The following is a 57,671-nucleotide window of genomic DNA, read 5'->3' on the forward strand; positions in this document are numbered from 1 at the left end:
TTTAACGGCAACTGATAATTGTGGAAATGCAACAGTAACATTTACTGAAACTGCTGTCGAGGGTGCTTGTGCTGGTGCTTACACCTTGACTAGAACTTGGACTGCAACTGATGCTTGCAACAATGCTACAACTCACCTTCAAACTGTAACGGTTCAGGATACAACAAAACCAGTGATAGCTGTTTTGCCAGCGCCTTCAACCATATCTTGCCCTGCAACTCCTACTTTTGCAGTGGCGACGGCTACCGATGCTTGTGGAAGTTTAGTAATCTTGACTTCGGCTGATGTAACTACTAACGGCGCTTGTGTTGGGTCATATTCTGTAACCAGAACCTGGACAGCTACGGATGCTTGCGGTAATGCTGCTTCAGCTTCACAAACAATAAATGTCCAAGATGTAACCGCACCTATTATCGCAGCTTTACCAGAGGCTTCAACCATCTCTTGTCCTGCCACTCCTGCTTTTGCAGTAGCAACTGCAACGGATGTTTGCGGAAGTGCAGTTACATTGACTTCGACTGATGTAACAACTCCAGGAGGTTGTGCAGGGTCATATTCTGTAACCAGAACCTGGACTGCTACTGATGCTTGCGGTAATGCTGCTTCAGCTTCACAAACAATAAATGTCCAAGATGTAACCGCACCTATTATCGCAGCTTTACCAGAGGCTTCAACCATCTCTTGTCCTGCCACTCCTGCTTTTGCAGTAGCAACTGCAACGGATGTTTGCGGAAGTGCAGTTACATTGACTTCAACTGATGTAACAACTCCAGGAGGTTGTGCAGGTTCATATTCCGTAACCAGAACCTGGACAGCTACGGATGCTTGTGGAAATGCTTCAAAAGCATCTCAAACTATTAGTGTAACAGATACAACTGGCCCTACAACATCTACGTCATTTCCTACAACTGTTGATGTTAAATGTGACGCTGTACCAGTTAAACCTGAGTTAGTGTTTGTTGACAATTGTTCAGCAGTTAATCCTGCTATTTATACAGAAAAAACAATCAATCAAACACCAACGACTTATACAATTGTGAGGGAATGGAGTGTAGCTGATGCTTGTGGAAACGAGTCAAAATTCATTCAAACAGTGAATGTGTCTATTGCAAATGCCAACACAGTTATTCCTAGTTCGGCTTGTAATGCAGACTCAACACCAATAGACTTAAATAATTTGTTGCCTGTTGGTACTCCTACAAATGGAATTTGGATAGATGTAAATAATTCAGGACATTTGCAAGGAAGTATTCTATCTCCTCTAGATATGGCTCTTGGTGATTATGTTTTCGAATATAAGGTCACTGATGGATCTTGTCCTTTGAGTATAAAAATAAATATGAATGTTAACTTCGATTGTAAAGTATTAGGTTGCGAAGCTATAGTTGTCCATAATGCATTTACTCCAAATGGAGATGGTATCAATGAGCAACTCATCATTGACGGTGTGGAAGACAATATTTGTTATCCTTCTGGTATTTCTGTAGAAATATATAATCGTTGGGGAGTATTAGTTTTTGAAACCACTAAATACAATAATTCAAGTAATGTGTTTGATGGTTATTCAAGAGGAAGAACAACTATAAATAAATCTGATGGTTTGCCTACGGGAACTTATTATTACATCGTGAATTACGAATCCTTTGATGGAACTGGAAATATTCAAATAAATAGAAAAGACGGGTTTATATACCTTTCAAGATAAATTTAACTCAAATCTAACTCCCGGGAATTAAAACTCCCGGGTTTAAACAACAAACTAAATGAAGACAAGAATACTATTATTCGCTTTGATGTTTACTGGAGTGGTAAGTTATGCTCAACAAGACGCACAATTTACGCAATACATGTACAACACAATCAATGTCAATCCTGCATATGCTGGATCGAGAGGAGCCTTAAGTATGTTTGCCCTGCATCGTACTCAATGGGTTGGACTGGACGGAGCACCCGTTACCAATACAGTGTCTGTCAATACCCCACTCAACGGAAGTAATTTGGGATTGGGTGTCTCGCTGATCAATGATAAAATTGGACCTACAAACGAGAATGCTATCTCTGCCGATTTGTCTTATACTATCCAAACATCCGAAACCTGGAAACTCTCCTTTGGGATTAAGGCAACAGCGAATTTATTTGATTTGGATGCAACCAAATTAAATCCTGTAAATGCCGCTGACCCAAGTTTGCAAAATTATAGTAAATTCACTCCTAACATTGGAGCCGGTATTTATTTGCATTCAGACAAAGCCTATATAGGTTTTTCAGTACCGAACTTTATTGAAACCAATCGCTATGACGACAATGAAGTGGCTATTTTCAAAGAAAAAATGAATTACTACTTTATTGCCGGAGTTGTATTTGACCTCAGTGATTCAGTAAAATTTAAACCAGCTCTTCTAACCAAAATGGTGCAAGGTGCTCCACTTCAAGTTGATGTTTCCGGAAATTTTATGTTCTATGACAAATTTATGCTTGGAGTTGCTTACAGATGGAGTGCTTCTATAAGTGCTTTGGCAGGTTTTCAAGTATCTGATGGTTTATATATTGGTTACGGATACGACAAAGAAACAACCAATTTAGCCAACTATAATTCCGGTTCGCATGAGATATTCCTGCGTTATGAATTATTCAACAACATCCAAAAAATCACAACTCCTAGATTCTTCTAAAAACAATTATTATGAAAAATTTTATACTCCTTTACATAACGATAATAAGTGTTTTTTCATTTAACAGTTATGCACAAAAAGCCCAACTTACTTCTGCAGATAAGAAATACAACAGTTTTGCCTACATTGATGCTATTAAAACCTATGAAAGGGTAGCTGAGAAAGGATACAAATCAGAAGATATGTTCCAAAAACTCGGTAATTCCTATTACTTCAATGGCGAATTGGATAAAGCGGCCAAATGGTATGATGAATTGTTTGCTATGGCTCCAGATCAGCAACCTGAATATTTCTACCGATATGCCCAATCGCTGAAAGCCGTTGGACAAATAGATAAGGCAAACGAGATGCTTGAAAAATTCCACCAGAAAGCGGGAAACGATAAAAGAGCCAATCTTTACGAAAAAAACAAAAATTATCTCGATAGAATCAAGGTTAATTCAGGCAGATATAAAGTTGAAGATGCTGGAATCAACTCAAAATATTCCGATTATGGAAGCTCTTTCTACCTTAATAAACTTGTTTTTACCTCGGCAAGAGATACAGGAGGTCTAATGCATAGAAAACACAAATGGACTAATCAAAGCTTTACCAACCTTTATGTTACAGATTTAGGTGAAGATATGACTCCAGGGAAAGTAAGCAAACTTTCTAAAAAAGTAAATTCAAAATTCCACGAATCTAGTGCTGTTTTTACCAAAGACGGGAAAACCATGTATTTTACCAGAAACAATTATCTGGATGGTAAAAAGGGAAAAGATGGAAATGGGATTACTTTAATAAAAGTATATAAAGCCACTTTTGAAAACAATGAGTGGACTAAAGTTACCGAATTGCCTTTCGACAGTGATCAGTACAGTGCAGCTCACCCTGCATTAAGTCCAGACGAAAAGACATTGTATTTTGTGTCAGATATGCCCGGAACAATGGGTCAGTCAGATATATTCAAAGTTAAAATTAATGAAGATGGCAGTTTTGCAACTCCAGAGAATTTAGGAAATGGAATCAATACCGAAGGAAAGGAAAGTTTTCCGCTTGTTACTGATGAAAATGAACTTTATTTTGCCTCTGACGGGCATCCTGGTCTGGGTGGTATGGATGTCTTTGTGTCTAAAATCAACACCGACGGAACTTTTGGAGAGATTCAAAATCTAGGAGACGGTGTCAATTCGCCTAAAGATGATTTTGCTTATCTGATTGATACCAAATCCAGAAAAGGTTTTGTAAGCTCTAACAGAGGTGGTGGTCAGGGATATGATGATATTTATAAATTTCTCGAAATCAGAAGACTCAAATGCGAACAGGAATTGTATGGAACTGTAACCGATTTGACTACAGCTCAGATACTGCCTGATGCTAAAATCAGTTTGTTTGACAGTGAATTCAACATAGTAAATACAGTTGTTACTGATCCTTCCGGAAATTATACTTTCGCCGTTGAATGTGGTAAAAACTATAATGTGAGAGCTGCTAAAATGGATTACACTACTAAAGAACAAAAAGTAACCATTGCTATGGAAAACAATGGAAAAACGAATTTGCCGATTGCTTTGGAAAAAGAAGCATGCAAAGTGGCCGTGGGTGATGATTTAGGAAAATGTTTTGGTATTAAAATGATTTATTTCGATTTAGATAAATACAATATAAGAACTGAAGCTGCATTAGATTTAGAAAAAATATTAGATGTATTGAATCAAAATCCGACTATGAAACTAGACATACGTTCACATACAGACAGCCGCGCTTCTTTTAAATACAATGAAGTCTTGTCTGAAAACAGAGCCAAAGCTACGATTAACTGGTTGGTAAAAAATGGTGCTAATCCGAGCAGATTAACCGGTAAAGGATATGGCGAAACACAATTAGTAAACCAATGTGCTGATGGTGTAAAATGTACTGAAGAAGAACATCAGCTTAACAGACGCAGCGAATTTATTATTACTGGTCTATAAAATTTAAATTTATAATTCAATTAAAAACGTTCGGAAGTTTAGCTTTCGAACGTTTTTTTGTCATATAAACCAATATAACATCAAACTTTTTTAACAAAAAAACAACCCTATTGATGCAACTTATAAGTAATTTATTGATTTATAACAATTTTTTAAATTTTAAAGACATACATAATATTAATTTCTGATTTTACTCTTATGGAAATTATTAAATAATCATAATTGACTAAGGTATTTTCTTAATAATTAGTTTTTGTGCAAAGTATTCAAAATGAATTGTCAAAAAAAACCGTTTTATTTATACTTATATAATTCTTAAAATCTTAATAATTTAAAAAAAAATCTATTAAATTTATTAAGTCATATCTATCGTATGGGTTTCGTTTACTACAATTCTGAAGATATGTATGTCTTTTTCAATGGCTTCCTTACTTATTGAACTTTATAAATATTTATCTAAGCAAAGTAAAAGATATTTATAGCTAATTGGACGCTAATCAAAATTGGACAATAATTCAAATATTATTTGTGAAGTTATTATGGCTTAAGCTCATTGCACAGAAAATAGTAACCATAAAAAAACTGCCTCTTTAAGGCAGCTTCTAAATTAAAAAACAAACTTTACTTATATTTTTACAAAGATATTTGTGTAATATTTTTTACCTTCTGCACTAACTCTGATTGAAAGTCCAAAATTTGTAAAATTACCCTCGATGTTTGCTTTGTGACTTGGGCTTTTCAACCAGGCATCTAAAGCAGCTTGGGGAGAATTATAATTATAGGCAATATTTTCACTTACGCTTTTTGCTCCTAAAACTTTCATTATATTTTCCGAACGTGCAACAAAATCATCGTGATTTACTACATTATTAGTTATCATATAGTTATCATGTTCTTCAGATTTATAAGAAATGTGATTAATCTGTTTTAATTCATTTAAACCAATACTTACTCTATAAGCATTTATCAAAGCCATAGCCTCAATTTCTGATGAATTATAGGTATAAGGCATTGCTTTTTGTGTTGAAGCTGTAGAAGTAGGATTCTCAGAGCTGTCAGAGGAACATGAATTCATTGTGAATACTATTGCAAACAGCAATAATACACGAAGTAATTTTGCTTTCATAATAAAAAGTAGTTTAAGTTTAAAGTAGATTGTGGGGCAAACTTCTTTAGGGTTAATTCTGTATGAACTTGTTTAATTATTGCATAAAGATAGACGTATTATCGTTTAAACACCAAATAATATCGATGAAATACACGTAATATATTTTTAACTATATAATTTTCTTACATATTTGACTAAATCATTTAATTTAGAATATAAAGATTTGTCTAAATTTTTGGGGGCAGTCTAATTGCGGGACTTTTAATACTAAGACTTAGTTTTAGTTTTTATAAATGTATATGATTGATAAGAAAGGAAGTTTGTTTTTATAAAAGGCCAATATATTTTTGTCTTCGAAATACTATATTATATATTTGACTAAATAAAAATAAAACTTATGATTACTAATACCACAACCACAAAACCTCATTATCCCATTTTAGATGGATTGCGCGGTGTAGCAGCACTGATGGTGGTCGCTTTTCACATTTTTGAGGCACATTCAACAAGCCATCTCGACCAAATAATAAACCACGGCTATCTTGCTGTGGATTTTTTCTTTTTACTATCCGGTTTTGTTATTGGTTACGCCTATGATGATCGATGGGATAAAATGTCGATTGGGGATTTTTTTAAACGCCGATTGATTCGACTTCAACCAATGGTAATTATGGGAATGATTATTGGGGCTATATTGTTTTATTTTCAAGATTCATCATTGTTTCCAATGATTCATGACATTCCGGTATGGAAAATGCTGTTAGTAATGGTGATTGGATTTACGCTGATTCCTGTTCCGCCTTCTTTGGACATTCGTGGTTGGGCAGAAATGCATCCGCTTAATGGACCGGGTTGGTCTTTATTTTTTGAATATATAGCTAATATTATGTATGCTCTTTTTGTTAGAAAATTTTCAAAAACAGCGCTTTCAATACTAGTCTTTCTTTCTGGTTGCGCATTAATTCATCTTGCAGTAACAAGTCCAAATGGTGATATTATAGGAGGTTGGTCGTTTAATCCTAAACACTTACATATTGGTTTTGCTCGAATGATGTATCCGTTTTTTGCAGGAGTATTACTTTTTCGTATGGGAAAATTAATTCAAATAAAAAATGCGTTTTTTTTGTGCAGTTTGCTAGTTATTATGGTACTAGCTATGCCAAGAATTGGCGGAAGCGAGCATTTATGGCTGAATGGTATTTATGATTCTGTTGCAGTTATTTTATTTTTCCCTTTAATAATTTTCTTGGGGGCAAGCGGAGAGATTAAAGGTAAATTATCTTCACGGCTATGTAAATTTTTTGGTGATATTTCGTATCCAATTTACATTACACACTATCCAATAATATACATATATACAGCCTGGGCAGTAGATAATAAAATCAAGTTTAGTGAAGCATATCCTGTGAGCATATTAACTTTTTTTTCGAGTGTCGCCCTCGCTTATACTTGCCTAAAATTATATGATATACCGGTTAGAAAATGGATTAATAATAAAGTCTTCCAAAAATAGAGACACATTCAGATTTAAAAAACTAATTTTTAAATGGTTTAATACTAAAAAATGGATTCAAATCGAATCCGTTTTTTTTGTGCCAACAAAATCTGTTGACTTTTGTAAAATAACACTATTAAAAGAATAATTAAAAGTCAGTCTTTGAGTTTCTGCCCAGAAAAAGCACTTTACATTGGTTTAAACTTAAACTTTTGTCCACCAACGGATGCTTCGTACATAAGTCCACCCTTTTGCATCGTTAAGACCATGACACCCTTAGCATATTTAGCATTCGCTGAGGCTCCAGATTTTACGGCTACTGCCGAAACATCAGCAGAAAATTCTAATTGGCTGTTTTTAAAGCGATCTAAGGCCTTTTTAGACTCAAAAAATATCACTTCACGATAAGCTTGTCCGCCTGCCTGGAATCCGATGCTCACTTGCGATAATTTGGCCATTCCTACCATCTGATTCTGTTCATAGACAACCCCGTTTCCTGCTGCTCCCCCAACTCCAAAACCTCCTTTACCTACATTGGGAAAGATGGCATAACCATAAGATTTATCAAAAAGTGCTTTCATAAGACTGTCAGCCGCAATGAACTCAGCCTTTGCCTTATGGCTATCAGCAATAATTTTATTCTTTTGAGATTCTGATTGTCCAAAAATTGGCATTATATTAAGTACACAAGCCATCACCATTAACCAAATAACATTTAATGTTTTCATTTTTATGTATATTAAATTGTTGTAAAAATCAGCTACTCAAAGTTAACAAAAAACTTGATAAATAACAATAATAATCTGATTTTCAAAACTATAGTTTTTTTTTTAATTATTAGTTTTTAAACTAATTAAAACCCTGATTCTTTGAGCCTTTAAATTGTGTCTATAAAGAGAAGATACAAACAACAGCTGAATTGAAATGCTGTTTTGTTATCCTTTTTTTTATCTTTGAAAAATACAAAACCACAAACCGGAATATAAAAATTAACAATGATTACAAAAGCAGCAGTAGAAGACGTTTCTTCTTTAAACAAATTAATCAATTCGGCCTACCGTGGAGAATTTTCTAAAAAAGGATGGACTACCGAAGCCGACCTGTTAGAAGGAGGCAGAACCACTGAAAAGGAATTAATTGAAATTATTCAAGATAAAAAGAACACTTTTCTGAAATATACGGAAAATGACCGAATTATAGGATGTGTTTTGTTGATTGAAAAAAAGAATCTATTGTATTTAGGAATGTTAACGGTTTCGCCTGAGTTGCAAAATAGCGGTATTGGAAAAAAACTATTAGAACATGCAGAAATTCATGCTTCGGAATTGGGCTTGTCTAAAATTGGTATGACAGTGATAACCGTTCGGGAAGAACTTATTTCGTGGTACAAACGCCACGGCTATGAAGATACAGGGGCAAGAAAACCATTCCCGGAGAGCGATGTTTTTAGCCAAACCTCAAATAAACCTTTAGAATTTATGGTATTGGAAAAAAGAATTTCATAGTTTTAATTTTTCGATGATTCAGGAATTCTCTGTTAATGACATTATTTCTCCAAACTCAAAAAAGCTTTTCCAATATTCGAAATAACATCCGAAGCAATAAACGACTGATAACCAGTTTTGTGCAAAGCTATATCAGCAGTCAATCCGTGAAGATAAACGCCAAGAATGGCAGCATCTATAGGTTCGTAGGATTGTGCCAATAAACTCGTAATCATTCCCGTTAAAACGTCGCCAGTTCCGGCTGTGGCCAATGCTGCGTTTCCGGTGGAGTTTTCGTAAATAGTCTCGCCGTCAATGATAAAAGTGGGTGCGCCTTTCATTACAATAATAACATGATGTAACTTAGAAAAAGCAACAGTTTTCTCGAATTTTTCAGTATTCGAATTCCATTTCCCAATAAGTCGTTCCAGTTCTTTTGGGTGTGGCGTGAGAATCGTTTTATCGGGCAATAATGAAATCCATGCTGCGTTTTGCGACAAAATATTCAGTGCATCGGCATCGATGACTAAAAGCCTTTTGTCATTGGTCAGAAATTCATGGAGCGCATTCTGGGTTTCCAACTCCTGCCCTATTCCGGGTCCAATTCCGATGGCATTGGGCATAAAATTAAATTCAATATTCGAAATGTATTTTTCCTGAACATCAGTCAAAACCATCACTTCTGGATTGGCAGTTTGAAGGATTTCGTAACCACATCGCGGAATAAATACTGTGACTAATCCGCAACCGGTTTTTAAACAAGCCTTGGAGGACAAAGTCATCGCTCCTATTTTACCATAACTGCCACCAACTAACAAAGCGTGACCCTGAATGCCTTTGTGGGTATGGGCATCAATGGGTTTATAGCGTTTTAGAATTGCCGCTTTATCTATTGGAATGGAAGATTTCATTGGATTTGTTTGTGTAAAGATACAAAAATTCAATAACTTTTTTTTTAATAAAGGACTGCGTCATGTTTTTATAACAACCTCATAATGAGATAATTGTTAAAATATAGTTAAATGATTTTACGCTTAATTATATTTGTTTAACTTTATAAAATTTTTGTTAGACAAAAAAATAACTTTATTAATTTAAAAAAAAACAACCATGAAAACAAACAACTTTAAATTATTTGGATCGTTAAAAGCTTTCATTTTGATTGCTACTTTGTCAATTGTAACCATTTCTTGTGATAATCAGGAAACACAAGGCATGGATGTAATGAATATCTCTAAAACCGCTACTGGGGAAACTTTCAAATCTTCAAATAGTGCCCCTAAACCAGGAGAAACTCCTATTGCAGGAATTGCAATAAATGCAGGATTCAATGAACTGGTAGGCGCTCTAGTTTATGTAGATAAAGAATTAAACGCTGGTTTAGTAAACCTATTCTTGAATGGAAAAGATCAATACACTGTATTTGCTCCGACAGATGCTGCGTTTAAAAACCTTTATACTACTTTGGGAGTCAATAAAATCACTGATCTTCCTCCAACATTGGTATTGGATGTGTTAAAATATCATGTTGTCGAGGGACGCCGTGCTGCCAATAGTGTAGTTCCTCCAAACGGCTCACGTACAATAACAACACTACTCGGGGCTACTTTCTCAGTAGATAAAAATGGGATGATTACTGCAGTGGGCAATACTGCAAATATTACAACAGCAAATATCTCTGCATCAAATGGTATCATTCACGTAGTAGATACAGTATTATTGCCAATTAAATAATATAAAATAATAGGCTTTTTTTTGCAATATATGCTTTAATTTTTTTTCCTTAAGAAATGCTGTTTTTTTTTAAAACAGCATTTCTTTATTTAAAACCCTTGTGCGAATTCTCCCGATTTTGTTAAAATCACTAAATATTATAGCTGTTTTTTAACTCTGACTTATGAACTGTTTTAGCTGCAAAGTGTTGTGGCTATTAAGTCAGGAAACTTCGTAGAGCTAGATGTTTGATTTAAATGGTGCTTTTTCTTCACGAAAAATCCCTATCTTCGGCAAAGAGAACACAGCCACTTTGGTCAACAACCGATTGAAGCGGTCTAACGTTGGCAAAACTGAATTTCAAATGCTCATTCAACTTTAATGATTGAAAAGGAAAATCAAGCAAAGAATTTAAATCAATCTTCAAATAAAAACTTATATCTGGCGCTAATAGCCATAATCTGTATAGTTTTATCCCTGACTTTTTTTTATCCTTTGTCAATGAAGGTAGATAAATACAGTAATATTGTACTCACTGTTTTGGCATATTCATTTTATATTCTTCAAGGCACTTCATTCGTGCTTACCATTGTGACCTTCATAAATGGCATTTCTTTTATAAAAATGAAAAAAGATACACAAAGTTATCTTGTCCTCATCATTGACGGATTATTAATGGTAATATTTAGTTATGAAATGTACTGGTTTTTAAATCATTTATAAGACTGCTTTCTTACTCGCAAAAGAAAACCCGACCAAATAAATTAACATAATATTAATTAAAATTCCTCACTCGCACTAACAAAATAGAAACTAAAAACTTAAATACGATACCTATGAATAAAAATTTCGTTGTTAAAATTCAGGACGCTCAGCTTCCCAATGACATTGATTGTATCAGACAATTATGGACTGAATACCTCACTTGGGGAAACGACAAAATGCAAATGCTCTATGGTGTACATCCTCACAATCCAAAAGAAACTGTACAACAAGACATTGAAAATATTACCAAATTCCTGCCGCCAAACGGAAGACTAATGCTGGCATTTGCAGATGGAAATCCGTGCGGAATAGGTTGTCTAAAAAGCATTAATGAAGAAATAGGGGAAATAAAACGTATGTATGTTGACCCTTCTTTCAGAAACGTTGGAGCAGGACGAGCCATACTTCAATCCTTACTTTCGGCTGCAAAAGAAACGGGTTATACAAAAGTACGTTTGGACAGCCCAAAGTTTATGGAAGCTGCTCATTTACTCTACCGAAGCATCGGATTTAAAGACATATCTGTTTATGACGAGGTAGAAATACCGGAAGAGTTTCGACAATATTTATTGTTTATGGAATTAGATTTATTTAAATCCTAAAACACTTATTATGATGCTTAATAAAGTTCCATAATCTAAAATTGTAGGCTTTTTGATGTGAGATGGTTCCCGTTTCTCGCGATGATGAGTGATGCAAATAGCTATCAAAAACCCTTTGCCACTCCGATTAAAATCGATAAATTAGCCACTTCAAATTTTACAAAAAATCTACAATGAAAAATACTGCGCTGACGCACATACACGAGAGTTTGGGAGCAAAAATGCTTCCGTTTGCCGGATACAATATGCCTATTTTATACGAAGGTGTAAATGCTGAACATGAAACTGTTCGCAACAGTGTAGGTGTTTTTGATGTGTCGCATATGGGCGAATTTTTGCTAACGGGTCCAAATGCTTTGGCTTTGATTCAAAAAGTGACTTCAAACGATGCTTCGACTTTAACCATCGGAAGAGCGCAATATTCTTGTTTACCCAACAATGATGGCGGAATTGTAGACGATTTAATTGTTTACAAAATGAAAGACGAGCAGTATTTATTGGTTGTAAATGCTTCGAATATTGATAAAGACTGGAATTGGATTTCGGCGCACAATGATTTAGGTGTGGATATGAGAAATCTTTCGGATGATTATTCATTATTGGCAATTCAAGGTCCAAAAGCTGTGGAAGCGATGCAATCCTTGTCTTCATTAGATTTGGCTACGATTCCATACTATCATTTTGAAGTGGGGGATTTTGCAGGAATCGAAAACGTGATTATCTCGGCAACAGGCTACACCGGTTCAGGAGGTTTTGAGATTTATTGCAAAAATGACGAAGTGGAACAAATCTGGAACAAAGTTTTTGAAGCTGGTGCTGCTTTTGGGATTAAGCCAATTGGTCTTGCCGCTCGTGACACTTTGCGTTTGGAAATGGGATTTTGTTTGTACGGAAACGACATCAACGATACCACTTCTCCTCTGGAAGCCGGCTTGGGTTGGATTACCAAATTCACCAAAGAATTTACCAATTCCGAGAACTTGAAAAAGCAAAAAGAAGCAGGTGTATCCAAGAAATTAGTAGCTTTCGAAATGCAGGAACGCGCTGTACCTAGACACGATTATGAAATTGTGGATGCCTCGGGAACTCTTATCGGTATCGTAACTTCGGGAACAATGTCACCTTCGATGAATGTTGGTATTGGACTGGGTTATGTAACTACCGAAAACAGTGCTATTGGCAGCGACATTTTTATCAGAATTAGAAAAAATGATGTTCCAGCTAAGGTTGTAAAATTGCCTTTTTACAAGAAATAAGAACAGCTGTTTAAAAAAAAAAAAAAAAAACCGCAAATTCGCAAATTGAAAACATACAAAACTGTATAAATAATTTGCGAAATTGCGGTAATTTTATTTTAAATTGCACTTAATAAACTGGTAAATGAAGAAAATTTCACTCGTACTGTTCCTGACAACATTTTCCCTATTTGGTCAAAATAGTGCAAAAACTTGTGAATTACTTTCCAAAATAAATGCATTAATTCAACACGAACATTTCCATCCGAAACCGGTAGACGACAGTCTGTCAGTTTTTGTATTTGATACTTTTATGGATGGTTTGGATGGCAACAGAAACTTATTTACCAAAACAGAATACGAAAACCTCTGTAAAAGCAGGCTTTTGCTGGACAATTACATTTTGCAAAATGATTGTTCCTTTATGAATGATTTTATTTCTGTTTACCAATTTGCTTTGGAAAGAAAGAAAAAGACACTCGAAAAAATGCAAAATGAAGTGCTGGATTACACCGCAAAAGACACGGTTAAATTCTCAAAGAAAAACTTCCCTTTTGACTTAGAGGCAGCAAACATCGATAAAGTATGGAGAAAAAGAATCAAGTATGATATTCTGGAAGATATTTCGAAATTGAGTTCAAATTTAGATTCACTAAACCAGAATTTTGCAAAACTCGAAAAAATCTCAAAAGTAAAAATATTTGACACCCATTTGTGTAAAGTGAATAGTATTTTGGAAAGCAAAAAAGGGTTGGGTTATGACCTTCAGAATGATTTTCTGAATATTTTTTGTACGTATTTTGACCCACATACAAATTACTTTTCACAGGATGCCAAAACCAGTTTTATGTCCGATTTAACAACAAGTGGTTTGTCATTAGGACTCAATGTCAGTCTAAACGACAAGGAGGAAATTGTTGTGGAAGAAATTGTCCCTGGAGGACCGGCTGCCAGAGCGGAGAAGTTTGAAAAAGACGATGTAATTCTGAAAGTTTCGAATAAAAAAGGAGAAGACTATTTAGTTTCCTGTACGTCCTTAGACAAAATTGGAGAATTGATTTATTCCGATTCCAATGAGGAAATAGAATTGACCATACAAAAGAAAAACGGAAATATTCTTGCTGTGCTACTCAAAAAGCAAGTTATGAGAACTACTGCAAATGCCGTTTCCAGTTTCATCGTCGAAAAGGAAATCAAAGTGGGCTACATTAATATTCCTAACTTTTACTCCGATTTTGACGGATATAGTGAACAAGGTTGTGCCGATGATGTTGCCAAAGAAATTGTAAAACTCAATCAGGACAACATTCAGGGTTTAATAATTGACCTTCAGGATAACGGAGGTGGCTCTATGGAAGAAGCTATTAAATTAGCCGGAATGTTTATCGATTATGGACCAGTATCGGTTTTGGTAAATAGTAAAAACAAGCAAAGTGTTTTAAAAGATTATAACCGAGGCAGCGTTTATTATGGTCCAATAGTAATATTAATCAATGGAAATTCCGCATCGGCAAGTGAGTTTTTTACTGCCACAATGCAAGATTATAATCGTGCAATCATTGTTGGAAGCAAATCGTTGGGAAAGGCTTCGATGCAGACTATTTTGCCCTTGGATGAAAATAAACAAGATTTCGTAAAATTAACGGTTGAGAAATTCTACAGAATTACAGGAGACAGCAATCAGATAAAAGGAATCATTCCGGATATTGCGCTTCCTATATTATATGACAGCATTGTTCCTCGTGAAATAAGTTATAAAACGGCTTTAAAATATGATGTCATCAACTCAAAAACACGATTTGCTCCCTTCCGAAAAGATTATTATCCTTCAATAATTGATCTCAGCAATTCAAGATTGAAAAACAATGCCCTTTTCAATGAAATTAATTTGACAAACGATGGAATCAACGCACTTTACAATGATCCCAAAAAATCACTTCAGGTAACTTTCAAGGAAGTATTCAATGATATTCATGAAATAGATTCTCTTTGGAAAAAAGTCAAAAAGATTGCCAAAATAGAAAACAACTGTGCGATTTCGAATAATTCATACGATTCGGAAAAATTAAAATTGGATTCTTTTCAGCAAGAAATCAACACCTATAAAATTAAAGATTTAAAAACCAGTCCATATATAGAAGAAGCCGTTGCGATATTAAATGACATCAATAATTATGGGAAATAACCGCTCAATCACCAATTTGGAAAAAGCAAAAAATCAATGAATCGATTGATTAAAAAAATATTTGATAAAATAAGGAATAACTGTATTTTTGCAGTTCAAAATAATAATTAGAAATGGGAAGAGCGTTTGAGTTCAGAAAAGGTAGAAAAATGAAACGTTGGTCAGCAATGGCTAAAGCATTTACCAGAATTGGGAAAGATATTGTAATGGCTGTAAAGGAAGGCGGACCTAATCCTGATGCCAACTCCAGATTAAGAGCGGTAATCCAGAATTCAAAGGCTGTAAATATGCCCAAAGAAAACGTGGAACGCGCCATAAAGAAAGCAACCGATAAAGATACTGCCAACTATAAAGAAGTCTTATTTGAAGGATATGCGCCACACGGAATTGCGATTCTGGTAGAAACTGCCACGGATAACAATAACAGAACGGTTGCGAATGTCAGAAGTTATTTTAACAAATGTAACGGAACAATGGGAACACAAGGTTCAGTAGAATTTATGTTTGACCACACTTGTAACTTCAGAATTCCCGCTAACGGAATTGACCCAGAAGAATTAGAATTGGAATTAATCGATTTTGGTGCCGAAGAAGTTTTTGAAGACGAAGACGGAATCTTGATTTATGCTCCTTTTGGTAGTTTTGGAACTATCCAAAAAGAATTGGAAAACAGAAAAATAGAAATCCTTTCTTCCGGCTTTGAGCGTATTCCTCAAATCACAAAAAAACTCACCGAAGTTGAAATGGCAGACGTAGAGAAACTAATCGAAAAAATGGAAGAAGACGATGATGTAATGAACGTATATCATACTATGGAAGAGTAATCAGAGATTCCAGATTTCATGAAAAACCTCCATTCGAAAACGAATGGAGGTTTTTTTATTGGTAATTACATATAAAATCTATTTTATAAATTCAATTTTTTGAACTTCTTCTTCATTGATACTGTCAAAAAAACCTTGTTCGTTCATCCAGTCATCACTAAACACTTTACTCATATAACGGGAACCGTGATCTGGGAAAATAGCAATTACATTACTGTTTTTGTCAAATTCACCTTCTTCGGAATATTGCTTAATGGCTTGAAGAACTGCACCAGAAGTATAACCTACAAATAAGCCTTCTCTTTTTGCTAATTCTCTTGTAGAATGTGCGCTTTCTTCATCTGTAACTTTCATAAACTTGTCAATAATATCAAAATCTGTAGCAGATGGAATCAGGTTTTTTCCTAAACCTTCAATTCTGTATGGATAGATTTCGTTGTTATCAAACTCTTTGGTTTCATGGTATTTTTTCAAAACTGAACCAAAAGCATCAACACCTAAAATTCTAATATTTGGATTTTGCTCTTTCAAGTATTTTGCAGTTCCAGAAATAGTTCCACCTGTTCCGCTACAAGCAATAAGGTGTGTAATTTTACCGTTTGTCTGTTCCCAAATTTCTGGACCTGTAGACTTGTAATGCGCATCAACATTCAATTGATTAAAATATTGATTGATATAAACAGAACCTTTGGTTTCTTCGTGCAAACGTTTGGCAACATTGTAATAAGAACGCTCATCATCTGCAGAAACATGTGCTGGACAAACATATACTTTTGCGCCTAAACTGCGAAGCATATCAATTTTATCCTTAGAAGATTTTGAACTAACAGCTAATATACAGTTGTAACCTTTGATAATACTTACCATCGCTAAACTAAAACCAGTATTCCCAGAAGTAGTTTCTATAATAGTATCACCAGGAGAAAGGATTCCTCTCTTCTCGGCTTCTTCAATTATAAATAAAGCAATTCTATCTTTGGTGGAATGTCCGGGATTAAAAGCTTCTACCTTTGCGTAAAAATTTCCTTCTAATTCTTCGGTAACTTTATTTAGTTTAATAAGTGGTGTGTTGCCTATTAATTCTAAAATATTATTATAAGCGTTAATTTCTTCTTTCATAAAAAAATAGTTAATCAAGGACACTTTTTAGTTTAACCTAAAATCCCTGCAAATTTAACAAAAATTTTCTAATTACTTTTCAATTTTTTCTAAATCTAATAAAAAACTGAATTCTTTTGCCAATTCCTTAATGGCTTCGAACCTTCCCGAAGCTCCTCCGTGACCGGCTTCCATATTTGTATCGAGAAATAAAAGGGAATTATCTGTTTTCATACTTCGTAATTTAGCAACCCATTTAGCTGGTTCCCAGTACTGTACCTGTGAATCGTGCAATCCGGTTGATACATACATATTAGGATAACTTTGTTTTTTAACATTGTCATAAGGCGAATACGAAGCCATATAATGATAATATTTTTTAACATTTGGATTCCCCCATTCGTCATATTCTCCCGTTGTTAATGGAATTGTATCATCCAACATTGTTGTAATTACATCCACAAAAGGAACTTGAACAATTATTCCGTGGTATAATTCCGGTGCTAAATTCACAATTGCCCCCATCAATAACCCACCCGCTGAACCACCTTCGGCATATAAATGTTCCGGCGAAGTGTATTTTTTTTCAATCACAAATTTGGAACAATCAATAAAATCAGTGAAAGTATTTTTCTTTTTCAGCAATTTACCATCTTCATACCATTGTCTTCCTAAATCTTCTCCACCACGAATGTGCGCAATAGCAAAAATAAATCCTCTGTCAAGCAATGTCAATCGTGTTGATGAAAACGTGGCATCCATTGAATGTCCATACGAACCATAAGCGTATAACAACAATGGATTCTTTCCGTCTTTTTTTAATCCTTTTCTATAAACCATCGATATTGGAATTTTGGTTCCATCTTTGGCTGTAGCCCAAATTCTTTCTTCGGTATAATTATTTTTATCGAATTTTCCGCCCAGAACTTGTTGTTCTTTCTTGATTTCCTTGGTTTTGGTCTTCATATTGAAATCAATCACAGACGAAGGCGTAGTCATCGATTGATAGGAATAACGTAAAATATCAGTATCAAAATCTACATTGGTTCCAGTATAAGCAGTATAAGTTTCGCTTTCGAAAGGCAAATAATATTCCCCTTCTCCATTCCAAGGCATAATTCGTATTCTATTCAATCCATTGAAACGTTCTTCTAAAACGAGGAAATCCTTGAAAATCTCAATATCTTCCAATAAAACATCATCACGATGCGGAATAACCTCTGTCCAGTTTTCTTTGGAAGTGGTTGTTTCCAAGGTTTTCATCAACTTGAAATTCGTGGCTTTATCCGCATTGGTCATTATGTAAAAACTATCTCCATAATGATTGATACTGTATTCCAAACCTCGAACCCGTTTCTGAAAAATCCTGAATTTTCCGTCGGGATTGTCAGCTTCCAATATTCTATATTCTGTGGTCAAAGTACTGCCCGATTCTATCGCCAGATATTTTCTGGACTTGGATTTGGCAACCTCAACATTATAAGTTTCATCTTTTTCAAAATAAACCAAAACATCATCGGCTTGATTTGAACCTAATTTATGTTTGAAAATTTTATCGGAACGCAAGGTAATTTCATCTTGACTAGAATAAAAAATAGTCTTGTTGTCATTAGCCCAAACGGCAGTTCCAGAAACTTTTTCAATTTTATCAGAAAGAATTTTACCTGTTTCCAGATTTTTAACCTGAATGTCATAGATCCTTCTTCCAATGACGTCAATGCTAAAAACGGCCAATTTATTATCTGGACTTATACTCAAACCTCCCAATTGAAAATAAGATTGTCCTTTTGCCAATTTATTGCAATCGAACAAAATTTCCTCTTTTGCCGAAAGGCTTTCCTTTTTTCTGGAATAAATAGGATAATTTTTTCCTGTTTCGAAACGGGTTATATAGTAATAGCCATTGTATAAATAAGGAACCGACTCGTCATCCTCCTTGATTCTGCTCTTCATTTCCTCAAACAATTCCTTTTGAAAAACCTTGGTATGAGCAGTCATTTTTTTGTAATAGGCATTCTCTTTCTTAAGATAATCAATGACTTCCGGGTTTTCCCTGTCATTCAGCCAAAAGTAATTGTCTGTCCTAGCATGGCCGAATTTATCCAATGTTTTAGGGATTATTTTGGCTACTGGTGGCAGAATTTTTTTAATCATATTTTTAAACTTTCAATTTTGACGAAGGTATTACAAAAATAACACAAACATAGTTTAGAATGGATCTATATTTTATCAAAATTTTAATCAATATCACTTTGCAAAATAGTAATTTTGCGTGACATATTAAAAAATCATAAAAATGGATTTAATGGGAATGATGGGTAAATTGAAGGAAACCCAACGAAAAATTGAAGAAACTAAATTACGTTTGGATTCGGTTTTAATAGACGAACATAGCAATGACGGCGCATTGAAAGTAACTTTCACGGCCAACGGAAAACTAAAATCTATTTCTATAGCCGATTCTTTATTGGAAGACAAAGAGCAATTAGAAGATTATTTGATTGTAACCTTGAACAAAGCCATCGAAAAAGCCGCAAAAGTAAACCAAGCAGAATTAGATGCTGTCGCTAAAGTCGATATGCCAATGATTCCGGGAATGGATGAAATGTTTAAATAAACTACAAAGGACTTAAATTCCATAGATTTGTTTGTTGCCTTAATTTGCACACTGAAATATAGATTCTTGCCACTGATTCACAGATTTTTAAAACAATTACTATAATCTGTGAATCAGTGGCATAATTTTTAAAACCGGAAAGATAATTGTATTGAAAGTGCATAGTTTTAAACTACATTCAAGAACTATAAAAAATAATTTAACCCAATAATAATATCAAATCAAATGATAAATCACAAAAATTGGCACGAAAAACACGTTGAAACATTAAGCTTCGGAAGTCGTTTAGCTGATTCAGTGGCAAGAGGAATGGGTTCTTGGAAATTTATCATTCTTCAAACCGTTTTAGTAATCCTCTGGATGGGACTAAATATTATTGGTTATTTCTACCATTGGGATGTATATCCATTTATATTGCTCAATCTTCTTTTTTCGACACAAGCTGCTTATGCTGCGCCAATTATTATGATGGCTCAAAACAGACAAAACGAAAGAGACCGTTTGCAGGCTCAGGCTGATTATCAAACAAACATTGATGCAAAACTTGAAATTGAAGCCCTTACAATAAAACTTAACCAACTTGAAGTAAATAAACTAGACAAGATTATTGCAATGTTAGAACAAATGAAGAAATAATTAAAACCTGACAGTTATTAAAAACCTGACAGGTTTAAATTATTCACAACTTCTCCAAAGTTTCCATCACATAAGTGTGCATCACTTCACGATAATCAAGATGTGTTACGATTCGTAATTTTCCGTGTCCCATTGTGCTTATCGAGATTCCTTTTTGTTTTAATTTCTCTATCAAAACGGCTTCGTCTATATTAAATCGAACCGAGAAAATTAAGATATTGGTTTCTACAGGTTCTACTTTTTCGACCCAATTCAGTTTTTCTAGAACAGCTCCTAATTCCTTGGCACGCCTATGATCGTCTGCCAATCTTTCGATGTTGTTGTCTAATGCATAAATTCCGGCTGCCGCCAAATAACCTACTTGACGCATTCCGCCACCAAGAATTTTTCGAATTCGCAAAGCCCTGTGAATCGTGGCTTTATCGGACAATAAAAGGGAACCAATTGGCGCTCCCAAACCTTTGGACAAGCAAACGGAAATCGTGTCAAATACTTTTCCGTAATTTTTTGGATTGTCATTGGTGGCAACCAAAGCGTTCCAAATCCTGGCACCATCCAAGTGAAATTTCAGATTATTGGCATCGCAAACCTTCCTTATTTTCTTAAATTCTTCAAAATCATAACAGGCGCCACCTCCTTTGTTAGTCGTGTTTTCGACACAAACCAAACTTGTCAGCGGGCTGTGATAAAATTCTGGATCATTGATGGAACCGGCCACTTGTCCAGCCGTGATCATTCCGCGATTTCCATTCAATAAACAGCAGGAAACACCACTATTAAAGGAAGCTCCTCCGCCTTCGTAATTATAAACGTGTGCCCATTTATCAGCGATTAGTTGTTCGCCAGGTTGCGTATGTAATTTGATGGCCGTTTGATTTGCCATTGTTCCCGAAGGAAAAAAGAGTCCTGCTTCCATCCCAAACATTTCGGCAACCCTGGCTTCTAATTCTATTACAGTTGGATCTTGTTTGTAGACATCATCACCAACTTCGGCTTTAAACATTGCTCGCAACATTTCTTGTGTAGGTTTTGTAACGGTATCGCTAACTAAATTAATTTCCATATTATTTTTATATCAGTACGAATGGTTCTCGACTTGTCCCTTCGCAAAATTTTTCTATTTTTGTGCCACAAAATTACTATAATTTATGACAACTACCGAACAAATAAAAGGTATTGTAGAGCGCCTTGGTGCGTTGAGGAGGTATCTTTGACGTTGATGCCAAACTAATCGAAATTACCAACGAAGAGGAAAAAACCTTGGCTCCAGACTTTTGGAACAATGCCAAGGAAGCCGAAATCTATATAAAAAATCTTCGCTCCAAGAAAAAATGGATTGAAGATTACAATAAAGCAGTCGAAATGACTGATGAGTTGCAACTGGCTTACGAATTCTACAAAGAGGGGGAACTTTCTGCGGAGGAATTAGACGAGCAGTACCATAATACCGAACATCATATTGAAGCGATTGAATTCAAAAATATGCTTTCGGATGAAGGTGATAGTTTGAGTGCGGTGCTACAAATTACGGCTGGTGCTGGTGGAACCGAAAGTTGCGACTGGGCTTCGATGTTGATGCGAATGTATATGATGTGGGCCGAAAAATCGGGTTACAAATTGCGGGAACTGAATTACCAGGAAGGTGATGCAGCTGGCATAAAAACAGTAACCTTAGAAATCGAAGGTGATTATGCTTTTGGCTATTTGAAAGGTGAAAACGGAGTGCATCGATTGGTGCGAATTTCTCCTTTTGACAGCAATGCCAAGCGACACACGTCTTTTGCATCGGTTTATGTATATCCGCTGGTCGATGATACAATAGAAATTGAAATCAATCCTGCCGATATTGTTATCACAACAGCTCGTTCGAGTGGTGCTGGAGGGCAAAACGTGAATAAAGTGGAAACGAAAGTTCAGTTAGTCCACAAACCTTCCGGGATTCAGATTCAATGTTCGGAAACACGTTCGCAACACGACAATAGAAACCGGGCGATGCAAATGCTTAAATCTCAATTGTATGAAATTGAGCTGAAAAAACAACAAGAACAACGCTCCGATATTGAAGCCGGAAAGATGAAAATCGAATGGGGATCGCAAATTCGAAATTATGTGATGCAACCTTATAAATTAGTCAAAGACGTTCGCACCGGTTATGAAACCAGCAATGTTGATGGCGTGATGAATGGCGAAATTGACGAGTTCCTGAAAGCATTCCTGATGATGATGGGACAAAAAGAAGAGGAATAGTTTGCAGTGGCAATATTTAGATATTTTAAACCCGACAGTTTTTTGAAACCTGTCGGGTTTTTATTTGAGTTTTATACATACAAAACAATCTTTTTCCATCCAAAAACGCAAGCAAACAACCGTAAGATGAATACATTATTTTATTGTTAAATTTTCTCTGGGACAGACTATAAAACTTGGCTCTAAGCAATCCATTAGGAAATTCAACTCAAATTTAATATATTTAGCAAATATATCCCATACCCAACTAATCCAACATCAATGAAATCCTATTCCATTCAAGAAATAAATGAAGTTTTAAAAGGCACTCTTATAGGTAATACTTCCATAATAATTACAGCGCCAGAACAATTAGGACTTGCTGGTGCTTCTGATATTTCATTTATTGGAAACAAGAAATACGAAAGATTTTGGGAAACATCTAAAGCATGCGCAGCAATTGTTAACGAAGATATTTCGATTGAACCCGGAAAAAACAAGGTTTTTATCAAAGTAAAAAATGCTGATTTAGCAATGTCGCAAGTTTTAGAACTTTTTGCTCCGCCTACTCCATTATTTAGCATTGATATTCATACAAAAGCAATTATAGAGAAAACTGCCATTATAGGAAACGGAACAAAAATTGGCGCCGGAAGTTATATTGGTCCAAAAGTTAAAATTGGCGAAAACGTCATTATTTATCCTAATGTTACTATTCTTGATGAATGCACGATAGGAAAAAACACGATAATTTGGCCCGGTGCAGTAGTTCGAGAACGTTGTCATATAGGCTCAGATTGTATCATTCACCCTAATGCCACGATTGGCGCAGACGGTTTTGGATTTCGCCCTTGTCCTGAAAAAGGGTTGGTCAAAATTCCACAAATAGGAAACGTAATTATTGGCAATGGAGTCGAAATTGGTGCAAATTCGTGTGTCGACAGAGGGAAATTCAGCTCAACAGTTTTAGGTGATGGTTGCAAGATTGACAATTTAGTACAAATTGGCCATAATAGTATTTTAGGGAAATTCTGTATCATGGCAGGAAATTCTGGATTAGCAGGTTCAGTAACGTTAGGAAACGGAGTTATCATTGGCGGAAGCGCATCAATAAAAGACCACGTAACCATTGGCGATGGAGCAATTGTTGGTGCCGGGTCAGGTGTTACAGGTGACATTCCAGCCGGAAAAACGATGTTAGGTTATCCTGCAGTTGAAGCTCGAGATGCATTAAAACAATGGGCGATTTTAAAAAGGCTCGTTAATGAATCCAAGAAATAAATCTGGAAAATATTCTCAAATCTATTACTATGGTTTTGTAATTTAGCCGTCTCTATTTTCAGATAAACACAATTTCATTATGGACTTGAACTTCAATAAAAACGAAGACCACAATAAACTCCTTCTCTCTGATCTGCGTCATAAATTTGCCAAAGTAAAACTAGGTGGAGGCGAAATACGCATCAAAAAATTACATGCCGAAGGCAAGATGACGGCGCGGGAACGCATTGATTATTTGCTTGACGCCAAAGGGAAATCTATTGAAATTGGCGGATTTGTTGGCGAAGGAATGTATATCGAACACGGCGGATGTCCTTCGGGAGGTGTTGTGGTAAAAATTGGATACATAAAAGGAAAACAATGCATAGTCGTGGCCAATGATGCGACTGTAAAAGCGGGAGCCTGGTTCCCAATTACGGCAAAGAAAAATCTGCGAGCACAAGAAATTGCGATGGAAAACAGATTACCAATAATTTATTTGGTGGATTCCGCAGGAGTCTATTTGCCACTACAAGACGAAATTTTTCCTGATAAGGAACACTTTGGACGCATTTTTAGAAACAATGCCCTGATGAGCAGTATGGGAATTACACAAATTTCGGCAGTTATGGGAAGTTGTGTTGCCGGTGGCGCCTATCTTCCTATAATGAGCGACGAAGCTTTGATTGTGAATAAAACCGGAAGCATTTTCCTTGCTGGAAGTTATTTAGTCAAAGCTGCCATTGGCGAAAATATTGATAACGAAACCCTTGGCGGAGCAACAACACATTGCGAAATTTCGGGTGTTACAGATTATAAAGCCAAAGATGATAAAGACGCTTTGGATAAAATTAAAAATATTATAGACAAAATTGGCGATTATGACAAGACCGGTTTTAGTCGAATCAAGTCCGCAAAACCAGCATTAGATGAAAATGAAATTTATGGTATTTTGCCAAAAGCCCGAAATGAACAGTATGACATGATGGAAATAATCAGCCGACTGGTCGATAATTCTGAATTTGAAGCTTACAAAGACGGTTATGGCCAAACTATTATCACGGGTTATGCACGAATTGATGGTTGGGCTGTGGGAATTGTTGCCAATCAACGAAAAGTGGTGAAAACTAAGACAGGTGAAATGCAATTTGGTGGCGTAATTTATTCGGATTCCGCAGATAAAGCAACCCGATTTATTGCCAATTGCAACCAGAAAAAAATACCTTTGGTTTTCTTGCAAGATGTTACAGGATTTATGGTTGGTTCCAAATCTGAACAAGGTGGAATCATAAAAGATGGTGCCAAAATGGTGAATGCCGTTTCTAATTCAGTAGTACCAAAATTCACCATTATTGTTGGAAATTCGTATGGTGCAGGGAATTATGCAATGTGTGGAAAAGCATACGATCCAAGATTAATAGTGGCTTGGCCCAGTGCAGAACTTGCCGTTATGGGCGGAACACAAGCTGCAAAAGTATTGGCACAAATTGAAGCTTCTTCGCTAAAAGCAAAAGGAGAAATCGTGGATGAAGCCAAAGAAATGGCACTTTTCGAAAAAATAAAAGCGCGTTATGATGAGCAAACTTCGCCATATTATGCAGCTTCCAGACTTTGGACAGATGCCATAATCGATCCTTTAGAAACCAGAACCTGGATTTCGATGGGAATTGAAGCTGCAAACCATTCGCCTATCGAAAAGAAATTTAATTTGGGAGTGATACAGGTTTAACAATGAAAAAAATATTCTTCATATTAATTGCTATTATTTCACTAAATATAAGTGCACAAAAACTTCATGAAAACGGCAAATATGTTGATGTAAATGGCGTAAAACTATATTACGAAATTTATGGTAAAGGAGAACCATTATTAATGATTCACGGCAACGGAGGGTCATTTGTTTGCTTTGAAAATCAAGTTGCGGAATTCTCGAAACATTTTAAGGTTGTATTAGTTGATTGCAGAGGAAGAGGAAATTCAAGTTATCAAAAAGGGGTTGAATTGACTTTTGACCTTCAGGTTAAAGACATTAATTTATTTCTTGACAAATTAAACATCAAAAAAACAAATATTCTTGGCTGGAGCGATGGTGGAATAATTGGGTTATTATTCGCCATAAAATATCCTGAAAAAGTCAATAAACTAGTAACATCTGGAGCAAATATATTTCCTGAAGGTGTCGTTCATTTTGATGATATGAAAAAAACGGTTGCTAAATTAGAAAATAAAAATAAAAACCACGAAAATGATTTAGATATCGATTTAAACAATTTAGACATTTATTATCCCAATTTGAAATACTCCGATTTAAATGTCATCAAATCCAAAACTTTAATCATTGCCGGTGATCACGATGAAATCAAAGGAGAACATACCCTTAAAATTTATGAATCCATTCCCGATGCACAATTGGCAATTTTGCCCAATAGTTCACATTCTGCTTTGATAGAAAATACAACCCTTTTTAATGAAATAGTTTTGCATTTTTTAATGCAACAATAAATTAAATTGTAGTTAAAATATCTTTTTTTGAATTTTTTATTTTTTAGACAAATCTTTTTATTACGTTAAAAATTAGTACCTTAGTATTAGCTTTTAAACTTAAACACTATGAACAGCGTAAAATTTTTAAATAAATGGGCGAATGCGCACACTTATTTTCCGGTAGATTTAGTTCGAATGGCACTTGGAGTTTTTTTATTTTCAAAAGGAGTAACCTTTATTACAAACCTCCAATATTTAGCAGATTTATTGTCACCAATTGACAAGTTTGGTGGCGGAATGATTCTTTTACATTATGTAGCTTCGGCACACATTTTGGGTGGCATCTTAATCTTTTTTGGATTGCTCACAAGATGGGCAATTATAGCCCAATTACCTATATTGATTGGCGCTATTGTAATAAATTTTATGGGAGAAATGCATTCTCAAAATTTATTTTTATCATTAGTAACTCTTGGAATTTGCATCATTTTCTTAATTTATGGAAGCGGAAAACATTCTGCTGATTACTATTTTAAAATGCAGGAATAAATTTGAAAACAAAAAAGAGAGGATTTGAAGTCCTCTCTTTTTATAAATTATTTCATCTCACTGATAATTAAATACTTTCTTTTCTCATAATTTTTCCTGTAGCCGTTTCTTTGAACTTAGGAATGAAAACAATTTCTTTAGGTTTTTCGAATTTGCCTAGAACATTAAAGACAGATTCTTCGATAACAATTGGTTCTCCTTCGACATAAAGCACTACTTTTTCACCAAGAGTTTCGTCAGCTTGACCGCAAACAAAATAACGTCTTGGAATCAGGGTCGAAAGTTTCTCTTCAATTTGCTCTGGAATCAATTTAACACCCCCACTATTAATCACATTATCAATTCGACCAATCCATTCAAATTGCGTGTCAGATACTATATTTACAATATCGTTAGTCACAATTTTTTTATCGCTAATATACTTTGCATCTATTACCAAACAATGTCTTTCATCAGCAGAAACTGTCACATTTGGTAAAACTGTGAAAGCTTTTTCTCCAATTTTTTTTGCTGCAATGTGAGTAATAGTTTCGGTCATTCCATAAGTTTCGTAAATTTTGATTGGCAATTTCAATAATTCTTGCTCAAGGGCTTTATGCACTTTCCCACCTCCAATAATTAATTTCTTGACTTTATACAAATCTTTTAAAGAATTTTTTGCTTGCAGCGGAACCATTGCGCAAAAATCAAATTTTTCGTCAATGCCTTCTAATGGATGCGAACTTGGGGCAACAAATTTCATGTCTAACCCTAAAATAAAGGCTCTAATAAACATCATTTTTCCTGCTACATATTTCATTGGCAAACAATGCAATACCTTATTCCCAGGAGATAAGTCAAAGAAATCTCCAGTTGCCAAAGCCGATTCCATCATTGCTTGCTTTTCTATACGAATTGGCTTTGGATCGCCGGTAGTACCAGAAGTACTCATTTCCATATAGTCTTTTTTATCAAACCAATCGAGGATAAAATCGCCAACAGATTTCTCGTATTCTTGTCCTTCTTTTACAAAACTGTAAGCAACTCTGCATAAATTTTCACGGTTGATATGAAATCCGTTTAGTTTAAAAAGATTGTGTACTTTATTGTATTCTGCTATATTCATAATTTTATATTATTTTGATTTAAACAACTTTAATTTTACCAAATAAACGTTCTTTCCAATTTGTCCATTTATACCTTTTGGCGAAGATAAATAAAATAATTGGATAGATAATCGCCATTGAAACTAACATTTCATTAAGTGTATCAGTTGTGTTTTCAACTCCTGAATATTTAAAAAGTGCATCCGTATGAATCGCTGAATAATCGGAAGTAATTAACAAAGCGGCCATCAAATTATTCCCTAAATGAAAACCTAAAGCCAGTTCCAGACTTTCGTCCATTAATGTCATAATTCCCAATAATAAGCCAGTTCCAATATAAAAAACCATAACTTCATAACCCATTTTAGCAACTTCAGGATTGGCGCTATGAAATAACCCGAAAACAACGGAAGTAATTAGCAGAGGAAACCATCTGTTCTTAGCAATAATTCCAATTTGCTGCATTAGATAACCTCTGAATAAATATTCTTCAAGACCTATTTGGAATGGAAATAACAACATACTTATTATAAATAAAATAGCAAATTTCATTGGATTAAAATTCCATAAAATGGTCGAATGATCCATAGAATAAGAAATTGCAAAAGCAGCAATCGTCAGCAAAATGATTAAACTAAAGGAAAACAAAATCCGTTTATAATCTATTGATTTTCTAGAAGTTGTTAATGAAAGAACACTTCTTTGGTGCAAAACACGGACCAATAAAAACAAAAATCCTAACAGAAAAATAAAGGGAGACAAATTAATTATCAGCGACATATTATTTGGAATATCACTCATCGATTTATAGGCATCATCCACTTGTTTTTTTGACATCATGAAATAGGCAATAAAATTTGCAACAAATATTCCTGCGGTTAATAATGTGGTAATTAAAACACGCCACCAAATATTATTTCCTTTATAAGCTTGTTCTATAAACATTTATAAAATTTAATTGATTCTTATTTAACTTCAATTTTGTCAGTCCGAATTTAACTTAATTTTCTGTTTTTATGCCTTTCTTTGCAAAAAATAAATCACAAAACTTATGATTCAAATTTATCATAATTCACGTTGCGGAAAATCAAGAGAATGCCTTGCTTTCATTGAAGATTCAGGCAAAGAATACGAAATCATCAAATATCTTGAGGACGTCCCTACTTTTGAGGAATTGAAGACAATCATTAAAAAATTAGGAATAAAACCAATTGAATTAGTGCGTCAAAAAGAGAAAATTTGGATAGAAAATTTCAAAGATAAAAAATTATCAGATGATGAAATTATCCATGCAATGATTTCGAACCCAATTTTAATCGAAAGACCTATTGTTATCAACGGTGATAAGGCTATTATTGCAAGACCTTTAGAAAAAGTCACAACCATTCTTTAAAACTTACGTTTAAGTATTTTAACAAATATTTATGGTTTTCCCCTTAAACCAAATCCAATTTTCACTTTCCAATTAGAATAAAAAACACCTTTTAATGAAACATCTCAAATTTATTATGATTTTAGTATTGCTATTAATTTCAACACTTAATTATTCACAAGAAAGACCACAAGCAGCAAAAATCAAAATCAAAGGAACTGTAATCGAAAAAATTAGCAAACTACCATTAGAATATGCTACGGTCACTTTTACAAATCCAAAATTTCCAAAAGCAACTACCGGGGGAATTACTAATCCAAAAGGGGAATTTGATATTGATGTTACACCTGGAATTTATAATATCAAAATAGAATTCATTTCTTTTAAACCTACCCTATTTACTCAACGAAAACTTCAGGAAAGTACTAATTTAGGTCAAATATCTCTAGAAGAAGATGCCAAACAATTGAACGAAGTTGTGGTTCGTTCTGAAACAACGTCTGTCCAAATCAAATTAGACAAAAAAGTTTACAGTATTGGTAATGACTTGATGGTAAAAGGCGGAACTGTAAGTGATGTCCTGGATAATATCCCATCTGTTTCAGTAGACTCTGAAGGAATTGTGAGTTTACGAGGCAATGAAAGCGTGACCATTTTTATCGACGGAAAACCGTCAAATGCAATTAATATTGCTGAAGCACTTCGATTAATTCCAGCTGATGCTATTGATAAAGTTGAAGTGATCACGAATCCATCTGCGAGATATGATGCCGAGGGTGGTGCAGGAATTTTAAATATTATTCTTAAAAAAGGAAAAAACTTGGGTTTCAACGGAACTTTTATTGCGGCGACAGGTTATCCTGAAAACAATAGTCTTAGCGGAACTTTGAATTATAAAGCAAAAAAATACAATTTATTTACTAACCAAGGATATGCGAACAGAAGTAATCCTGGAAATGTAATGGTCGAAACTAATTATCTCAATCCAAATCCAAATTCTCCTGAATATATATTAGAAACAAGGAAGAATAAGAGTATGGACAAAAGTTACAATGGAAATTTAGGTCTCGAACTGTATCTTAACGAAACTACCACATGGACAAATTCCATTAATTACAGAAACAGTAATGAGAACAACATAGACAACGTGAGTTTTGACAAACAATTTGCTAATTCTTTGGATCATTATATTCAAAAGCGAGTTAATAATGAAGATTCAAAAGGCGAAGATGTTGAATACAAATCAAGTTTGCAAAAAAAATTCAAGAAAGATGGACATAAATTAGATATCGATTTTCAAATTTCAAACAATAATGACAAGGAAACAGCTAATATAGCCGATAGCGAAAGCGGCAATGATTTTACTAAAAATATCCAAAAACGAAACAAAGAATTATTACAAGCAGATTATGTTCTACCAATAGGAAAAGGAGGGCAATTTGAAGCTGGTTATCGTGGTAATTTCTCCAATCAAATAACAGATGTAACTGTATATAATGGTACTGTCATCAATACAGACTTTACCAATAAACTAGAATACATTGAAAAAGTAAATGCATTTTATTCACAATATGGTCTTAAAGTAAACAAATTTTCTTATCTGTTTGGGCTTCGTTGGGAAGACACAAATGTTGATGTAAATCAATATACTACTAACGATTATAACCATAAAAAATACAACGACTTCTTTCCATCTGCCTTTTTAACGTACCAAGTTTCAGAGAAAAGTAGTTTATCATTAAATTATAGCCGAAGAATTAATCGTCCCAGAGGGAGAATGATTAATCCTTTCAGCAATTATTCCAGTAATATCAATATTTTTCAGGGAAATCCAGATTTGAATCCTGCAATGACCGATGCTGTTGACTTTGGATTCTTAAAAAAATGGAATAAATTTATGCTAAGCACTTCCTTATATACTAACAAAACTACCGATGTTTTTATGTTTGTTAGATTAGAATCCGGCGATTATGTAAATGGCGTTCCTGTAATCATTTCAACCCCCATCAACCTTGCAACTGAATTTAGAACTGGCTTCGAATTCAATTTAAATTATACAGCTTACAAATGGTGGAGATTAAACTCTAATTTCAATTTTTTTAATATTGATACCAAAGGGGATTACACTTATACAGACTATAAAAACCAAGTAATTACCCAGAATTTCAATAAAAACACCTCTTCTTGGTCGGCTAAATTAACTTCAAAAGTAACTTTGCCTAATAAAATTGATTGGCAAACCAATATAAATTACAATGGGGATCAAAAAACTGCTCAAGGAAAAATATTGGGTATCTTTGCCATGAATCTTGGATTTAGTAAAGATGTGATGAAAGAAAAAGCAACTGTTGCTTTTAACATTAATGACGTCTTTAACTCCCGAAAAAGAAAAATGGAAACCCTTATTCCAGGTGTAATCGAATCCTATGGAGAAATGCAATTTCAGCAAAGAAAATTCACGCTTTCGTTCACTTATCGATTCAACAAGCAGAAAACTGATAAAGAAAAACAGCCAAAAAGAGAAACTGATAACGGTGGTGAAGATTTTCAAGGATAATAATTATACAAATATAGGCTGAATTTGCAGCCTATTAATTTTCAGAATAGATCCATGAAACACTATCTTAGCTTCAATTTTTTTTTAAACACATCAAATTAAAAACATGACCAATATAATAGTTTTAGGAGCAGGAATGGTTGGCAGTGCAATGGCCGCAGATTTATCAAAGAAACACAACGTAACCATCGCAGATTTAAGTATTCAACGATTAGATTACGTAAAAGAAAAGCATCAAAACATCAACATCTTACAAGTAGATGTTTGTGACACAAAAAAACTTCAATCTGTTCTTGCAGCTTATGATTTTGTTGTTTGCGCAGTTCCCGGCTTTCTTGGTTTTCAAACCATAAAAACCGTTATTGAAGCGGGTAAAAATGTGGTAGATATTTCTTTTTTTCCAGAAAATGCCCTCGAATTAGATGCCCTCGCAAAAGCAAAAGGAGTAACTGCTATTGTTGATTGTGGCGTTGCACCAGGAATGCACAATATCATTTTGGGATATTACAATGAAAAACTGAAATTGACTGATTTTGAAACCTTAGTTGGCGGTTTGCCAAAGATTAAAAAATGGCCTTTCAATTACAAAGCGCCTTTTTCGCCAATTGATGTAATCGAAGAATATACACGTCCTGCCCGCTATGTCGAAAACGGAAACATAATTATCCGCGAAGCTTTAACCGACTGCGAATTTGTGGAATTTGACAAAGTTGGAACTTTAGAATCCTTCAATTCTGATGGATTGCGGTCCATACTATTTACGATGCCACACATCAAAAATATGAAAGAAAAAACCCTAAGATATCCTGGCCATGTTGAATATGTAAGAGTTTTAAAAGACAGCGGATTCTTTAGTGAAAAGAAAATAATGGTAAACGGAACAGAAATTTCACCTCTTGATTTTACCAGTAAAATTCTTTTTAACGAATGGAAATTGGGTGAAACCGAAGAAGAATTAACTGTAATGCGCATCACATTAAAAGGGGAAAATAATAATGGAGAAAAGGAAGAAGTAGTCTATAATTTATACGATGAATATTGTCCTGAAACCCAAACCTCATCAATGGCAAGAACAACGGGATATACGGCAACGGCTGTAGCCAATATGTTTTTAGAAGGTTTGTTTACTGAAAAAGGAATTTTTCCGCCGGAATTGATTGGGAAACACGAATCCTGTTTTGAATACATTTTAAATTATTTGAAAGAGAGAAATGTAAATTACATAAAAACTCAAACCATACAAAAAGTATAATTTAAAGCTCTTTTCAATATCTTTTAATCTCAAAGTAATAATCTTATGAACTCTAAAAGAAGAACAATAGTTTTAGCAATAATGCTACTAATTTCAATTGGAAATTATTCAAGAATCGTTGACCACGGCACTATTCGAACAGTAGAATTTTTGTCCATTTTTGTTATTGGTGCTTTAACATCTTTGTTAATTAGAGAAGTAGCTACAATAATTAAGGAAAAATAAACTCTTACCAATGAACATAAAACTAATCGCCATTGGCAAAACCGACAATAAAAATCTTCAATCCTTAATTGATGAATATCAAAAACGGTTGTCGTTTTACATCAAGTTCGACTTAGAGGTAATTCCTGATATTAAGAACGTGAAAAACTTGTCGGAAAGTCAGCAAAAAGAAAAAGAAGGAGAATTGATTTTAGCAAAAATAACGCCAACCGACCAACTTATTTTATTGGACGAAAACGGAAAAACTTTCTCAAGTGTGACTTTCTCAGAAGAATTACAGAAGAAAATGAATGCCGGAATAAAAACCTTAGTTTTTGTAATTGGTGGTCCTTATGGCTTTTCGGAAACAGTTTATGCAAAAGCAAATGGTAAAATTTCGCTTTCGCTAATGACATTCTCACATCAAATGGTGCGTTTATTTTTTATCGAACAGTTGTATCGTGGATTCACAATTTTGAAGAATGAACCTTATCATCATCAATAAAAAGTAATCAGTGGAAAGTCGCAGTATTTAGTTAAAAAATAAATTCTTCTCTATTTTGAATTTTTAAACTTTGAATTAAAATTTCATTTTGAATATAATTCCCAAAACTCATATTTGGATCAAAACGAAATCTTATTTTTTTGAGCTTATCTTTGGGTAAATTGTTTAATAATTGTTTAAGTTCTTCACGACTTCCTGATGTGCCGTCTACAAATATTTCATTGTGTTTGTCAAAAAAAACAACAAAACTAAACATTGGTTTTTTCATTTTATAAACCACTTTCGTGAAAGGTAGAAACGCCAAATTCTTACCAATACTGTCAGCATAAGAATAATAATTTTCGGCTAATTCATTTTTATGAGCCACTTCACTTCGCTTTTTTTCCTGCAATTTTATCACTTCCGGAATCACTAATCGTAAAGGCAATCGCTTGTCAATATTAAAAATCCAGTTAGTTGAAATAATTTCGTTTTTCTTATTTACTTCCGCCAAAGTGTCTTTTCCCTTGGTTCTAAAAAAAATATAAATCGGCGAATGATCTACAACGTCTCCAACAACTGTCACATTGGATTTTGGCAACAAAACAGCTTCTTTGTTCCCACAGGAAAACAGAATAAAAAGAATAATTACACTAAAATATTTCATATAAATTGATTCGTTTTATTAAATAAAGTAACACATTCCATTGCTTCTTTTACATCGTGAACACGAAGTATTTTTGCTCCTTTCGTCAAGGCAATGGTGTTTATAATCGTAGTTCCGTTTAAAGCCTCTTCGGGAGTACATTTGAACACATTATAAATCATCGATTTTCTGGAAACGCCTATAAGTAAAGGCAATTCCAGTATTTCAAATAATTCTAATTCTTGTAAAATTTCATAATTTTGATCTAGTGTTTTCGCAAAACCAAAACCCGGATCAAGAATCAAATCGTTGATGCCAAAACTTCTCGCTGCTGCCACTTTTTCTGAAAAATAGAACAGTATTTCCTTAACGATATTCTCATAATTAGTCATTGTTTGCATTGTTTCTGGAGTGCCGCGTTTGTGCATCATAATGTATGGAACATTATATTTAGCAACTGTTTCCATCATTTTTTCATCAACACTTCCTGCTGAAATATCGTTGATAATGGATGCGCCATTTTCGATACAAATCCTCGCCACTTCACTTCTGAAAGTATCGATAGAAATTGCCGTTTTTGGGAAATTTTTCTGGATTAAACTTACAATAGGTATAATCCTTTTCAATTCATCATTTTCAGAAACATACTCCGCTTTTGGTTTACTGGAATAGGCACCAATATCGATAAAAGTTGCTCCTTCTGAAATTATCTTTCTTGCCTGAAGCAAAATTTCACTTTCATTAATGAATTTCCCGCCGTCATAAAACGAATTTGGCGTAATATTCAAAATTCCCATCACTTTGGGAGTGGATAAATCAATTAAATTTCCATTACAATTTATAGTCATATTGAGCTGTTGGCTAGTACTTGAACAATTTAATACTTAAAACTTAACATTCGTTTATCTTCATTCTTTAAACAAAAAAATTATTCTTATTTTTGTGACAAATATACATCAATAAATGAACATAACTTCACAACAATACGATAGTGTAATTGCAATTTGTCGCTCGCTATTTATCAATAAAATGAAAGATTACGGCAGTGCTTGGCGTATTTTAAGATTACCTTCCCTGACAGACCAAATTTACATTAAAGCCCAAAGAATAAGAAGTTTACAGGAAAATGAAGTTAGAAAAGTAGATGAAGATGAAACTGGTGAGTTCATCGGAATTATTAATTATTCGGTTATGGCTTTAATCCAATTAGAGCTTGGAGTTGTGGATCAACCTGATTTAAACGTGGAAAAAGCAACAGAATTGTACGACCAAAAAATTGCTTTGACCAAACAACTAATGGAAGATAAAAATCACGATTATGGGGAAGCCTGGCGTGAAATGCGTGTAAGTTCATTGACGGATTTGATTTTACAAAAACTGCTTCGCGTGAAACAAATTGAAGATAATAAAGGAAAAACTTTGGTTTCTGAAGGCATTGATGCTAATTATCAGGATATGATTAACTACGCTGTTTTTGCTTTGATTTTAATGAAGAAATTTTAGTAGTAAGAAATTATAAAAACCAATTTAAAAAAATAAAATCATACAGTTATGAAAAACTTCATCGCACAATTCTCTAGACTTTTCGTCGGTATTTTATTCATTATTTCGGGATTGATAAAATTAAATGATCCTTTAGGTTTTTCTTATAAATTAGAAGAATATTTTAGTGAGCCAGTTTTTAACATGCCGCTCTTTGTGCCTTATTCATTGGCTTTAGCATTGTTTTTAGTAATTTTAGAAGTAGTCTTAGGCGTTATGTTACTCATTGGTTACAAATCAAAATTAACGATTTGGAGTTTGTTGCTTTTAGTAGTTTTGTTCACATTTTTGACCTTTTACTCTGCTTATTTTGATGTGGTAAAAGACTGCGGATGTTTTGGCGATGCCTTACATTTAACCCCTTGGCAATCTTTTTCGAAAGATTTGATATTATTATTTTTCATCCTTATTTTACTTTACAATCAAAAATACATAAAACCTTTATTTTCGAATACAATTCAAAATATTTTGGTTTTAATAAGCATCGCTTTGTGCGCATTTATGGGGTATTGGGTTTTAAATCATTTGCCTTTAAAAGATTTCAGACCTTATAAAGTGGGAACAAATCTCAAAACAGCAATGGAAATTCCTGATAACGCACCAAAAAGTGTAGTGGAAATGATTTTTATTTATAATGTTAATGGCGTTGAGAAGGAATTTACTGAAAAGGATTTGATGTCACTTCCGGCTGGAGCCAAGTTTGTTGACAGAAAAGACAAGGTTATCGTTCAAGGCTACCAACCTCCTATTCACGATTTTAAATTGGAACTAGACGGAAACGATAACACACAATTGATTTTTTCAAAAGAAAAATCTCTGTTGATTGTAGCTTATGATTTAGAAAAAGCAAATACAGAAGCTTTGCAAAAACTGAACAAATTGTACAAAGATGCTTCTGCAAAAGGATATTATGTAGCCATTGTTACGGGCTCCTCAACTGATGTAATTGCAGGAGTAAAAAAGAAATATGGATTTCCTTTTGATTTCCTTTTTTGTGATGCAACAGCTTTAAAAACTATAGAAAGAGCGAATCCTAGTTTCGTGGTTTTACATTATGGAACTATAATGCAAAAATTACATTACAACGATATTGATGATTTGAATTTATAATTTACCGTTAGTATTATGAGTAGCAGAAGAGAAAGAAAGAAAAAAAAATTAATACTTATTTTTATAAGTTGTATCGTGTTTGGAATAGGTTATTATTTTCTAAACGAAGTCTCTACTTGGTTTGAGGTGCCTTTAGGGGTTACATTTCACGTTATATTAGGTTGTTCTTTAATGGCAATTTCAGGCATTTATATTGGTTACACTATCAAACAACTTTATTTTACAAAGAGAAGAAAAAGAACCAAACGAATTTATTTAGATGAAAATTCAAATGATAAATCGGAATAAAATCCTTTTTTTATTTCTTATTGTTGGAATAAACTATCATGATGTCAAAATATAACTAATGTTTGAAATTTTGTTTTTTATTCTTCAAAAATTTTGCTATTTAAAATGTAATTTTGCCTAAATTAAAATAAATAAATAAATGAAAAAAATACTTGCCTTACTTTTTGCTTTTGCCAGCTTTTCTTGCACACATGCCCAAAAAAAATCATTTTCTAAAGAAGCATTATCTCAAACATTATTATCTAGTGATGGAAGTCAGGTTGCTTTTAAAAATATTCTAAAAAAATACAAAGGCAAAACCCTCGTTATCGAAGTTTGGGCTTCGTGGTGTGGGGATTGTGTCAAAGCAATGCCAAAAATAAAAGAGTTACAAGCCAATAATCCCGATGCTGCTTATTTATTTATTTCGATGGATAAAACGGTCGAAAATTGGAAAATTGGAATAGAAAAACACGAACTAAAAGGCGATCATTTTATGGCAAACGACCAAATGAAAGGTGTTTTTGGAAAAGCCATAGATTTAGACTGGATTCCAAGATATATTATCATTGACAAAACAGGGAAAATCGTTATATACAGAGCCATTGAAACCGATTTTGAAAAAATAAATGCGGCTTTAAAAGATTTAAACAAATAGAAATTAGAAATAAAATAGAATTATAAAAACACAATTAAAATGAGAAAGAAGATTGTAGCAGGAAACTGGAAAATGCACAAAAATGCAGAACAAACCGAAGATTTATTAAACGAATTAATAGCACAAATCCCTACTGAAAGTGATGCACAAATAATAGTTGCTCCTACCTTTGTAAACTTAGCTTCGGCAGTAGATCATTTAGAATTTACCGCTATCAATGTGGCAGCACAAAATATGCACCAAGCAGAAAGTGGTGCTTATACTGGCGAAATTTCAGCTGATATGCTAAAAAGCGTTGGTGTAAACACTGTAATCCTAGGACATTCAGAACGCAGAGCGATTTTTCACGAAACTGATGCGGTAATTGCTAGCAAAGTTGATACAGCATTGAAACATGATATGACAGTTATTTTTTGCTTTGGGGAAGAATTGAAAGATCGTCAATCTACAACTCATTTTAATATTGTTGAAAATCAATTAAGAGATGGTTTATTCCATATAGAAGCAAAAGACTGGGAAAAAATTGTTTTGGCTTATGAGCCAGTTTGGGCAATTGGAACCGGAGAAACTGCGAGTCCTGAACAAGCACAGGAAATGCACGAATTCATTAGGGAAACCGTTCGCAAAGCCTTTGGAAGCGATATCGCCGAAGATGTTTCAATTCTTTATGGAGGAAGCGTAAAACCTGATAATGCAAAAGAAATCTTCTCTAAACCAGATGTTGACGGAGGTCTTATTGGTGGAGCTGCACTTAATGCCAAAGATTTTGTGGCAATAGTAAATGCCATTTAAGAATTTAGATTAAACTTTATAAATTCAATCCCCAATTATGAAAATAGTTGGGGATTTTTTGTGTTTAAAAATTATCTCTTTCCAAATACTAAAAACAAAATTGCAGTAAATTTTCATCAAAATATGGTTATATAAAATATCAGAATTCAAGATAATAAAAAATCATAAAATATTGTTAAACAACGATTTAATGATTGTAAATAACCAAAAAAAACACCTTTTCCTTTCGGTAATAAGTAATAATTTCTTAAATTTACTGTATCGGCTTGAACAAGCAGAAACACCTACTACTCTCTTTCTTTAGGCCATTCAAAATATTTTAAAGTATAAGAGATATGGCAACCTCAAAACACATTCTTTTTTTTAATCAAATTAGTATCACAGATATTGGCAAAGTGGGTGGTAAAAATGCTTCGCTTGGCGAAATGTACTGCCAGTTAAACCCAATAGGCATAAACATTCCCAATGGTTTTGCAGTCACTGCAGATGGCTATCGACTATTTCGAAAAGCCAATAATTTAGAAAAAAAATTAAAAGATTTGTTGTTTTCGTTGGATAGAAATGAATATTCCAATCTTTCTATCATTGGCAAAAAAACCAGAAATCTCATTCTGACCGCAACTATTCCCGAAGAAGTCAGCAATGAAATTCGAACAGCTTATAAAGAACTTTCCAAAATATTCGGTTCTGATAATCTGGGTGTTGCCGTTCGCAGCAGTGCCACTTCCGAAGATTTGCCATCGGCAAGTTTTGCGGGAAGAATGGAGTCTTTCCTAAATATAAGTGGAGAAAAACAATTGCTCGAAGCAGTCCTTCGCTGCTATGCTTCCTTGTTTACAGATCGCGCCATCAAATACCGCCACGATATGGGATTTACAAATATGGATATCGCCATTTCTGTGGGTGTTCAACAAATGGTCCGAAGCGACAAAGCTTCTTCTGGTGTGGCCTTCACCATTGATCCTGATACTGGGTTTAAAAATGTAATAGTCATCAACGGAACTTTTGGATTGGGTGAAAATATTGTCCAAGGAAGAATCACTCCCGACGAATGGATGGTTTTCAAACCCACCCTTTTCAACAAAAAACTAAACCCAATCTTGAAAAGCCGTTGTGGTAAAAAAGAATTCACAATGATTTATTCTGAAAATTCAAAAGTAGCATCAGCTGAAAAAACCATTGTAAACATTGATACGCCATTGGCAGAACAAAATAAATTTTCTCTAACAAATGAAGAAGTAATTCAGATAGCGCAATGGTGCCAAAAAATTGAAAATCATTATAAAAAATCAATGGATATCGAATGGGCAAAAGACGGTTTAAACAACCAACTCTACATTGTTCAGGCTCGACCGGAAACCATTCACGGAAAAGAACGCAAACAAACCGTTGAAATCTATTCCCTAAAAGAAAAAACCCGCCTGCCGGACGGGCAGGGCAAAATACTGACAAGCGGTATTGCTCTTGGCAATAAAATTACCTCTGGAAAAGCGCGCATTTTAAATAATCCTCAAGAAGGAAATCTATTGCAGCAAGGAGAAATTCTGATAACAGATGTCACAAATCCCGATTGGGATCCCATTCTAAAAAAAGCGGGAGCCATCATCACTAATAAAGGTGGAAGAACCAGCCATTCGGCAATTGTGGCGCGTGAACTCGGAACTGTCGCCGTGGTTGGATGTGGAAATGCAACTTCCATAATAAAAAACGGACAGGAAATCACAGTTTCCTGCGCCGAAGGCAAAGATGGAAATGTATACGACGGACTTTTGAAATGGGAAATAAAAGAACAGGATTTCAGTCAACTGACTTTGCCAAAAACTGCCCCAATGTTTATCCTAGCTGACCCCGAAAGAGCTTTTGATTTAAGCTTTTATCCAAATAAAGGCGTGGGATTAATGCGAATGGAATTTGCTGTTTCCAACACAATCAAAATTCATCCGAATGCTTTGTGTGAACCCGAAAAAGTAACTGATGAATCAACGATTTTGGCAATCCAGGAATTGACCAAAGGCTATGAAAACGGTAAAAATTATTTCGTTGACAAACTTGCCGAAGCAGTTTCTACAGTAGCAGCAGCCTTTTATCCAAAGGATGTGATTGTGCGAATGAGCGATTTCAAGAGCAATGAATATGCCAATCTCATTGGAGGAAAATACTTCGAACCCAAAGAAGAAAACCCTATGATCGGCTTCCGTGGTGCTTCGCGTTATTACAGTGATTTTTATCGAAAGGGTTTTGCGTTGGAATGTGAAGCAATGAAAAAAGTGCGAAACGAAATGGGATTGCATAACGTGAAACTGATGATTCCTTTTTGTAGAACCGTCGAGGAAGGACAAAAAGTTATTGAAGAAATGTCCATCAATGGATTAGTGCAAGGCGAAAACTTGCCTGACCGGCAGACAGGCGAGTTGGAAATTTACGTAATGGTAGAAATCCCAAGCAATGTCTTGTTAGCAGATGAATTTGCCCAACTTTTCAATGGTTTTTCCATTGGTTCTAATGATCTAACTCAACTCACTCTTGGTTTAGACCGGGATTCTTCTTTGGTCAGTTTTTTATTCAGCGAGCAAAATCCGGCGGTCAAAGCTTTAATCCGGGAAACCATTCACGCTGCCAAACGCAATAATATAAAAGTGGGATTATGTGGCCAAGCACCAAGCGATATTCCTGAGTTTGCACAATTCTTGGTTGAAGAAGGAATCGATAGCATTTCATTTAATCCTGATGCTTTGATAAAAGGAATTGAAAATATTTTGCTTGCCGAAAAGAAAAATACAGTTCGAATATAATTTAAAACGACACCATTATGGAAACAACATTCAAAAATAAAGTAGCATTGGTAACAGGGGGTTCATTCGGAATTGGTAGAGCCACAGCCATAGCTTTCGCAAGAAAAGGCACTAAAGTTGTCATTGCCGATTGGATAGAAAATCAGGAAACGATGGATTTAATCAAAAATTTGGGTGGCGAAGCCATTTTTGTAAAATGCGATGTTTCGAAAGACAATGATGTAAGGGATTTGATCGAGAAAACTATTAGCACGTTTGGACATTTAGATTATGCATTCAACAATGCCGGTATCGAAGGAATAATGGCCTCCACTGAGGATTGTACGGAAGAAAACTGGGACAAAACCATTGGTGTCAACCTGAAGGGAATTTGGCTTTGCATGAAATACGAAATTCCGGAAATGCTAAAAAGAGGTAAAGGAGCTATCGTTAACTGTGCCTCTGTCGCTGGACTGGTGGGTTTTCAAGGATTGCCGGCTTATGTCGCATCAAAACACGGTGTAATAGGTCTTACAAAAACAGCCGCATTAGAATATGCTAAACTCGGAATCCGAGTAAATGTAGTTTGTCCCGGCGTTATTCAAACCCCTATGATTGATAGACTTACCGGAAAGAAAAAAGAAACCATAGAACAGTTTACAAACTTGGAACCTATAGGACGTTTTGGATATCCTGAAGAAATTGCAACCGCAGTTATTTGGTTATGCTCGGATGAAGCCTCTTTCGTAACCGGATTGGCAATGCCCGTGGACGGTGGTTTTGTGGCGCAATAATTTTAAAATAGTATTCACTTAAAATCATACAAAATGTATACCTACGAAGTAAATCTAAAGTGGACAGTCAATAGAAAAGGAGTCTTAAGTTCTCCTCTTTTACCACAACAAATCGAAGTAGCAACACCTCCTGATTTTCCCAAAGGAATGGAAGGAGTTTGGACACCGGAACACTTATTAGTGGCATCGGTAAATGGCTGCTTAATGACAACATTTCTGGCTATTGCCGAAAATTCGAAACTGGAATTCATCAGTTATGAAAGTGATGCTGTTTGCAATATCGCCATAATCGAAGGCAAACACGCCATCACCGAAATTATTTTGAAACCCAAAGTCACTATCCCTCATACGCAAAAGCAAGACAGGGCAATTCATATTCTTGAAATGAGCAAAAGAACTTGCTTAATTTCCAATGCGATTAAAGCTACTATCCTATTAGAACCTGAAATTATTGTGGAAAAAGTATTGGTTTAAAAAGTAAAAAAATGATTACAACCAAAAATAAAACGGAACACAATCTTTCGAATTATGACAAAGTTCGAGCCTCTTTCTCGTGGGAAAATGTTACTCTAGAATTAAGCGGTTTGCCCGATCGAAAAGGATTGAATATCGCTCACGAAGCTGTTGATCGCCATGCAAAAAGTCATTCAAAAAATGTGGTGGCACTTCGTTTTATTCACAAAGACCGAAGTTTTAGCGATTTTACGTATTCTGATTTGCAGCAACAAAGTTCAAAATTTGCGAATGTTTTGCAAAAATTAGGCATCCAAAAAGGGGAACGAGTTTTCGCCTTAGCTGGAAGAATCCCAGAATTATATATTGCCGCCTTGGGAACTTTAAAAAGTACGGCTGTTTTTTGTCCATTATTTTCTGTTTTTGGCCCTGAGCCAATTCTCCAAAGATTGAAAAAGGGAGAAGTCACCGTTTTGCTAACTACTTCTTCCCTTTTTGAAAAGAAAGTAAAACAATTAATCGACCAACTTCCTTCGCTTCATTATGTCATTCTCAGCGATGCAGTTGAACATATTTCGGATAAAATTCTGTCTTATTCCAAACTTATGGAACAGGCCAATACCGAATTTATCATTCCAGAAACCAATCCGGAAGATTTAGCCTTACTGCATTTTACCAGCGGAACAACTGGAATGCCAAAGGGAGCTTTGCACGTTCACAATACAGTACTCACCCATTATATCACGGGCAAATATGTGCTCGATTTTCACGAAGGCGATGTTTTCTGGTGCACTGCAGATCCGGGTTGGGTAACGGGAACTTCTTATGGTATTATTGCGCCTTTGGTAAATGGTGTAACCAGCATTATCGACGAAGAAGAATTTGATGCCGTAAGATGGTATTCGCTTCTCGAAGAACACAAAGTCAATGTTTGGTATACCGCTCCTACCGCCATCAGAAGATTGATGCGAATGGATATCAAACCATTGGAAAATTACAATCTCGAAAACCTCCGAATTATCCTGAGTGTGGGCGAACCACTTCATGCCGAAGCAGTGATTTGGGGAGAGAAAACTTTTGGTTTCCCAATTCTCGACAATTGGTGGCAAACCGAAACTGGCGGCATTATGATTGCCAATTATCCTTCGATGAAAGTAAAACCCGGTTCTATGGGAAAACCATTGCCTGGATTGGAGGTAGCAATTGCCGAGGTTAAAGACAACCAAATACAAATCCTTTCGGAACCCAACTTACAAGGACATTTGGTTTTAAAAAAAGGATTTCCATCTCTCTTCCGTGGCTATTTGCACGAAGAAGAGCGGTACAATAAATGCTTTATTGGCGAATGGTATCTCAGCGGTGATTTGGCTAAAAAAGATGCCGATGGCTATTTCTGGTTTATCGGTCGTGCCGATGATATTATTAAAACTTCGGGACATATGGTGGGACCTTTTGAAGTAGAAAGCACGCTGATGCGGCACTCAATGGTTGCAGAAGCGGCGGTAATAGGAAAACCGGAACCCCTAATTGGCGAATTGGTAAAAGCTTTTGTGGTGTTGAAAAATGGAAGCATTCCAAACGAGGAAACCAAGATGAACATTATGGGTTTCGCTCGAAAAGAATTGGGACCGGCTGTCGCTCCCAAAGAAATTGAATTTGTCGAGAATATTCCCAAAACCCGAAGCGGCAAAATTTTGCGACGATTACTAAAAGCTAGAGAACTCGGATTGCCCGAAGGCGACATTTCGACCTTGGAACAAATATAAAAGACTGTAAAGGAAAAACTAATTTTTTAAAAATTTCAATTATGACACTCTTTAAAAAAATATATTCGAAAAGTAAAATACTCTATTTTATTGTTGTCCTTCTTTCGTTTCAAGGATGCCAATCCCAAGACAAGAAAAACGAAAAAGACATTGAAGAAATTCAGAAAAGCGCCATTGGTTACACCGATAAAGTTTCTTATACTGGCAATGTAGATTTCAAAATGGCTGCAAAAATTGCCACTCCAGGAGTAGTGAACATCAAATCTACTTTCAAAACAAAAATGCAAAAATCTGAAAATCAGGGTCAAAATGATTTTTATGATTTACCGGATGCCTTCAAAGATTTTTTCAAAAATGATCCTTTTTTCAGACAATTTAAATTCGAACCAAACTATGATTCTGAACCAATAATCGGCGGTGCATCCGGAGTTATTCTTACTCCAGATGGTTATATTGTTACCAATAATCACGTGGTAAAAGATGCCGACGAAATTGATGTTACTCTTTACAACGGAAAATCTTATAAAGCAAAAATTATTGGCACTGACCCACAAACTGACCTTTCTCTCATTAAAATTGACGAAAAGAATCTCTCCTTTATTATGTTTGGCGACAGTGACAATATTGAAGTGGGTGAATGGGTCGTAGCAGTGGGAAATCCATTTAATCTCGCATCAACTGTTACAGCAGGGATTGTGAGTGCAAAAACCAGAAACCTAAATATTTTAAGGGATCAGGGAGCAATCGAATCCTTCATACAAACTGATGCCGTCATGAATCCGGGTAACAGTGGCGGAGCATTGGTCACATTAGACGGAAAACTCATTGGCATTAATACAGCAATAGCAACACCAACAGGCGTTTATGCAGGTTATGCTTTTGCCATTCCTGTAGATATCGTAAAAAAAGCTACCAATGATTTGATGAATTTTGGTTCTGTCAGTAGAGGTTTTTTAGGAATAAGCATCCGCGATATGGACAGCAAAATTGCTAAAGAAATTAATATTGACCGTGCCAATGGCGTTTATGTTGACAGTGTAGCAGCCACCGGAGCGGCAAAAGAAGCAGGTGTTAAAGCCAAAGATGTAATCATCCGCATTGATGGTATTGAAACAACGACATCAGCAAAATTACAGGAAATTGTAATGCGAAAACGTCCCGGTGACAAAGTAAAAATTACGCTGATACGAAACGGTAATGAAAAGAAAGAACTAATTGCTACTCTAAAAAAACAGCAAACAATTTCTAAAAATATTAAACCCGAAAATGATGAATTACTAAAAGATTTGGGAGTCGAACTTGCCCCAATCAGCAAGGAAGACCAGAAAAATTACAAGGTAAAAAACGGTTTAAAAATCACCAAATTGTATAACGGTAAACTAAAACGAAACACCAATATAAGGGAAGGATTTGTGATTACGAGAGTCAATAATAAAGAAGTTTCATCAGTTAATTCCTTTATTGAAGCCGTTGAGGCACAGCAAGGAGGCATAATGCTTGAAGGGAAATATGCCGGTGATCCAACTAATTATTATTACGCTTTTGGAATGTAAAATTTAAATAATATGACACAATCAGTCGAAATACAAAAACCGCTGGATATAAAAAAAGAGCTCCTTATTTTATATCAAATGATGCTTATTCGGCGATTTGAAGAAAAAGCAGCCGAGCAATATACCAAAGCCAAAATCAGGGGATTCCTGCATTTGTACATTGGCGAAGAAGCCGTGGCTGTTGGCGTGACACAAGCATTGAATGATGATGACAATGTGTTGAGCACGTATCGCGAACACGGGCATGCGTTGGCTCGCGGAATTGATGCCGATTTTATAATGGCAGAAATGTACGGCAAACAACAAGGATGTTCTAAAGGTCGTGGTGGTTCGATGCACTTGTTCGACACATCTAAAAAATTTTATGGAGGCAATGCCATTGTTTGCGGCCATCTCCCGATAGCGGTGGGAATGGCATTAGTGTCCAAAAAACAAAAGAAAACGAATATTACTTGTTGCTTTTTTGGCGAAGGCGCTGCTGCCGAAGGAGAATTTCACGAGGCTATGAACCTTGCAGCATTATGGAAAGTTCCTGTTTTGTTCGTTTGTGAAAATAATTTATATGCGATGGGAACCGCCATTCGATTCACGCATTCTATGCAAGAATTAGAAAAAAAAGGTGCTGCTTACGGAATAGAATCTTCGTCCGTGGATGGAATGGATTTGATGAAAGTGATGGATGCCGCAAATAGTGCCATACATAAAGTAAGAAGCAGCAGAAAGCCTTATTTGTTGGTCTGCAATACCTATCGTTTCCGAGCGCATTCTATGTTTGATGCCGAATTATACCGTGACAAAAAAGAAGTCGAAGAATGGAAAAAATACGATCCAATTCCACAATTTCAACAGTATTTATTACAGGAAAAATTAATTACAGAAACCGAAATCGATGAATTTGAAAAGAAAATAGAAAAGAAAATTCAAAAATCAGTGGACTTTGCCGAAGCAGGAACTTGGGAGCCCATTGACCAATTGACACGATTTGTTTATAGTGAAAACAAAAGCTGAAATAATAAAATTATGGAAGTGTCCCAATTGTGAACGTCAATTTAAACGGGAGAACCAAAGTCATTCCTGTAAAAATTTTCCATTGGAACAACATTTTTTCCGAAAAGAGAAAGGTAAAATGTTGTATGAAAAATTTAAAATGGCTGTCAAAAATCAGTTAGGTTCATTTAAAATTGAGTCTTTGGAATGTTGTATTCATTTTGTCAGCACATTCACATTTGCAGCTATTAAAATATTCAAAGATAAAATACGAGTAGATTTTAGTCTAGACCATAAAATAGAAAGCAAACTGATCAAAAAGTATATCCAAATGTCCTCAAGCCGTTACCTGTACTATATTGATATTATCAGTGAAGATGAAATTGACGGGAAATTGATGGAATGGATTCAAGAAGCATATAATAAAAAGTAGAAAAATAACCCTTAAAAAAATATAATTATGGAAAATAAAATTTTTTGTCAAAGTTGCGGAATGCCACTTGATACTGAAACAATAAAAGGAACCGAAAAAAATGGTTTGAAAAGTGATGAATATTGCAAATATTGCTATGAAAATGGCGTTTTTAAACACCCAAAAATGAATTTGGAAGACATGAAAAAAAATGTGGAAAACCAAATGAAAAAGTTGGAACATCACGAATATGCCATACAAAAAGCCATAAATATCTTGCCGTCATTAAACCGTTGGAAAACGAAATAAAACAACTAAAAAATCAAAATCATGAATATCTATTCCTATTGTCAAAGTTGCGGTATGCCACTTAACAATGAAGATGTAAAAGGCACTGAACGAAATGGTTTAAAAAACGATGACTATTGCAAGTACTGTTATGAAAATAATGATTTTAAAAATCCGGAAATCAATTTGGAGGAAATGCAACTCAAAGTAAAAAATAAAATGGAAAAAATGAATCAACCCAGTTACTTGATTCAAAAGGCCATAAACATTTTGCCTACATTAAAACGTTGGAATAACAAACATTAATACTGATTCACAAGTGAAAAATAATGCCGCCAAAATAAACAGTACTTATCGAGAGGCTTTAAAACAAGGGCTTCGAGAAGCTTTGCAAAACGACGAACGTGTTTTCCTGATGGGAGAAGACGTGGGCCGTTATGGCGGCGCATTTGCAGTTAGCAAAGATTTACTACAGGAGTTTGGTGAAGAACGCATTATGGATGTTCCGCTTTCTGAATCGGGTTTTGTGGGTGCTGGAATTGGAGCAGCTTTAGCTGGAATGAAACCCATAGTCGAAGTGATGACAGTCAATTTCAGTTTACTTGCCATGGATCAAATCGTGAATAATGCCGCAACCTTGCTACACATGTCGGGAGGACAATTAAATGTTCCCATTGTAATACGAATGGGCTGTGGCATTGGCAAACAATTAGCAGCGCAACATTCGCACAGTTGGGAACCTTTTTATGCGCATATCCCGGGATTGATAGTTTTGTCGGTTGGCACGCACGAAGATGCAAGAGGAATGTTACTTACAGCGCTTAAAAGTCCGGATCCGGTTCTTATTTTCGAATATACTTCGATGCTAAATTCAGAAAGAGAAATCGCCGCCGATGCTGGTGCTGTTGATATTTCCAAAGCAAAAGTCTTGAAAGAAGGAAAGGACATTTCCATCATCACTTATGGCACCGGGGTTTATAAATGTCTGGAAGCAGCGGCTGAATTAGCAACCATCGGAATTGATACCGAAGTTCTCGATTTAAGAGTTTTAAGACCATTGGACGAGGAAACTTTTCTTGCTTCGGTGGCTAAAACCCACCGGGTACTTATTGTAGAAGATGCTTGGCGTTCAGTGAGTATTTCTTCGGAAATAAGTTCCAGAATTATGGAAAAAGCATTTTACGAATTAGATGCTCCCGTGCAACGATTGTGTGGTGTCGAAGTGCCTATTCCTTACCCTTTACATCTTGAAGATGCAGCAATTCCGCAGAAAAATGACATTGTAAACGCAGTCAAAAAAATGATGAGCCATGATTGAATTTCAAATGCCCAGCCTTGGCGCTGATATGGAAGCCGGAACACTTATCGAATGGAGAAAAAAACCGGGAGATGCTGTGAAACGTGGCGATATTATCGCGGAGGTTGAAACACAAAAAGGATTGATTGAAATTGAAGTTTTCGACGAAGGAATCATCGGTGAACTTTTGATTAAGGAAGGCACCAAAGTTCCGGTGGGAACCGTAATGGCATTGATTAATCCGACCGAAACCACATTGGAAACAAGAAAAGAAACAATTTCTGAAAAACCAACAGTAAAAATTCAGCCAACGGAAGAAAAAATAGTCGAAAAAGCTACAGCAGAAAAATTCGAAGAAAGGCATATTAAAGTTTCTCCTTTGGCAAAAAGAATTGCAACAGAAAATAATATCGATCTTTCGCAGATTCAAGGAACTGGAGAAGACGGCTCCATTACGAAAGACGATGTCGAAAAAGCTATCTCTCAAAAAGCAAAAATTGAAAAAAAAGAAGAAAAATCCCTTCCTAAAAATTTGGCAATTCGGTCAGCGATAGCTGCAGCAATGAGTAAGTCCAATACCGATATTCCGCATTATTATTTGGAAAAAAGAATTGACATTACAAAAGCATTGGCTTGGTTACGAGAAGCAAATAGTAAACGTCCAATACAAAAACGGCTTTTGCCAGCAGCATTATTGATTAAAGCTGTTGCGAAATCACTTATTGATTTTCCGGAGCTAAATGCAATTTGGGATAACGAAGTGCAAATAAAAAAAGAAATAAATATCGGTTTTGTAGTTTCATTACGTGGTGGTGGCGTTATTATTCCCGCCATTCACAAAGCATCTGAAAAGAGCATTGATGAAATTATGGAAGCCTTGAATGATATGATACCAAGGGCACGAGCAATGAAATTACGCAGTTCTGATTTAAGCGATTCTACCATTACCATTACCAGTCTGGGCGAAGGCGGTGCCGATGTAGTTTTTGGTGTAATCTATCCGCCACAAGTGGCAATTATCGGCTTTGGAGGAAGTTCCCAACAACCTTTTGCCGAAAACGGAATGTTAGGCATTAGAACTGTTTTCACTGTGACATTAGCTGGTGATCATCGTGCCACGGACGGACTTATAGGAAGTGATTTTCTGGTTACTTTAAACAAACAATTACAAAATCCTGAAGCATTATGAACGAAGATGAAATAAAAAAACTGGTTTTTCAATTACTGAAACAAATTGCGCCAGATACGGAACCTTCAACCTTAAAACCCGATGAAAATATTAGGGATACACTTGATATTGACTCGTTTGATTCTTTGCAATTCTTGGTTTCGCTGGATGAAAAATTAGGAATTGAAATTCCCGAACAGGATTATGGAAAAATTACCACACTGAAAAATTTGGTTGACTACATTTTGGGTAAAATAAAATAGATTTTCAGTATCAAAAAAGCATCTTTTATGATTACAGATGTACTTTTTGAGGTGAGTTATAAATTCAAAATTAATTCAGATGAACTGGCATTTACTATCTATCACCGAAATTGCTGAGTTGCTAAAGTCAAATCCTTCAGGCATAAGCAACAGCATTGCCTTACAGCGCTTGTCCGAATACGGAAAAAATGAGATTGAGGATAAGAGGAAAAAAACCATTTTGCAAATGATCCTCCATCAATTGACCGATTTTATGATTCTTGTACTTATTGTGGTAGCCATTGTCTCAGGGATTTTGGGAGACCTGACAGACACCATAATTATACTTGCCATCATTGTCATCAATGCCGCCGTGGGTTTTATTCAAGAATACCGTTCTGAAAAAGCGATAGAAGCCCTAAAAAATATGGCTCCAAGTTTCGCAAGAGTTGTGCGCGAAGGCTCGACACTAGAAATTACCGCTACCGAATTAGTCCCCGGAGATGTGGTGTTGCTAGAAGCCGGAAACATAATTCCTGCCGATGTTCGGTTTTTTGAAACACATCAAATCAAAGTGGACGAATCTGCGCTGACTGGCGAATCGCATAATGTCGAAAAAAATTGCAACATACTTCCGAAAGGCGATTATTCTCTAGGCGACCGGATCAATATGGGATTCAAAGGAACCCATATTACTAACGGACGAGGTATTGCTTATGTTATGGCAACTGGTATGAACACCGAACTTGGGCTTATCGCCAAAATGATTCAAACTGACGAAAAATCAACTCCTTTACAAAGGAGATTAACTGCTTTTGGCAAACGATTATCGGTTATCGTGTTATTTATTTGTACCGTGATTTTTGTTATTGGCTGGTGGCGTGGTGAAGATGCATTAACGATGTTGCTCACTTCAATTTCCCTCGCCGTTGCAGCCATACCCGAGGCTTTGCCAGCATTGGTAACTATTGCATTGGCTTTTGGCGCTAAGCGATTGGCAAAAAGCAATGCGCTAATTCGTAAACTTCCGGCAGTTGAAACACTTGGCTCAGTTACCTACATCTGTTCTGATAAAACAGGAACACTTACCTTAAATAAAATGACGGTTCAGGAAACTTACGAAATTCCTAACCGCGATTCCAGTTCTACTTTTCTTGAAAATAGCGTCTTGCTCGATGCAATGGCTTTGAACAATGATGTTTCGAAAGACAGAAACGAAAAATGGTTAGGCGATTCCACCGAAGTCGCTTTGGTGCAATTTGCTTTCGAAAAAAATAAAGAGAGAACAGATTTAGAAAAAAAATTCCCAAGAGTTGCCGAAATCCCTTTTGATTCTACCCGAAAATGTATGACCACTTTTCATAAAACCGAAAACCTGAATGCTGGACAGGCAGGAGGAATTATGGCCATTACCAAAGGTGCCGTAGAAATTATATTAGAAAAATTAGTTGAAAGCCAAAAATCCCTTATTCCAGAATTGGAGTCCAAAGCCAATGAAATGGCAGAGAAAGGCTATCGCGTGATTGGTTATGCCGTAAAAAAAATGGATACTTTGCCGGAATTACAAGATTTTGATGCTGTAGAATCCGGATTGACCTTAATAGGATTTGCGGGAATTATTGACCCGCCAAGAGAAGAAGCAAAACAAGCCGTTGCCGAGTGCAAACAGGCCAGGACAATTCCCGTAATGATTACTGGCGACCACAAACTTACCGCCATAGCCATAGCAAAACAATTAGGAATACTTACATCCAAAGAAGATTTGGTGTTAAGCGGTCCAGAACTAGCCGCATTAACGGAATCACAATTTGACGATATTGTCGAAAGAGTTCGCGTTTATGCCCGTGTAAATCCAGAACAAAAATTAAAAATCGTCAATGCTTTGCACGACCGAGGACAAATAGTTGCCATGACTGGTGATGGCGTAAACGATGCGCCAGCACTCAAGAATGCAGATATTGGCATCGCCATGGGAATCAACGGTACCGAAGTTTCAAAAGAAGCATCGCACATGATATTACTGGACGATAATTTTGCCACCATTGTTGTTGCAGTCAAACACGGCCGAAAGGTTTTTGACAACATTTTGAAGTTTATCAAGTACATCATGACCGGAAATTCTGGAGAAATTTGGGCTATTTTTCTGGCTCCATTTTTTCTGTTGCCCATTCCGCTTTTGGCCATCCATATCCTTTGGATTAATCTTGTCACCGATGGTTTGCCGGGGCTTGCGCTAGCTTCAGAACCTGCTGAAGCTAATATTATGAGAAGACCTCCACGAAAACCTAAAGAAAATATTTTTTCACACGGAATGGGAAAACACATTTTATGGGTCGGATTATTAATGGGAATTACAACTTTGGGAATTCAATATTGGGCAATAAATAGTGGAGACACACATTGGCAAACGATGGCTTTCACGGTTTTATGCTTCAGCCAAATGGGACACGTAATGGCGATTCGTTCTGAGCGAGAATCACTTTTTAAAATTGGAGTGTTTTCTAACAAGCCACTTTTGGCTGCCTTATTTCTTACCGTCGTACTTCAATTGATACTTATTTATTCACCGTTTTTTAATGGTGTTTTCAAAACACAACCACTTACTATTTATGAATTGGCAATAACGCTTGCCGTATCAAGCATAGTGTTTTGGGCTGTTGAAATCGAAAAATGGGTAAAGAGATTAAAAACTAAAAACAAATGAACAGATTTATACTTCAAACCATTGACTATTTCTTTATTTTCTTTCATAGCGTTCTTATTGTGTTTAATATTTTTGGTTGGATGATTCCAAAATGACGGTTTGCCAATTTAATTTCTTTATCGCTTACTGCTTTATCGTGGTTTGTATTGGGTATTTGGTATGGCATTGGTTATTGTCCGTTTACGGATTGGCATTGGAAAGTGCGCCAACTTTTAGGCTACAATGATGAAAGCAGTTCTTATATCCATTTTCTGATTATAAAAATATTTGGAGTCAATCTACCGGAAAATTGGGTTGATACAGCAACGGTAATTATGTTTTTTATGGCATTTTTTATCAGTATTCACTTGGCTACAAAAAAACGAATATCCAAAATAAAGTAAAAGACTTAAAGTGTTAATAATTAATATTTTATTCTTAACTTTATATGCAAGATAAGTTTAAAAGTCACTGTTTATTTTAAGTAAAATCAGGTATAATCACTTTAAAATTCAGAAAAATGAAAGGATCATTTAAACTCGGAAACATAGCCGGAATAGGTGTGTTTATTCACTGGACATTCTCTATACTCATCTTTTTTATTGTTTACGTCAACTATAAAGCAGGTCAAAATATAGTCCAGATTGCTTGGTCTGTACTATTTATATTATGTGTTTTTGCCACGGTTTTATTGCATGAATTGGGACATGCCGTAACCGCTAAGAATTTTAACATTAAAACCAACGACATAACCCTTTTACCCATTGGCGGAATTGCCCGTTTAGAAAGACTGCCCGAAAAGCCTTCAGAAGAATTAATGGTTGCCATTGCGGGACCAATGGTAAATATTGCATTGGCATTGCTAATATCCTTTTTTATCCAATATCCCAATACTTCTGAAGAAATGATGGCTAAATTATCTGGCGGTATCAATGGTAATAACTTTTTACTCAATTTTTTTCTGGTGAACATTTTTTTGGCGCTATTCAATTTAATTCCTGCTTTTCCTATGGATGGAGGTAGGATGCTCCGCGCCGTTTTATCGTATAAATTAAAAAGAAATGTTGCTACTAAAATTGCGGCACGCATTGGACAATTGTTAGCAATTGGTTTCATTATTTTAGGATTTTCATACAATCCGTTTTTGATTTTCATTGGAGTATTTGTCATAATGGCCGCACAAATCGAAACAAACTATACGGAGTCAAAATATATGCTCAAAGGCTACAAAGTCAGAGATATTTTAATGAGACAATACCCAACTATAGATTGCAATGAAACACTGGAAACAGCTGTAAAATTGATGCTTGATAGTCAAAACAAATATTTCCTGGTGACGGAAAATGGAATTCCTATGGGTACACTCAACCGGGATCAAATCATAGAAGCTCTTTCTAAAAAAGAGGAAGACGTAAATCTATCTTCCATTATGGATAGAAGTCTTATTTTTCTGGAAGCCGATTCCCTTTTGGAGGATATTTTTGAATTAATATATAAACATAAATCAACTTTAATGCTTGTCGTAGAAGACAACCAACTCATTGGCACCTTAGACATGGAAAATCTTTTGGAATTTATTCTGGTAAATGAGGTTAAAGCAAAAAGGATTCATGCAAAATAACAAAACTACATTATCCACAACAAAATTTGCAGTGCTGGTTCATAGCGGCGAAGACTATTTTTCTAGATTAGAACGGATAATTTTGGAAACTCAAAGTGAAATTCATATTCAGACTTACATATTTGATTATGACACCATTGGCAAAAAAATAATTACTGCATTAAAAATAGCCGCTTCCAGAAATGTCAAAATATATATTCTGATTGATGGATTTGGTTCGTTTTCATTCCCTGAAGAAGTGATAAAAGAGCTTAATGAAACAGGAATCAATATCAGGTTCTTCTCCCCATTTTTTTCTGCAAATTCATTATATATTGGCAGAAGGCTACACCATAAAATAGTCGTTGCAGATTCAAAAATAGCATTAATTGGCGGAATCAATATTGCCGACAAATACCGCGGAACACCAACAGCTTTGCCTTGGCTTGATTATGCCGTAGAGTTAAATGATGAGAAGATAGCTTTAAGTCTTCAGAAATTGTGTAGCGACATTTATTTAAGGAAAAGGATTATTCGAAGAAAAGAAATCAAATCTGTTATTGGAACTGCTGAACAATTCACAATTAGCGTTCTTCAAAATGACTGGCTGAAAAGAAAAAACGAAATCTATAACGCTTACATAAAAAACATTGGCAACGCCAAAAAAGAAATCATAATTGTAGGCAGTTATTTTCTTCCTGGAAAAAAACTGCTAAATTCCTTAAAAAAAGCATCCCGAAATGGCGTAAAAATTAAATTGATTCTGTCCGGAATATCCGATATTCCTATGGCAAGACGAGCCAGTTGCCATTTATACGCAAAACTCCTGAAGTATAATGTTGAATTATACGAATGGAAAAAATCTATTTTGCACGGAAAAATTGCCGTGATTGATAACAATTGGACTACAATTGGCTCCTTCAACCTGAATAATTTGAGTTCGTTTGCGAGTATCGAAATGAATGTAGGAATTAATTCGGCTGAGTTTGCGAATAATTATCTTTTGCATCTCAATGAAATTATGGAGCAATGCGAAAAAATCACTCCTGAAACTTTAAAAGTAAGATATAATTTAACATCAAAATTCACCAATTGGGTTTCCTATTGGACAACAAGAACGATTGAAATAGTGGTAACTTATTTACCCCATAAACGATTTAGGAAATTTTATTAGAAATCAGTTCTATAACCCAATCCAGAGTAAATTTTTATGATTCTAATACCAATTTATAAATATATTTTTTGTAACTTTATACTTGTAGATTTTAATTTAAATATCTGGTATTAAATACATTAAAAATTAAAATTGGTTTTAAACTTGAATATGGAACCGAATAAAAAAATAAAAAAAGAAGAATGGATTAAGGAAGATTTGAAAAGTAAAATTCCAAAATTGAACAAGAAAATTATTTTTGTCCCTTGTAAAAACGAATTAAATTTCAAGTTTATTCCAAGATTTCATCAGCATTAGCTGATGAGGAGTCGTGAGTCACAACTCTGTAATTGAATGCTTTTTCAAGCAACTATGTTTAAAAGGATCTCCGCAGAGCTCCGAACCTTTTAAACCCGTGTTCTTAACTGGAGTGGGAATTTAGATTCCCGCTCCATTAATGATATAAAAGCTATGGATTTTACAAAATACAAAAAAGATTTTACCGATGAAGCCACTAAAATGGGCTTATCAAAACGTAATATCCAAGATTGTTTGGATTATGCCGAAGTTTTGGTTTCTCATAACGTTTCAGTGATATACAACCCTTCGCATCTTTCTGCACTTGTGGGATACAAAAAAGAATACCTTAAAAAAGCAGCACTTCATACCTCCTATTTTTATCGAAATTTTGAAATCACCAAAAAAAACGGCAAGAAAAGACCCATTTCTGAGCCACTTCCAAGTTTGAAGGAAATCCAAATCTGGATTCTTAAAAATATTCTTGAAAATATACCGGTAAGTCCTTTTGCCAAAGCCTATAAACCCAAAATGCGTCTTATAGAAAACCTAAAATTTCATAAAAACCAGCCCAAAGTATTCACGCTGGATTTGGAAAATTTCTTCCCATCCATAAAAATTGAAGCTGTCGAAAAAATATTTCTTAAATTGGGTTATTCTAAAATAGTTTCGGAACTTCTTGCCAAACTCTGCACAAAAGATAACGCTTTGCCACAAGGCGCTCCAACAAGTCCGTATCTTTCTAATTTAGTTTTCAGAGATGCTGATGCAATCATTTCTGAATTTTGTAAACAACGAAAAATCAAATACACTCGTTATGCAGATGATTTGAGTTTTTCAGGAGACTTTGACGAAAATGAATTGCTCGATAAAGTAACCGAGACCATCAAAACCCTTAATCTTCGCATCAACGAAAGCAAAACAAAACTGATGACACCAGATATGAGACAAACGGTAACAGGAATTGTGGTCAACAACAAACCTCAGGTCGAATTTAATAAGCGTAATGAATTGCGACAAGCGATGTATTACATTAAGAAATTTGGTTTTGAAGAACATCGTGTATATAAAGAAATTAGTCAGGCAAATTATCTGGAACATTTGTTGGGAAAAATAAATTTTGTGTTACAAATAAACCCAAAAGATTATGAGTTTTCAGCATACAAAGCATTGCTCATTGAACTAAAAAAGAAACAGAATTTGAAAATTAAAAAGGAATTGCCGTTGCTCTTATAAAATGAAAATTCTATTTTAGAAAAACTCTAATCGAAAGTCCTAAATTAGGACTTTTTATTTACGTAACCTTTTGTAATAAAATGTTTTAATTCTATTT

54 protein-coding genes are annotated in these 57,671 nt (G+C 35.1%); 44 read left to right on the forward strand and 10 right to left on the reverse strand.

Going from position 1 to position 57,671, the window contains the following annotated elements; all coding sequences use genetic code 11:
• The 3 genes from IR213_RS07785 to IR213_RS07795 form a co-directional block, all read left to right on the forward strand.
• Positions 1 to 1,705, forward strand: a 1,705-nt coding sequence (locus tag IR213_RS07785) for a gliding motility-associated C-terminal domain-containing protein (protein ID WP_194311744.1), incomplete at its 5' end; no start/stop codon positions are given.
• 58 nt (positions 1,706 to 1,763) lie between these two features.
• Positions 1,764 to 2,672, forward strand: a complete 909-nt coding sequence (locus IR213_RS07790; RefSeq protein WP_194311745.1) for a PorP/SprF family type IX secretion system membrane protein — start codon at positions 1,764 to 1,766, stop codon at positions 2,670 to 2,672.
• Positions 2,673 to 2,683: 11 nt separating this feature from the next.
• On the forward strand, positions 2,684 to 4,624 hold the full coding sequence (locus tag IR213_RS07795) for an OmpA family protein (RefSeq protein ID WP_194311746.1): 1,941 nt from the start codon (positions 2,684 to 2,686) through the stop codon (positions 4,622 to 4,624).
• Between the two features lie 625 nt (positions 4,625 to 5,249).
• Here IR213_RS07795 and IR213_RS07800 read toward each other — a convergent pair.
• A complete protein-coding gene (locus tag IR213_RS07800; protein ID WP_194311747.1) occupies positions 5,250 to 5,750 on the reverse strand; it encodes a CAP domain-containing protein in 501 nt (166 codons plus the stop codon).
• 379 nt (positions 5,751 to 6,129) lie between these two features.
• On the opposite strand from IR213_RS07800, the gene IR213_RS07805 reads away from it, so the two are divergent.
• Positions 6,130 to 7,245 carry an acyltransferase family protein gene (locus tag IR213_RS07805; protein ID WP_194311748.1) on the forward strand — a complete coding sequence of 372 codons (1,116 nt, stop codon included), beginning with the start codon at positions 6,130 to 6,132 and terminating at the stop codon, positions 7,243 to 7,245.
• A gap of 170 nt (positions 7,246 to 7,415) precedes the next feature.
• Here IR213_RS07805 and IR213_RS07810 read toward each other — a convergent pair whose 3' ends face one another.
• On the reverse strand, positions 7,416 to 7,955 hold the full coding sequence (locus IR213_RS07810) for a lipid-binding SYLF domain-containing protein (protein ID WP_194311749.1): 540 nt from the start codon (positions 7,953 to 7,955) through the stop codon (positions 7,416 to 7,418).
• Between the two features lie 267 nt (positions 7,956 to 8,222).
• On the opposite strand from IR213_RS07810, the gene IR213_RS07815 reads away from it, so the two are divergent.
• The gene (locus tag IR213_RS07815; protein ID WP_194311750.1) at positions 8,223 to 8,732 is read left to right on the forward strand and encodes a GNAT family N-acetyltransferase; all 510 of its coding nucleotides are present in this window, start codon (positions 8,223 to 8,225) and stop codon (positions 8,730 to 8,732) included.
• A 41-nt stretch (positions 8,733 to 8,773) separates the two neighbouring features.
• On the opposite strand, the gene IR213_RS07820 is transcribed toward IR213_RS07815, so the two are convergent.
• A complete protein-coding gene (locus IR213_RS07820) occupies positions 8,774 to 9,622 on the reverse strand; it encodes an NAD(P)H-hydrate dehydratase (RefSeq protein WP_194311751.1) in 849 nt (282 codons plus the stop codon).
• A gap of 199 nt (positions 9,623 to 9,821) precedes the next feature.
• Here IR213_RS07820 and IR213_RS07825 point away from each other — a divergent pair, with 199 nt between their 5' ends.
• The 6 genes from IR213_RS07825 to IR213_RS07850 all read left to right on the forward strand — a co-directional run bounded on the left by IR213_RS07825 (position 9,822) and on the right by IR213_RS07850 (position 16,035).
• On the forward strand, positions 9,822 to 10,445 hold the full coding sequence (locus IR213_RS07825; RefSeq protein WP_194311752.1) for a fasciclin domain-containing protein: 624 nt from the start codon (positions 9,822 to 9,824) through the stop codon (positions 10,443 to 10,445).
• A gap of 480 nt (positions 10,446 to 10,925) precedes the next feature.
• Positions 10,926 to 11,147, forward strand: a complete 222-nt coding sequence (locus IR213_RS07830) for a hypothetical protein (protein WP_194311753.1) — start codon at positions 10,926 to 10,928, stop codon at positions 11,145 to 11,147.
• Between the two features lie 113 nt (positions 11,148 to 11,260).
• Positions 11,261 to 11,791, forward strand: coding sequence for a GNAT family N-acetyltransferase (locus IR213_RS07835; protein WP_194311754.1), 531 nt, complete (start codon positions 11,261 to 11,263; stop codon positions 11,789 to 11,791).
• Positions 11,792 to 11,964: 173 nt separating this feature from the next.
• Positions 11,965 to 13,047 carry a glycine cleavage system aminomethyltransferase GcvT gene (gene gcvT / locus IR213_RS07840; protein WP_194311755.1) on the forward strand — a complete coding sequence of 361 codons (1,083 nt, stop codon included), beginning with the start codon at positions 11,965 to 11,967 and terminating at the stop codon, positions 13,045 to 13,047.
• A 124-nt stretch (positions 13,048 to 13,171) separates the two neighbouring features.
• Positions 13,172 to 15,211 carry a carboxy terminal-processing peptidase gene (locus IR213_RS07845; protein ID WP_194311756.1) on the forward strand — a complete coding sequence of 680 codons (2,040 nt, stop codon included), beginning with the start codon at positions 13,172 to 13,174 and terminating at the stop codon, positions 15,209 to 15,211.
• A 113-nt stretch (positions 15,212 to 15,324) separates the two neighbouring features.
• Complete coding sequence (locus IR213_RS07850; RefSeq protein WP_194311757.1) at positions 15,325 to 16,035, forward strand: YebC/PmpR family DNA-binding transcriptional regulator; 711 nt, start codon at positions 15,325 to 15,327, stop codon at positions 16,033 to 16,035.
• A 78-nt stretch (positions 16,036 to 16,113) separates the two neighbouring features.
• Here IR213_RS07850 and IR213_RS07855 read toward each other — a convergent pair whose 3' ends face one another.
• Positions 16,114 to 17,154 carry a PLP-dependent cysteine synthase family protein gene (locus IR213_RS07855; RefSeq protein ID WP_194311758.1) on the reverse strand — a complete coding sequence of 347 codons (1,041 nt, stop codon included), beginning with the start codon at positions 17,152 to 17,154 and terminating at the stop codon, positions 16,114 to 16,116.
• A gap of 72 nt (positions 17,155 to 17,226) precedes the next feature.
• Entirely contained in the window at positions 17,227 to 19,287 is a 2,061-nt protein-coding gene (locus IR213_RS07860) for a S9 family peptidase (protein WP_194311759.1), read from the reverse strand.
• Between the two features lie 142 nt (positions 19,288 to 19,429).
• On the opposite strand from IR213_RS07860, the gene IR213_RS07865 reads away from it, so the two are divergent.
• Positions 19,430 to 19,750: a YbaB/EbfC family nucleoid-associated protein gene (locus IR213_RS07865; protein ID WP_194311760.1), complete on the forward strand. Its 321-nt coding sequence runs from the start codon at positions 19,430 to 19,432 to the stop codon at positions 19,748 to 19,750.
• A 225-nt stretch (positions 19,751 to 19,975) separates the two neighbouring features.
• On the forward strand, positions 19,976 to 20,386 hold the full coding sequence (locus IR213_RS07870; RefSeq protein WP_194311761.1) for a DUF1003 domain-containing protein: 411 nt from the start codon (positions 19,976 to 19,978) through the stop codon (positions 20,384 to 20,386).
• Between the two features lie 43 nt (positions 20,387 to 20,429).
• Here IR213_RS07870 and IR213_RS07875 read toward each other — a convergent pair whose 3' ends face one another.
• The gene (locus tag IR213_RS07875; RefSeq protein ID WP_194311762.1) at positions 20,430 to 21,449 is read right to left on the reverse strand and encodes a threonine aldolase family protein; all 1,020 of its coding nucleotides are present in this window, start codon (positions 21,447 to 21,449) and stop codon (positions 20,430 to 20,432) included.
• An 85-nt stretch (positions 21,450 to 21,534) separates the two neighbouring features.
• Here IR213_RS07875 and prfB point away from each other — a divergent pair.
• The 5 genes from prfB to IR213_RS07900 all read left to right on the forward strand — a co-directional run bounded on the left by prfB (position 21,535) and on the right by IR213_RS07900 (position 26,905).
• Positions 21,535 to 22,633, forward strand: a protein-coding gene (prfB, locus tag IR213_RS07880) for a peptide chain release factor 2 (RefSeq protein ID WP_194311763.1) whose coding sequence is annotated in 2 segments (ribosomal slippage) — positions 21,535 to 21,597 and positions 21,599 to 22,633 — 1,098 coding nt in all. Because the reading frame shifts where the segments join, the coding sequence is not laid out codon by codon here.
• A gap of 261 nt (positions 22,634 to 22,894) precedes the next feature.
• On the forward strand, positions 22,895 to 23,893 hold the full coding sequence (lpxD, locus tag IR213_RS07885; RefSeq protein WP_194311764.1) for a UDP-3-O-(3-hydroxymyristoyl)glucosamine N-acyltransferase: 999 nt from the start codon (positions 22,895 to 22,897) through the stop codon (positions 23,891 to 23,893).
• Positions 23,894 to 23,972: 79 nt separating this feature from the next.
• Positions 23,973 to 25,601: an acyl-CoA carboxylase subunit beta gene (locus IR213_RS07890; RefSeq protein ID WP_194311765.1), complete on the forward strand. Its 1,629-nt coding sequence runs from the start codon at positions 23,973 to 23,975 to the stop codon at positions 25,599 to 25,601.
• 2 nt (positions 25,602 to 25,603) lie between these two features.
• The gene (locus tag IR213_RS07895) at positions 25,604 to 26,374 is read left to right on the forward strand and encodes an alpha/beta fold hydrolase (RefSeq protein WP_194311766.1); all 771 of its coding nucleotides are present in this window, start codon (positions 25,604 to 25,606) and stop codon (positions 26,372 to 26,374) included.
• Positions 26,375 to 26,482: 108 nt separating this feature from the next.
• Positions 26,483 to 26,905 carry a DoxX family protein gene (locus tag IR213_RS07900; RefSeq protein WP_194311767.1) on the forward strand — a complete coding sequence of 141 codons (423 nt, stop codon included), beginning with the start codon at positions 26,483 to 26,485 and terminating at the stop codon, positions 26,903 to 26,905.
• 67 nt (positions 26,906 to 26,972) lie between these two features.
• On the opposite strand, the gene IR213_RS07905 is transcribed toward IR213_RS07900, so the two are convergent.
• Together IR213_RS07905 and IR213_RS07910 are read right to left on the reverse strand one after the other, a co-directional pair.
• Positions 26,973 to 28,010 (reverse strand): AMP-binding protein, encoded by a 1,038-nt coding sequence (locus IR213_RS07905; RefSeq protein WP_194311768.1) that lies wholly within the window; start codon positions 28,008 to 28,010, stop codon positions 26,973 to 26,975.
• A gap of 19 nt (positions 28,011 to 28,029) precedes the next feature.
• Positions 28,030 to 28,935 (reverse strand): CPBP family intramembrane glutamic endopeptidase, encoded by a 906-nt coding sequence (locus IR213_RS07910; protein WP_194311769.1) that lies wholly within the window; start codon positions 28,933 to 28,935, stop codon positions 28,030 to 28,032.
• Positions 28,936 to 29,041: 106 nt separating this feature from the next.
• Here IR213_RS07910 and arsC point away from each other — a divergent pair, with 106 nt between their 5' ends.
• The 4 genes from arsC to rlmH all read left to right on the forward strand — a co-directional run bounded on the left by arsC (position 29,042) and on the right by rlmH (position 33,880).
• A complete protein-coding gene (gene arsC / locus IR213_RS07915) occupies positions 29,042 to 29,383 on the forward strand; it encodes an arsenate reductase (glutaredoxin) (RefSeq protein WP_194311770.1) in 342 nt (113 codons plus the stop codon).
• A 94-nt stretch (positions 29,384 to 29,477) separates the two neighbouring features.
• Positions 29,478 to 31,919, forward strand: coding sequence for an outer membrane beta-barrel family protein (locus tag IR213_RS07920; RefSeq protein ID WP_194311771.1), 2,442 nt, complete (start codon positions 29,478 to 29,480; stop codon positions 31,917 to 31,919).
• 106 nt (positions 31,920 to 32,025) lie between these two features.
• Positions 32,026 to 33,171 carry a saccharopine dehydrogenase family protein gene (locus IR213_RS07925; protein WP_194311772.1) on the forward strand — a complete coding sequence of 382 codons (1,146 nt, stop codon included), beginning with the start codon at positions 32,026 to 32,028 and terminating at the stop codon, positions 33,169 to 33,171.
• 235 nt (positions 33,172 to 33,406) lie between these two features.
• Positions 33,407 to 33,880: a 23S rRNA (pseudouridine(1915)-N(3))-methyltransferase RlmH gene (gene rlmH, locus IR213_RS07930; RefSeq protein WP_194311773.1), complete on the forward strand. Its 474-nt coding sequence runs from the start codon at positions 33,407 to 33,409 to the stop codon at positions 33,878 to 33,880.
• A 31-nt stretch (positions 33,881 to 33,911) separates the two neighbouring features.
• Here the strand turns inward: rlmH and IR213_RS07935 are convergent, their stop codons facing one another.
• Together IR213_RS07935 and folP are read right to left on the reverse strand one after the other, a co-directional pair.
• Positions 33,912 to 34,526 (reverse strand): hypothetical protein, encoded by a 615-nt coding sequence (locus IR213_RS07935; protein WP_194311774.1) that lies wholly within the window; start codon positions 34,524 to 34,526, stop codon positions 33,912 to 33,914.
• Positions 34,523 to 35,353 carry a dihydropteroate synthase gene (gene folP, locus IR213_RS07940; protein ID WP_194311775.1) on the reverse strand — a complete coding sequence of 277 codons (831 nt, stop codon included), beginning with the start codon at positions 35,351 to 35,353 and terminating at the stop codon, positions 34,523 to 34,525. The genes IR213_RS07935 and folP overlap by 4 nt, the downstream gene beginning before the upstream one ends.
• Positions 35,354 to 35,468: 115 nt before the next feature.
• Between folP and IR213_RS07945 the strand changes: the two genes are divergently transcribed.
• From IR213_RS07945 to IR213_RS08050, 22 genes are all read left to right on the forward strand, one after another.
• A complete protein-coding gene (locus tag IR213_RS07945; protein WP_194311776.1) occupies positions 35,469 to 36,008 on the forward strand; it encodes a DUF1599 domain-containing protein in 540 nt (179 codons plus the stop codon).
• A 48-nt stretch (positions 36,009 to 36,056) separates the two neighbouring features.
• Entirely contained in the window at positions 36,057 to 37,157 is a 1,101-nt protein-coding gene (locus IR213_RS07950) for a BT_3928 family protein (RefSeq protein WP_194311777.1), read from the forward strand.
• 15 nt (positions 37,158 to 37,172) lie between these two features.
• Entirely contained in the window at positions 37,173 to 37,445 is a 273-nt protein-coding gene (locus tag IR213_RS07955; RefSeq protein ID WP_194311778.1) for a hypothetical protein, read from the forward strand.
• Between the two features lie 139 nt (positions 37,446 to 37,584).
• Positions 37,585 to 38,082, forward strand: coding sequence for a TlpA family protein disulfide reductase (locus IR213_RS07960; protein ID WP_194311779.1), 498 nt, complete (start codon positions 37,585 to 37,587; stop codon positions 38,080 to 38,082).
• Between the two features lie 39 nt (positions 38,083 to 38,121).
• On the forward strand, positions 38,122 to 38,874 hold the full coding sequence (gene tpiA / locus IR213_RS07965) for a triose-phosphate isomerase (RefSeq protein ID WP_194311780.1): 753 nt from the start codon (positions 38,122 to 38,124) through the stop codon (positions 38,872 to 38,874).
• Positions 38,875 to 39,209: 335 nt separating this feature from the next.
• The gene (gene ppsA, locus IR213_RS07970; protein ID WP_194311781.1) at positions 39,210 to 41,666 is read left to right on the forward strand and encodes a phosphoenolpyruvate synthase; all 2,457 of its coding nucleotides are present in this window, start codon (positions 39,210 to 39,212) and stop codon (positions 41,664 to 41,666) included.
• Between the two features lie 17 nt (positions 41,667 to 41,683).
• Positions 41,684 to 42,439, forward strand: a complete 756-nt coding sequence (locus IR213_RS07975; protein WP_194311782.1) for an SDR family oxidoreductase — start codon at positions 41,684 to 41,686, stop codon at positions 42,437 to 42,439.
• Between the two features lie 33 nt (positions 42,440 to 42,472).
• The gene (locus tag IR213_RS07980; protein ID WP_194311783.1) at positions 42,473 to 42,913 is read left to right on the forward strand and encodes an OsmC family protein; all 441 of its coding nucleotides are present in this window, start codon (positions 42,473 to 42,475) and stop codon (positions 42,911 to 42,913) included.
• A gap of 11 nt (positions 42,914 to 42,924) precedes the next feature.
• The gene (gene acsA, locus IR213_RS07985) at positions 42,925 to 44,658 is read left to right on the forward strand and encodes an acetate--CoA ligase (protein WP_194311784.1); all 1,734 of its coding nucleotides are present in this window, start codon (positions 42,925 to 42,927) and stop codon (positions 44,656 to 44,658) included.
• A gap of 41 nt (positions 44,659 to 44,699) precedes the next feature.
• Positions 44,700 to 46,211, forward strand: a complete 1,512-nt coding sequence (locus tag IR213_RS07990) for a trypsin-like peptidase domain-containing protein (RefSeq protein ID WP_194311785.1) — start codon at positions 44,700 to 44,702, stop codon at positions 46,209 to 46,211.
• Positions 46,212 to 46,223: 12 nt separating this feature from the next.
• Positions 46,224 to 47,219, forward strand: a complete 996-nt coding sequence (pdhA, locus tag IR213_RS07995; RefSeq protein ID WP_194311786.1) for a pyruvate dehydrogenase (acetyl-transferring) E1 component subunit alpha — start codon at positions 46,224 to 46,226, stop codon at positions 47,217 to 47,219.
• 82 nt (positions 47,220 to 47,301) lie between these two features.
• Complete coding sequence (locus IR213_RS08000) at positions 47,302 to 47,631, forward strand: DUF5655 domain-containing protein (protein WP_194311787.1); 330 nt, start codon at positions 47,302 to 47,304, stop codon at positions 47,629 to 47,631.
• 27 nt (positions 47,632 to 47,658) lie between these two features.
• Entirely contained in the window at positions 47,659 to 47,919 is a 261-nt protein-coding gene (locus IR213_RS08005; RefSeq protein WP_194311788.1) for a zinc ribbon domain-containing protein, read from the forward strand.
• A gap of 21 nt (positions 47,920 to 47,940) precedes the next feature.
• Positions 47,941 to 48,204: a zinc ribbon domain-containing protein gene (locus tag IR213_RS08010; protein WP_194311789.1), complete on the forward strand. Its 264-nt coding sequence runs from the start codon at positions 47,941 to 47,943 to the stop codon at positions 48,202 to 48,204.
• 13 nt (positions 48,205 to 48,217) lie between these two features.
• Positions 48,218 to 49,216, forward strand: coding sequence for an alpha-ketoacid dehydrogenase subunit beta (locus IR213_RS08015; RefSeq protein WP_194311790.1), 999 nt, complete (start codon positions 48,218 to 48,220; stop codon positions 49,214 to 49,216).
• Positions 49,209 to 50,384 carry a dihydrolipoamide acetyltransferase family protein gene (locus tag IR213_RS08020; RefSeq protein ID WP_194311791.1) on the forward strand — a complete coding sequence of 392 codons (1,176 nt, stop codon included), beginning with the start codon at positions 49,209 to 49,211 and terminating at the stop codon, positions 50,382 to 50,384. The genes IR213_RS08015 and IR213_RS08020 overlap by 8 nt, the downstream gene beginning before the upstream one ends.
• Positions 50,381 to 50,626 carry an acyl carrier protein gene (locus IR213_RS08025; RefSeq protein WP_194311792.1) on the forward strand — a complete coding sequence of 82 codons (246 nt, stop codon included), beginning with the start codon at positions 50,381 to 50,383 and terminating at the stop codon, positions 50,624 to 50,626. Before IR213_RS08020 ends, IR213_RS08025 begins: the two co-directional genes overlap by 4 nt.
• Positions 50,627 to 50,705: 79 nt before the next feature.
• The gene (locus IR213_RS08030; RefSeq protein WP_194311793.1) at positions 50,706 to 53,309 is read left to right on the forward strand and encodes a calcium-translocating P-type ATPase, PMCA-type; all 2,604 of its coding nucleotides are present in this window, start codon (positions 50,706 to 50,708) and stop codon (positions 53,307 to 53,309) included.
• Positions 53,310 to 53,419: 110 nt separating this feature from the next.
• Entirely contained in the window at positions 53,420 to 53,692 is a 273-nt protein-coding gene (locus tag IR213_RS16285) for a DUF2784 family protein (RefSeq protein ID WP_317173135.1), read from the forward strand.
• Positions 53,693 to 53,808: 116 nt separating this feature from the next.
• Positions 53,809 to 54,909, forward strand: coding sequence for a site-2 protease family protein (locus IR213_RS08040; RefSeq protein WP_194311794.1), 1,101 nt, complete (start codon positions 53,809 to 53,811; stop codon positions 54,907 to 54,909).
• The gene (locus tag IR213_RS08045) at positions 54,899 to 56,062 is read left to right on the forward strand and encodes a phospholipase D-like domain-containing protein (protein ID WP_194311795.1); all 1,164 of its coding nucleotides are present in this window, start codon (positions 54,899 to 54,901) and stop codon (positions 56,060 to 56,062) included. The genes IR213_RS08040 and IR213_RS08045 overlap by 11 nt, the downstream gene beginning before the upstream one ends.
• A gap of 450 nt (positions 56,063 to 56,512) precedes the next feature.
• Positions 56,513 to 57,574 carry a retron St85 family RNA-directed DNA polymerase gene (locus IR213_RS08050; protein ID WP_194311796.1) on the forward strand — a complete coding sequence of 354 codons (1,062 nt, stop codon included), beginning with the start codon at positions 56,513 to 56,515 and terminating at the stop codon, positions 57,572 to 57,574.
• Positions 57,575 to 57,671: the final 97 nt, after the last annotated feature.

The organism is Flavobacterium soyangense, assembly GCF_015277675.1.
Classification (GTDB): Bacteria; Bacteroidota; Bacteroidia; order Flavobacteriales; family Flavobacteriaceae; genus Flavobacterium; species Flavobacterium soyangense.

Coding starts and splice junctions, on each gene's coding strand:
- IR213_RS07790 (WP_194311745.1), top strand. CDS start 1,764: ATGAAGACAAGAATACTATTATTCGCTTTGATGTTTACTGGAGTGGTA.
- IR213_RS07795 (WP_194311746.1), top strand. CDS start 2,684: ATGAAAAATTTTATACTCCTTTACATAACGATAATAAGTGTTTTTTCA.
- IR213_RS07800 (WP_194311747.1), bottom strand. CDS start 5,750: ATGAAAGCAAAATTACTTCGTGTATTATTGCTGTTTGCAATAGTATTC.
- IR213_RS07805 (WP_194311748.1), top strand. CDS start 6,130: ATGATTACTAATACCACAACCACAAAACCTCATTATCCCATTTTAGAT.
- IR213_RS07810 (WP_194311749.1), bottom strand. CDS start 7,955: ATGAAAACATTAAATGTTATTTGGTTAATGGTGATGGCTTGTGTACTT.
- IR213_RS07815 (WP_194311750.1), top strand. CDS start 8,223: ATGATTACAAAAGCAGCAGTAGAAGACGTTTCTTCTTTAAACAAATTA.
- IR213_RS07820 (WP_194311751.1), bottom strand. CDS start 9,622: ATGAAATCTTCCATTCCAATAGATAAAGCGGCAATTCTAAAACGCTAT.
- IR213_RS07825 (WP_194311752.1), top strand. CDS start 9,822: ATGAAAACAAACAACTTTAAATTATTTGGATCGTTAAAAGCTTTCATT.
- IR213_RS07830 (WP_194311753.1), top strand. CDS start 10,926: ATGAAGGTAGATAAATACAGTAATATTGTACTCACTGTTTTGGCATAT.
- IR213_RS07835 (WP_194311754.1), top strand. CDS start 11,261: ATGAATAAAAATTTCGTTGTTAAAATTCAGGACGCTCAGCTTCCCAAT.
- gcvT (WP_194311755.1), top strand. CDS start 11,965: ATGAAAAATACTGCGCTGACGCACATACACGAGAGTTTGGGAGCAAAA.
- IR213_RS07845 (WP_194311756.1), top strand. CDS start 13,172: ATGAAGAAAATTTCACTCGTACTGTTCCTGACAACATTTTCCCTATTT.
- IR213_RS07850 (WP_194311757.1), top strand. CDS start 15,325: ATGGGAAGAGCGTTTGAGTTCAGAAAAGGTAGAAAAATGAAACGTTGG.
- IR213_RS07855 (WP_194311758.1), bottom strand. CDS start 17,154: ATGAAAGAAGAAATTAACGCTTATAATAATATTTTAGAATTAATAGGC.
- IR213_RS07860 (WP_194311759.1), bottom strand. CDS start 19,287: ATGATTAAAAAAATTCTGCCACCAGTAGCCAAAATAATCCCTAAAACA.
- IR213_RS07865 (WP_194311760.1), top strand. CDS start 19,430: ATGGATTTAATGGGAATGATGGGTAAATTGAAGGAAACCCAACGAAAA.
- IR213_RS07870 (WP_194311761.1), top strand. CDS start 19,976: ATGATAAATCACAAAAATTGGCACGAAAAACACGTTGAAACATTAAGC.
- IR213_RS07875 (WP_194311762.1), bottom strand. CDS start 21,449: ATGGAAATTAATTTAGTTAGCGATACCGTTACAAAACCTACACAAGAA.
- lpxD (WP_194311764.1), top strand. CDS start 22,895: ATGAAATCCTATTCCATTCAAGAAATAAATGAAGTTTTAAAAGGCACT.
- IR213_RS07890 (WP_194311765.1), top strand. CDS start 23,973: ATGGACTTGAACTTCAATAAAAACGAAGACCACAATAAACTCCTTCTC.
- IR213_RS07895 (WP_194311766.1), top strand. CDS start 25,604: ATGAAAAAAATATTCTTCATATTAATTGCTATTATTTCACTAAATATA.
- IR213_RS07900 (WP_194311767.1), top strand. CDS start 26,483: ATGAACAGCGTAAAATTTTTAAATAAATGGGCGAATGCGCACACTTAT.
- IR213_RS07905 (WP_194311768.1), bottom strand. CDS start 28,010: ATGAATATAGCAGAATACAATAAAGTACACAATCTTTTTAAACTAAAC.
- IR213_RS07910 (WP_194311769.1), bottom strand. CDS start 28,935: ATGTTTATAGAACAAGCTTATAAAGGAAATAATATTTGGTGGCGTGTT.
- arsC (WP_194311770.1), top strand. CDS start 29,042: ATGATTCAAATTTATCATAATTCACGTTGCGGAAAATCAAGAGAATGC.
- IR213_RS07920 (WP_194311771.1), top strand. CDS start 29,478: ATGAAACATCTCAAATTTATTATGATTTTAGTATTGCTATTAATTTCA.
- IR213_RS07925 (WP_194311772.1), top strand. CDS start 32,026: ATGACCAATATAATAGTTTTAGGAGCAGGAATGGTTGGCAGTGCAATG.
- rlmH (WP_194311773.1), top strand. CDS start 33,407: ATGAACATAAAACTAATCGCCATTGGCAAAACCGACAATAAAAATCTT.
- IR213_RS07935 (WP_194311774.1), bottom strand. CDS start 34,526: ATGAAATATTTTAGTGTAATTATTCTTTTTATTCTGTTTTCCTGTGGG.
- folP (WP_194311775.1), bottom strand. CDS start 35,353: ATGACTATAAATTGTAATGGAAATTTAATTGATTTATCCACTCCCAAA.
- IR213_RS07945 (WP_194311776.1), top strand. CDS start 35,469: ATGAACATAACTTCACAACAATACGATAGTGTAATTGCAATTTGTCGC.
- IR213_RS07950 (WP_194311777.1), top strand. CDS start 36,057: ATGAAAAACTTCATCGCACAATTCTCTAGACTTTTCGTCGGTATTTTA.
- IR213_RS07955 (WP_194311778.1), top strand. CDS start 37,173: ATGAGTAGCAGAAGAGAAAGAAAGAAAAAAAAATTAATACTTATTTTT.
- IR213_RS07960 (WP_194311779.1), top strand. CDS start 37,585: ATGAAAAAAATACTTGCCTTACTTTTTGCTTTTGCCAGCTTTTCTTGC.
- tpiA (WP_194311780.1), top strand. CDS start 38,122: ATGAGAAAGAAGATTGTAGCAGGAAACTGGAAAATGCACAAAAATGCA.
- ppsA (WP_194311781.1), top strand. CDS start 39,210: ATGGCAACCTCAAAACACATTCTTTTTTTTAATCAAATTAGTATCACA.
- IR213_RS07975 (WP_194311782.1), top strand. CDS start 41,684: ATGGAAACAACATTCAAAAATAAAGTAGCATTGGTAACAGGGGGTTCA.
- IR213_RS07980 (WP_194311783.1), top strand. CDS start 42,473: ATGTATACCTACGAAGTAAATCTAAAGTGGACAGTCAATAGAAAAGGA.
- acsA (WP_194311784.1), top strand. CDS start 42,925: ATGATTACAACCAAAAATAAAACGGAACACAATCTTTCGAATTATGAC.
- IR213_RS07990 (WP_194311785.1), top strand. CDS start 44,700: ATGACACTCTTTAAAAAAATATATTCGAAAAGTAAAATACTCTATTTT.
- pdhA (WP_194311786.1), top strand. CDS start 46,224: ATGACACAATCAGTCGAAATACAAAAACCGCTGGATATAAAAAAAGAG.
- IR213_RS08005 (WP_194311788.1), top strand. CDS start 47,659: ATGGAAAATAAAATTTTTTGTCAAAGTTGCGGAATGCCACTTGATACT.
- IR213_RS08010 (WP_194311789.1), top strand. CDS start 47,941: ATGAATATCTATTCCTATTGTCAAAGTTGCGGTATGCCACTTAACAAT.
- IR213_RS08020 (WP_194311791.1), top strand. CDS start 49,209: ATGATTGAATTTCAAATGCCCAGCCTTGGCGCTGATATGGAAGCCGGA.
- IR213_RS08025 (WP_194311792.1), top strand. CDS start 50,381: ATGAACGAAGATGAAATAAAAAAACTGGTTTTTCAATTACTGAAACAA.
- IR213_RS08030 (WP_194311793.1), top strand. CDS start 50,706: ATGAACTGGCATTTACTATCTATCACCGAAATTGCTGAGTTGCTAAAG.
- IR213_RS08040 (WP_194311794.1), top strand. CDS start 53,809: ATGAAAGGATCATTTAAACTCGGAAACATAGCCGGAATAGGTGTGTTT.
- IR213_RS08045 (WP_194311795.1), top strand. CDS start 54,899: ATGCAAAATAACAAAACTACATTATCCACAACAAAATTTGCAGTGCTG.
- IR213_RS08050 (WP_194311796.1), top strand. CDS start 56,513: ATGGATTTTACAAAATACAAAAAAGATTTTACCGATGAAGCCACTAAA.